The following is a 57,671-nucleotide window of genomic DNA, read 5'->3' as shown; positions in this document are numbered from 1 at the left end:
CAGTCGAGGATCGTACTTTCACGTCTACGTCATTGGCCAAGTAAAAACGCCGTTCGGTTTCCACCACGTAGCGGAAAATCTTCACAACATCGCGGTACTCGCGATATAACGCGAGTTCCAGTTCGGCTTCGTAGCCGTCAATCTCGCTCATTATTCACTCCTTACCGCGGGCAAATGCCACGACATTCGATGATACGGGCTCGGCCCCACCTGCGCGATGGCGTGGAGGTGAGCACGGGTACCGTACCCTTTATTATGTTCCCAATCGTAATCGGGGAAATCTTTCGCGAGTGCCTCCATATATCGGTCTCGCTCAACTTTAGCGACGACGGATGCCGCGGCAATCCCGGCGCAGGAAGCATCCCCCTTAATCACGGTGGTGACCGGAAGCTGCGGGACCGTCGGTTCGGCATCGAAGAGGGAATCTTGGACCCACCAATTGTGTTTTCCGTCTAAGAGAACAGCATCGGGGCGTAATCCGGATTTCTCCAGCTGGGCGAGAGCATCCGCAGCCGCACATCGCAAGGCTTCAATAATTCCCACCGTGTCGATCACACTGGCGGCTGCGCTTCCCACCGCTACCGCGAGCGGCCAGTCGCGGGCCGCCTGGTAGATCGTTTCCCGCCGGTGCGCACTCAGCATTTTTGAATCCCGTAATCCGGGTGGGAAGTCATCCGGAGTACTCCCATCCAGGAGGGCAATACCCACGCAGACCGGTCCGGCGATGGCACCGCGACCCACTTCATCCACTGCGGCGAGAATACCCCCGCCGCGTGCCTCGAGCCGAGCCAATAGTTCTTTTTCGACTGTGCGATCAGGTTCCTGCACGCGTACTACCTGCCCTGCCCGGAAAGCACAGCAAGGGGAAGCCCCGGCTGGGCCGCCGTGGCTGAATATAAGGAACGCGGATCAACTGGATTTTCCGGCAGTGCCACCCGCGCACCCGCGGGTGCTGCCGGTTCGGGGACACCGGAAAAAACGTGGCTCATATCGGGCAAACGCCCGTGACGGCTCCACGGTGAGAAAACGTACCAGGCCCGGCCCACAACGTTTTCTACCGGCACGAATCCATTTCCGGATTCACGCTGATGCCACCGCGAATCTTTAGAATTGGCGCGGTTGTCCCCCATCATCCACAGGTACCCTTCCGGAACCTTCACCTCAAATTTCTGCAAGGAGGGCGACACCCCGTAATTGAGATATTCCTCCGTGATCGGCACGCCATTGACCTGCACGCGACCATCTTCCCCGCAGCAGCTGACGGTATCCCCACCTTTAGCGATAATTCGTTTCACCAGGTAGTGACCAGAATCTGCCGGAAGAAGCCCGATGCCTTGCAGGATCCGAGTTCCGGTTTGGGCAATCCAGGACCGGTTTTCTTCCACATCATCAAGCCATCCGCCCGGATCCACAAAGACCACGATATCGCCGCGGCGTAACTCCTCATTATCGGTCACCATCCGGTTGACAAAAAACTTATCCCCGGTACTCAACGTGGTTTCCATGGAACCGGAAGGCACATTAAAAGCTTGTATAAAGAAAGTTTTTATAATGACGGAGACGAGAAGAACGACGGCGACAGTGAGGGCCATCTCCACTACGCTACGCAGGCGCGAGTTACGCACGGGGGCTTCCCGGGCGTCCGCCTCGGGGCGCACCGGAGCAACCTCGGGAGGGTAGGAGGGAGGCTGCTCCGTATTGGCAGCGGAGGACTGACCGTCCGTTGTATTCATGGTTACTCCTCCGTGGTTCACATATGCTTCCGCTCGGGCGAGTTCATCTCGCAACGCATCAGCGTAGAGACCTTCATCCGCGTTCGAGAGCTGCTCCGTGAGCGTTAGCCTTAAGCGGGCTTCAGCTGCATTTATCTTAGCGGGCCCCTCCGACACGTTTTTTGTCTCGTTAGATTCCGGTGGTGTAGACAAGCAAGGCTGCGGCTCTGGCTCTGGCGCCGAATGCTCCGCTGCCCTCACTGCAGGTTGCAGGGCCTGCAATTCTGCCCCATCAAAGAGGTCGTCAAGCTCCGGTAGTTCGTCCACGTCCGGTACCGCATGCAGGTTCTGTACCTCAGGTGCGGGAGCGGCCCGGCGACCACGAGCCTGGCTCCGGTGGGTCCGCCCTGCCGGCCACCGCGAGGCATCCTCCGACGCCCGTGACCCGCCTGACGTGCCCTCGCCCATACGCCCCTCCGCCCCTGCATTAGATAAAAGATACGCGTATTCCATGCTACCAGCGCACGTGAACGTACCTGGGGTTATCCGCGCCGTCGCGCCACATTATTTTAGTAAAGCTCCAGGAATAACTCAGCGTTGCTCTACCGTTATCGGAACTTATCGGAGAAGATGGTGCGCACGGTTTCCTAGGTTATCGGCCCGGGGTGCCCCAGATAAAAATGGACCCGCACCGGGGCGCGGGTCCATATGTGAACGAGAAGTTCGTACCGTTCCTTACTTGGAATCGGTGCGACGTTCGCGAATCTTCGCTGCCTTACCGTGGCGATCACGCAGGTAGTACAGCTTGGCGCGACGCACCCGACCGCGGGTAATCACTTCGATGGATTCAATGGAGGGGGAATGCACCGGGAACTTACGTTCCACGCCCACCCCGAAGGAAATCTTGCGGACATCGAAGGTGGCGCGCAGGCCATCACCCTGGCGGGCAATAACAACACCCTGGAACGCCTGGGTACGGGTGCGGTTACCTTCCACGACGCGCACGTTCACACGCACGGTGTCACCGGCGCGGAAATCGGGGATATCGTCGCGCAAACGCGAAGCATCAACTACATCAAGAGTCTGCATTATTCATTCACTTTCCGCCTCTGCACGCAGGCCAGGGGCGCTGTTATCGGTTAAGATCTCGCCGATGCGCGACCCCCTGCGGCAGGCACAGCGCATTATGAAAGCGAGGAAACTCCACTATTATGCCACAGTCAGCGGACAGGTAAAAATGAGATCCGAGTTGATTACCTCACCCACCTGGAATTCTCGGGTAGCTACCTTTCGGAAACCGCACCGTTTGTAGAATCGTTGCGCGCGCCGGTTGTCTTTATTTGTTCCGAGCCACAGGTACGGTGCGGACGCCACCTCGGCATCAAGTATTCTGTCTCGGCATGCCTCCACCGTTGCCTGCCAGAGCAGATCCGCTACCCCGCTCCCGTGCCAGCTGCGCTCCACGTAGAACTTTGATAGCTCAAGCAACGGGCCTTTCCGCTCCGGAAGGTGCATGACTGGTGCACCGTCCTCGCGCCCGGCAACGTCGTCGTCCCCCATTCCCACCGTACTATCGGGAAGCAACATGAGACTGTACCCCAGCAATTCCCCGCGCGACTCTCCGCTGGCGGCACGCACTACCACCGTCACCCAGTGGGGGTCGGCAAGGTATTTTTCGAAAGCTGCGACGGAAAGATTCGCCGCCTCGAACGCGGCAATATCCGCTTCCCTAAGATAACGCGGGCAGGCATCGGGGAAGGTGCGGGCGGCCAGGTTAGCCAGCTCGGTTGCGGTGCGCCGTCGAACCTCGTGCAGTCGCGCACTGTCCGGTAGCGCCCCGTCCGGGTCCAGCCCGTTCTCAAGTACCCCACCTGAAAACGTTTCGTCCGGTAGCGCCCCGTCGTCAGAAACGACGGCGCCCGCCACCCCCAGGGCCTCGGTATCCACCGCCACCGGGTGGGCGTCACTGGTGCGCCATACATAGCCCGCCGCCGCGAGCGCCGGCCGGTCGTGTTTGTCCAGCTGCGAGGTATCTAGCTCCGCGATCATATCGGGACGGCGCGCAGCGGTGCGCGCGATGGCTTCGTCGCGCCGGTAGCGCGCCACCGCCCCGTGATTGCCGCTGAGCAGTACTGCGGGCACCTCGAACTCACGCCAGCGCACCGGGCGGGTGTAGACACGGTATTCGAGCAAACCGGCCGCACCGTGCGATTCTTCCACGAGGGACTCCGGGTTCCCCACCATGCCGGGGATAAGACGGGTAACCGCCTCCACGAGGGCCACTGCCGCCACTTCCCCACCGTTGAGGACATAATCTCCGAGAGAAAACTCCTCTACGCGCACACCCCGCCCACGATAGTGCTCAGCTACCCGCGCATCAATTCCCTCATAGCGCCCGCAGGCGATAATGATGCGCTCCCGGGTGGCCAGGTCTTCGACGAGGCGCTGAGTGAGGGGCCGACCGGACGGGGTGGGCATCGCGAGAGTAATTGTTTCCGGAGAGCTCGGGCCGATGAGGTCATCGAGAGCACGACCCCAAACATCCGGTTTCATGACCATGCCAGCCCCGCCTCCGATGGGGGTATCGTCCACGGTGCGGTGGATATCGCTGGTCCAGTCGCGCAGATTGTGGGTGCGAATATCAACGACGCCGCGACGGCGCGCCTTGCCTACCAGCGATAAATCGAGCACGTCGAAGAATTCCGGAAAAACGGAAACGAGGTCAATGCGCAAGCTCGCCATTACTTCACTTCCTCAGCGCTGTTTTCCTCCGTCATGCTTTCTTCGGCGGCGCTAAGTGCGTCCCCGGCTGCGCTGAGTGCCCCGGCCAGGTCATCACCGTCCACTACGATCATGTCATCTTCGGAAAAAAGCCCGGCCGGGGCATCAACCACGATGCAGTGGTCATCCAGATCCACCGCCGTCACGATCTCACGCACGAAGGGCACGCGGGTAATCCGGCCATCCGGCTCACGCACCACCAGGATATCCTGGGCGGGGCCGTTTTCTAAGCCGGTAATAATACCGAGCTCGTAACCTTCTGGGTCGAGGACTTCCAGACCGCGTAGCTCATGGGCATAATAGGCATCTTCTTCGGGCTCATCCTCATCAGTTTCCACGACGAGACGCACCCCTCGCAGCGCTTCTGCGGTGTCACGCGTGGTGGATTCAGCGAAGAGCGCGTAGGTAATTCCTCGGTATTCTCGAGTGCGAGTGATGGTGAGCGGCCCGAAATCCGCCGGATCTGTTTCCAGCTGGGTCCCCACAGCGAGGCGGCGCGCGGGCGAATCTGTGCGAACGTCCAAACGGACTTCCCCTTTAAGCCCGTGCGGCGCCCCGATAATAGCTACCGTCAGTTGCATCGTGTCCTTCTCTCAGTTCCCGCACACGGTGGGGAACGGTGGTGGCTCATACAAAACCGGCCCGCAACCCCGAAAGGTTGAGGGCCGGTATGCCGCTACGTTAGTTACGGTCCGTTTCGATAACGTCCACGCGCACGGAGCCTTCGTCCGAAAGCGCGTTGACGACGGTCCGCAGCGCCTTGGCGGTACGCCCGCCACGGCCGATCACCCGACCGAGATCGTCAGGGTTCACCCGAACTTCCAGAAGTTCGCCACGACGATTACGCGATGCCGAGACGTTGACATCATCCGGGTAATCAACAATTCCCTTGACCAGGTGTTCCAGAGCGTCCGTCAGCATTAGGCTTCCTCGGTTTCCACTTCGGTAGCTTCACCGGTTTCGGCTTCCCCAGCTTCAGCGGCGGCAGCAGCTGCGGCTTCCGCTTCGGCCTTCGCCTTTGCTTCAGCGGCGGCAGCGCGGCGCTTTTCGGCATCGTCCTGGACCTTCTTGACCGCTGCGGCGCGCGCTTCTTCAGCGTTCACCGTTTCCGGAACACGCAGGCGACCCTCCTGACCATCCTTGTATCCCTTGAACTTCTGCCAGTCACCGGTCACCTTAAGCTGCGCGAGCACGGCTTCGGTGGGCTGAGCACCCACACCGAGCCAGTACTGAGCCCGATCAGAATCGATACGGATGGTAGACGGCTGGGTATTGGGATCGTAGTAACCGATTTCCTCAATAACCTTGCCGTCGCGCTTGACGCGAGAATCCGCCACGACAATACGGTACTGGGCCGCACGGATCTTACCCATGCGCTTCAAACGAATTTTGACTGCCACTTTTGTGGTCAATCCTTTCTCATTGGGGTGGATTACCCGGCCGGTTGGGGGACGCGCACCGTGCAATCCGTGAACACGGACAATACCGGGTTGAGAGGGACCCGGCATCCTCCAAGTACATCTAGCTATTCTGCCAGAATTTTCCGGCGGAAGAAACAGGCAGTGCGCAGCTGCGCGGTGAGATCACTTACGCCGTCGGTCCGCTACGGTGCCGGTGCGGACGCGCGACAGTCACGGCGCGAACCCCTATCCCACCGTTTCAACCTGACAAGCCCCGCCGTGCCTGGCAAGATGGGAAGCGTGAATACCCTCGCTCCCGCCACCGCAGCCTGCACCGTTGGCACCGTTAGCACCGTGGGCTCGCCCGCGGTTGTGCCCGCACCTACCTCCAAGCTCGTGCGCTACGCCTGGCTTTCCGTTGCGGCCGCCCTCGTCACCATTGCACTCAAAGCAGCTGGCTACTGGCTCACCGATTCGGTGGGCCTTCTCTCCGACGCCACAGAATCCTTAGTTAACCTGGCCGCGGCGGTGGTCGCGGTACTGGCTCTCTCCGCGGCCGCAAAACCCGCAAATGCACGCTATACCTACGGACGCTCGAAGGCCGAGTACTTTTCTTCCGCCGTGGAAGGTGCCATGATTTTTGCGGCAGCCGGTTTTATTATTTTTTCCGCCATTGACCGCATTATTCACCCCCAGCCGCTGGCTGCGCTGGGATGGGGCTTGGGCATTGTGGCGCTCGCATCGTTAGTCAATGGAATTGTCGGTATAGTCCTGCTGCGCGCTGGCGCGAAGCACCGTTCTCCCACCTTGCGTGCCGACGGCAAACACCTTCTCACGGATGTCATCACTTCCGTTGGGGTGATCGTGGGCGTGGGATTGGTGGTGCTAACTGACGAACCGCTGCTAGACCCCATCGTCGCTATCCTCGTTGCGGTCAATATTCTAGCCACCGGAGTTAAGCTGCTGCGCGAGTCGCTCGCGGGACTCATGGACGCAGCCCTGTCCGAGCCTGATACTGAAAAAATCGTGGCGATTCTACGTTCGCACACCCGCCGTGAGGTACGTTTCCACGGGCTGCAGACCCGAGTGGCCGGACGCGATTCGTTTTGTAACTTTGATCTGTTGGTCCCCTCCGCATGGACGGTGCGCGAGGGCCACGAGCTCGCTGAGGATATCGCGGAGGAATTACGCGCCGCGGTGCCTCACCTCCGCGCCCTCATCCATGTGGAGCCACTGGAGGACCCGCGCTCCTATGAGGATATTCCGGAAGGTTACGTGCCGCTGGGCGGTATTTCCGATGCGGTTCCGGATATTGTGGTGGAGGCTTTAACCACCGGAAAGAACGACGACGCCGCTACTTCCCAGAAATAACCACTCTGCCACGAACGGCGCCGCGGGCAAGATTCCTCCTGCCCACTGCGCCGTCGTCGTTATTTAAGGAAGCGCTTGAGCTCTTCCATGCTTGCCATATCGGGTGCCGCCGGGGCGGAGCCGGGAAGCTGGGTGCCCTTGCCGAAAGCCGAGCCCCGTTCGGCACGCTGCCGTGCCGCCGCGGCTTCGGCTTCCTGCCGGGCGCGTTTCGCCGGATTACCCGAACGGCCCTTCTTACCACCCGAAACGTTCTTCTTCGCGCGTTTCTGCTTGCGTGATCCCCCGCCAACGCCGGGCATACCGGGCATACCTGGGATTCCGCCACCGCGGCTCATCTGCGTCATCATCTTCGCGGCACCTTCAAAGCGCTGCACCAACTGATTGACTTCCTGGACGGTGGTTCCTGAGCCTCGGGCGATGCGCTGGCGGCGCGAACCGTTGAGAATTTTCGGGGTGCGGCGTTCGGCAGGCGTCATGGATTGGATAATGGCTTCCACGCGCCCCATCGAGGATTCATCCCACTGTTCGAGGGCTTCGCGGTACTGACCCATTCCGGGCAGCATCCCCATGAGTTTCTTGAGTGAACCCATCCGTTTAATTTGGTTCATTTGCACGAGGAAGTCATTGAGGTCGAAAGCCCCCTCGCTCATTTTCTCGGAAAGCTCGCGCTGCTGTTCTTGCGTCCAGGTGGCTTCGGCACGTTCGATGAGGGAGAGAATATCGCCCATATCGAGGATGCGGGAAGCCATGCGGTCGGCGTGGAAGCGTTCGAAATCTTCCAGTTTTTCGCCGGTGGAGGCGAAAAGGATTGGTTTGCCGGTCACGCCACGCACCGAGAGCGCCGCGCCGCCGCGGGTATCGCCGTCGAGCTTGGTGATAACCACGCCGGTGAAGCCCACCCCATCTTGGAAGGCCTTCGCGGTGGCGACCGCGTCCTGACCGATCATGGCATCGATAACGAAGAGAACTTCGTCGGGGTTGACGGCAGCCCGAATATCAGCTGCCTGCTGCATGAGGACCTCGTCGATACCCAAGCGTCCGGCGGTATCCACCACGACGGCACCGTAGCCGTTCGCGGCCGCGTAATCTACACCGCTAGCGGCCACCTGGATGGGGTCGCCCACCCCGTTACCGGGTTCGGGAGCCCATACGTCCACTCCGGCACGCTCACCCACCACCTGAAGCTGCTGCACGGCATTAGGCCGCTGCAAATCGGAGGCGACGAGGAGCGCTTTGCGGCCCCCGCGCGCGAACCAGCGCCCGAGCTTACCGGCCAGCGTGGTTTTACCCGCGCCCTGGAGACCGGCGAGCATGACCACGGTGGGTCGTCCCTGCGCAAAATTAAGTTCCCGAGTTTCCCCGCCGAGAATCTCAATGAGTTCGTCATTAACAATTTTGACGATCTGCTGCGAGGGATTGAGAGCCTGGGAGCGTACCGCACCGGTGGCGCGTTCGCGCACCGCGGCGGTGAACTCGCGCACCACGGGAAGCGCGACGTCGGCGTCCAAAAGGGCACGCCGAATCTCGCTAATGGTGGTTTCTACATCCGCTTGGGTGAGCACACCCTTGGAGCGCAGATTCTTGAATGCACCGGAAATCCGGTCGGAAAGATTATTAAACACTGGCCAGCCTTCGCGTCAACAAACTCGTTCCATTGTAAAGCAGGGTGCGCGAGCGCGCATATTCACCCGCTGCCGCACGTCAAACTCGAATCTAGCGGCGGTGGACCTGTTCCGCAGCACCGTCGCGCTGTAGCTCAGCTATGCATGTCCTTGGCTCGGCTATGCATACCTTTAGCTGAGCAGCGAATCGACGAAAGCTTCCGGATCGAAGGGTGCCAGATCGTCCGGTCCCTCCCCCAGGCCCACCAGCTTAACGGGCACGCCAAGTTCGCGCTGCACCGAAATAACAATGCCGCCCTTGGCAGTGCCGTCCAGTTTGGTCAGCACGATCCCGGTTAGTCCTGTCACCTCCGCGAAAACACGGGCCTGCTGCATCCCGTTTTGCCCCGTCGTGGCGTCCAGAACAAGGAGAACTTCATTGACCGGCGTGGTGCGTTCCATGACACGCTTGATTTTTCCGAGCTCATCCATGAGCCCGGCCTTATTTTGGAGGCGCCCGGCGGTATCCACGATAATCACGTCCACACCGGTTGCATCTGCCTGCGCCACCGCATCAAAAGCAACGGAGGCCGGATCTGCCCCCTCACGATCCGAACGCACAACATCCACACCCACTCGGTCGCCCCAGGTGACCAACTGATCGGCTGCGGCCGCGCGGAAAGTATCTGCTGCACCGAGCAGCACCGTGGTTCCCTGCGCGCGCAGCAATCGCGCGAGCTTACCGACCGTGGTGGTTTTCCCGGTGCCATTCACACCCACCATAAGAACCGCCGCGGGATGCACCGCCCCGGAATCCGTTTCACTGCGAGTGAGATTGAGGGAGCGATCCATATCTGGACCTACGTGGCGTAGCAGCTCCTCGCGCAAAATCTCACGGACCCGTTGCGGATCGGTGGTGCTTTCAATTTTCACACGCGAGCGCAGACCCTCCATAATCTCGCTGGTGGCATCCAGCCCCACATCGGCCATGATGAGGGTATCTTCCAGTTCTTCCCAGTCCGCCGCGGAGAGATCCCCGCGGGAAAGAATCGCCAAAAGAGCCTGCCCGAAGCCACCCGAGTGAACCAGCCGGGCGCGCAGGCGCTGCATCCTGGAGGGAAGGGATTCGGGCTGTTCAACCGCCGGAACCGTAACGATATTCGGGGTGGTTTCACCGGAGATTTCTCCGACGGCTTCTTCAGCGGTACCTTCCGAGGCTTCCGCGGTGGAATCCCCTTCGAGAACCGGGATGTTCCGACGTTCCAATTCCTCGCGCCGCTGGTTCTTCTTCACCAGGGAAATAACGAGGGGAACAAGGAGGAGGGCAACAACGCCCGCGATGACAAGTGCAAGAACTACAGGATTATCCACTCCTCCAGTCTTGCAGAGGGTGCCGGGTTTTTCCAGCTGGTGCCCTATCAGGCACTGCGCCGTTCGCGCGTTTCAGCGTCTTCACCCTCGACGCTTTCCTCAATATCAACGGTGCAGCTTTGGCCGCCAGCACCGTCAATGACCACGTCCGCTACCAGAGCACCATCCGGCTCCCCGGCAAAATCCGCCACATGGATTTCTTCCGGTACACCCGTGGAAACATAGGCAACGTCCGCCTCCGTGCGAGTATCTTCTACAGCACTTTCAGCACGACGGCGCAGCGGCGGTGCGGGAATACGCGCCCGCAGTTTTTCACTATTGCGGCGCACCGTTTCCGAGAGTTCACGCTCCGTTTCCCGAGCTCGATCAAAGTGCTCATCGAGGGTTTCGGAGGTGATATAAGCTTCGGATTCGTGCGCGAAAGCTTCGAACATATCGTCCACCGCCGTATCGTGGTGGACGATGTCATAAGTGTCCATATCCAGTTCATCAGAGCGCCACGCGTCAAATGATTCCGCGACGGATGCTCCGGTACTTTTCCCGGAATTCCGCGCGAATGACAGGGCATACACCAGCGCCGCGGCAGCAATAATGATGGCGATAACAACGATGATAAGGGGCACGGTCTTATTATGAGAATTTTCGCGGCGGCCGGCTACCTCCGACCCGCACACTTGCGCAATTGTTACCGAACTGCAACGTAACTCTCGCTATTCGCGCAGTTCAGACATGCGCTGGGATACCACGGTGGAAACCCCGTCCTCGCGCATCGCTACCCCGTACAGAGCATCGGCGATTTCCATTGTCCGCTTCTGGTGGGTGATGACCAGGAGCTGGGAAGAGCGCTGCAATTCCCGGAAAATCTCGAGAAGGCGCCCCAGATTGACATCATCGAGGGCTGCTTCTACTTCGTCCATGACGTAGAACGGGGAGGGACGCGCCATAAAGATTGCCACGAGGAAAGCAATGGCGGTGAGCGAGCGTTCCCCACCCGACAGCAAGGACAGCCGCTTGACGCGCTTGCCGGGTGGCCGCGCTTCGATTTCCACCCCGGTGGTCAGCACGTTCTCCGGGTCGGTGATAATGAGATGCCCTTCCCCACCCGGGAAGAGGCGAGCAAAGACCTGCTCGAAACGGGCGCTAATATCGCTGAGCGCGGCTTTCATGACGAGGGTGACTCGTTCATCAAGCTCCGCCACGATATCGAGAAGATCGGCGCGGGTCTTCTTCAGGTCATCAAGTTGCTGCGCGAGGTACTTTTGACGTTCTTCCAGCGCGGCGTGCTCCTCCAGGGCGAGCGGGTTAATGGTGCCCAGCCGCGCGAGGGCTCGCTGCGCCGTGGCCAGGCGCCGTTCCTGTTCAGCCCGCACGTAGGGCACCGCACCGTCCTCGGTGGGAACCTGGGTATGCGGTCCGAATTCCTCTACGAGTGTGGCACTATCGATGCCCAAATCCTCGAGGGCACGGGTGGCCAGCTGTTCGTATTCCATGCGGGCACGGGCAGTTGCCAATTCACGGGCGTGGGTGGAATCTGCGAGGTCGCGTTCGCGGGTACGCAGCTGATCGACGCGTTCGCGTAGGTGCGTGAGCTGCCCCTCGGCGCCGTGTTGTTCTTCTTCTACCCGACGACGCTGCTCGGCCACCTCGGCACGTAAGCTGCGTACGTGCGCTAAGGCTCGCACCGCCGCGGCCGCGACCTGTCCTGCCAGCACCGCATGTTCGGCGCGAACCTGGCGGGCTCGTTCTTCCCGTTCAAGACGTTCGCGGGCCAATCGAGCCCGGTTATCCAGGGCATCAGCGCGCCCACTCAACGCTCGGAAACGTTCTTCTGCGGTGCGCAGCGCCAATCGAGCCTCCGTTTCTTGTTTACGGGCGGCCACAGCGGCTTCGTGCGCGGTATCGCGCTGCCGGGAGAGACGCGTCAGTTCACCATCATCGGGAATCTCAGTAGCATTTTCTTCGGGCTCCGCGAAACTTTCTAGCTCTGCCTGCCGTGCGGCAATATCTTCCCGCAAGGAGGCGGCGCGCGCGACGGCGCGTTCTTCATCGGCACGGGCCGCAGCGAGGGCTTGGCGTAAAGCTCCTAATTGGGCAGTTGCGGCAGCCAGATTAGAGTCCCGCGCCGTCAGTTCGCTCCCGGAAGCCTCGGCGCGGGCCCGAGCCTCTTCCTCGGTACTCTCAGCTTTTCGCAGCGCACCAGCTGCTTCATCAGCGGCAGTGGCGGCGGCATCAAGTTGCTCGGAAGCGTCCTGATAGGCAGCTTGGCGGGTGAGGGTGGCAGCGGCGGTGGCTTCTCCCCCGGTAGCGGTGCACGCCGTGATAACGTCCCCGCTCGTTGTTACCGCGCGGGGTGCCCCGGCTGCCACGAGCAGGCGGGCTGTAACAAGATCAACGGTGAGTGCGGTGCCAGCTAGGAGCTGCTTGAGGAGGCCAGCCAGGTCACTGCCCGTCCCGGACCAACTCACCACCGATAATGCGCGCACGGCGGCATCCGGATCCGGGCGCACCGTCTCGAAAGCGGCGCTGAGTTCACCTTCGCGCGCGGCAGCTGCGGCGTCGTCGTTCTTCCCTTCCGTAATCGTGAGCGTGAGACGCCCGGCTTGCGCCTGCGCGGCGCCACGCAAAATATCCACGGCGCTGTCGAGGTCATTCACCACCGCACCGGCGGCGGTTCCCGCCAGTGCATTTTCCGCCGCACTTTCCCAACCGCGTTCCACGTGGAGGTGGTCTCGTAACAACGCCGCACCGTGCTCGATAGCCCACGCGGTGGCATCTTCCGGTTCCAAAGAGAGCGCGAGGGTATCAACAATGGCCTGTAGGCGCGCCATCTCCTCGCGAGCACGTACCTCGTTCGCGCGCGCCTCTTCCACGGCAGCGCGGGCCTCCAGATGAGCCCGGGTATGTTCTTCATGGGCGGAAGCGAGGGTATCGTCCCCGGCGGAGGTAGCGACGAGCTCCTCCTCAATATCCGTGACCTGCACGCTGGTAGTCTGCACGCGCTGGCGCGCGGCCGCCACATCCTTGTCCACACGTTCAACTTCAGCCGCGAGCGCCTCAAGCCGCGAGCGTACGGCGGTAACCTTCCCGGCACGGCGTGCGGCGTTCTCGCGAGCGTCGGCGCGCACTCGGCTCGCCTCGTTATAGGCGCGCTCGGCCACAGCTTCCGCAGTTTCAGTTTCCTCCCGCTGGGTGAGGACGACGCGCAAAGCATCCTGAGCATCGCGGACGCGCCCCTCAAGTTCTTCTTCTTCGGCCCGGGCCCGTACAGCTCGCGCATGGAGCTCCTCCGGGTCGTCTTGGCCGCCCCGTGCAGGCATGGTGCTCAGGGTGCGTTCACGTTCGCGCGCCAGCTCGTCCATGGCGCGAAATCTTTCCTCGAGGGAAGCGAGACGTTCGGAGCTATCCCGAAGAGCTGAGAGCTGCGGGTTGAGGCGCGCGTGATGGTCCTCTGCCGTAGCGAGGGCGGCTCGGGCCTGAGTGAGGGCCACTTGGTTTTCTTCGCGCAGCTGAGCGGTACGCTGATCTTCAGCAGCTCCGGCTTCCAGCCTGGCCTGCGCCTGGGCCAGATCATCAGCGAGAAGACGAGCCCGCGCGTCGCGTTCGGTTGCCTGAATGATCTGGGCACGGCGGGCTGCCTCAGCCTGTTTGGCGAGCGGTCCGAGCTGACGGCGCAGCTCCGCAGTGAGGTCCTCCACCCGCGTGAACGAACCCTTCATTGCTTCGAGCTTGCGCAGAGTTTTTTCTTTACGGCGACGGTGCTTGAGCACTCCGGCAGCTTCTTCCACAATATTGCGGCGCTCTTCGGGACTCGAAGTGAGGACTTCATCGAGGCGGCCCTGCCCGATAATGACATGCATTTCGCGCCCCATGCCGGTGTCTGAGAGAAGTTCTTGGACGTCAAGGAGGCGTGCCGGCGTACCATTAATGGCATATTCGGAACCGCCGGCACGGAAGAGGGTTCGGGTGATCGTCACTTCCGAATACTCAATGGGGAGCACACCATCAGAATTATCGATAGTAAGGGAGACTTCCGCGCGTCCGAGCGCGGGACGGCGCGACGTGCCAGCAAAAATAACATCCGCCATGGAGCCACCACGCAAAGTTTTCGCACCCTGTTCGCCCATCACCCAGGCGAGAGCATCCACCACATTGGATTTCCCTGAGCCGTTAGGGCCTACCACCGCATTAATCCCGGGTTCAAAGCGCACTGTGGTGGCGGTGGCAAAGGATTTGAATCCTCGCATGGTCAAGGTTTTTAAGTGCACGATTACAGATTATGCCAGACGGCGCCACCGGTGGCGCTACGACGGGGCGTTATGACAGTTGCAACCGGTACCCGTGGTCGCGGTGGCACGCCGGCGACACACCGCACCGTACCGGGACCGCTAGAACATGAAGGGGACGACGACGATCTTGTAAATAAGTGCAATCGCGAAGGTCGTAGCGTAACCGGTCATCACCCGGTTATCGGTGGTACGCGAGGTAGCGTAGGAAAGCACGGCCGGCTGACCGAGCAATCCTGCCACCGCACCCGAAGAACGGGTGGCAGAGGAACCAAGCGCCCACGCGGCAGCCATCATGACTCCGCACCCGACAATACTCACCGCTGCGGCCAAGAGCAGCGATTTCAAGCCCACCATTGTGAAGACGGTCGAGGCAAAAGCAGAACCGGAGTTGAGGCCGACTGCCGCGAGGAAGAGCATGAGGCCAAACTGGCGCAGGGTCAGATTCGCGGGGCGCGGGAGTTGCCAGGGTACCCGGCCGGTGCGGTGCACCGCTCCGAGGATCAGCCCCACCACAAGCGGGCCGCCGGCCGCACCCAGGGAAAAGGCCGCGCCACCCGGTAGCGGGATTTCCACCAGTCCGAGAGCAAAGCCCAGGGCAAGGCCACCGGCTGCTGCCACCCAGTCCAGTTCGGAGGAGCTGGAGACCGAGTCACCGAAATACTCTTCGAGTTCTTCTACCCGCGAGGTAGGTAAGGCGACTTCTACCACGTCGCCCATTTCCAGGTAGGTATCCGGGGTGGCGAGGATCTCGTCATCGGCACGGCGGATAACCGTCACCCGTGCTTCGAAACGACGATAGAGCGGGAGGGAACCCACCGTGAGCCCAGCAATATCCCGATTGGATACCGTAAAACGGTGCACCGCCAGATAGGGATCAGTCAGCCGCCGATGACGCATCCGGCTACCCAGGCGTTCGATAGCTTCAGAAAGCGCCGCCCGGGAAGCGAAAATACGAACCCTATCCCCCGGTTCCAGAGCACGCTCCATATCGAGGATATGCCAACGGCGATTGCGCCGCATTGCTACGAATCGCACCTGTTGTCCGGCTATATCCCGCATCTGCTGCGCGGAGATCTCCCGATCCACGTACACGGTTGCCTGTTCCAGTTCCACATCATCCGGATCGAGTTGGTCATGACGAGCTTTCCATTCCCGGTTAATAAAAATAGCGACCATGACAATGGCGAGCGTGACCCCGACCGGGTAACCAATGGAGTAGCCCACCGCCGGATTATCCGGGTCGGTCATTTCCTGGGCGAGAGCAAGCGAGGGCGTCGAGGTGAGCGAACCTGCGAAAACACCCACGGCAGTACCGCGCAATAAACCGAGAAGCTCGCCCAGTCCCACCGCGGCCGCCGCACCGGCCGTAATCGCAATAACTGAGGCGAGCATAAGGCCTAGCTGTTTGCGGATCTCCTGGAAGAATGTTTCCCCGGCTTCCAATCCAATCATGTAAACGAAAATACCCAGGCCCAAATCTTGCAGGAGCACGAGGAGGGAGGTGGAGGGCGGAACCACCGCACCGACAAGCAAACCGATGAAAAGCGCTCCCGCTGCCCCGAATTTCAGGGGACCAAAAGGAATCGCCCCGAAGGCAGCGCCAAGCGCCACCACAATGAAAACAACGAGAACGGTATTGCTGGCAAGGATATCGAGCACAGTGCCACCTCGGGGTTAAAGACTGGTAGAACGTTGCCTACTCTACCAATTTGGTACACCGTGCCAGTGCTTTCGGGCCCGGTGTCCGCCCCGTCCTACTCGGTAGGGGCTTCGTCAGGAGCCCCTTTACCCATCATTTGACGCGCCATTCCTGCCAGATAAACCGATCCAACTACTGTCACCACCGGCGTGGCGAGCTCATCGCCCGCTTCGGCCTCGGCCCATCCGGAAGCTTCGTCAATCGCGGCGAGCAGATCGCGTTCCACCCGCACCCTTTCTGCACCGAAGACCGCCCGCGCCAGCTCTGCCAGGTCCTCGGCGTCCATGGCACGTTCACCGGGCATATCGGTGATGACAACAGCGTCCAAGACCGGCTCGAACTGCCCGAGGGTTCCTTCCACATCCTTATCTGCCATCATGGCGAGCACCCCAACCCGCCGGCCGGGATAGTACTCTTCCAGCGCGGCGGCTGTGTGTGCGGCACCGTGAGGGTTATGGGCCGCGTCCACGAGGACGGTAGGCGAGGTACGCACCACTTCGAGGCGCCCGGGCGAAGTAACGGCCATCAGTGCATGTTCGACGACGTCACCCGCAAGCGCGCGCCCCCCGAAGAATGCTTCAACCGCAGTGATGGCCAGCGCCGCGTTCTCTGCCTGATACGAGCCGCGCAGTGCGAGAGGAATATCGTCGTAGCGGGCCGCGGGGGTGCGCACAGTCATAAGCTGACCACCCACCGCAGTCTCCCGCCCGAGGACCTGGATGTCTTTCCCGTAGACGGATACGTGGGCGCGGGCCCGGTGGGCTGCCTGAGCGATAGCCGCACCGGCTTCCTCGGGTTGGGAGGCGCTCACCACGCTGGCCCCGGGTTTAATAATCCCAACTTTTTCACCCGCGATCTGTGCGATGGTGTGCCCGAGCCATCGTTCATGGTCGAGAGCGATGGGGGTGAGAACAGCGACGTCGCCGTCAATCACATTGGTGGCATCCCACCTTCCCCCCATGCCCACTTCGACCACCGCCACATCGATAGGTGCGGCGGCGAAAGCTACGTAGGCCATGACCACAAACACTTCGAAGAAGCTCATGCGCGGCCCACCCTCCGCTTGGGAGCGCTGGTCCACTAGTTCGACGAACGGCGCGACATCTTCCCATGCCTGAATGAAATCCGCGCGGGAAATATTATGTCCGTCGATAGCGATGCGCTCACGCACCGACACCAGGTGCGGGGAGGTGAAACGCCCGGTACGCAGACCGTGCTCGCGTAGCAGCGCTTCGATCATGCGTGCCGTCGAGGTTTTCCCATTGGTGCCCGTCACGTGCACGCACCGGTAGGAATGGTGCGGATTACCGAGTAAATCCAGGCACATCTGAACGCGCTCAAGGGAGGGCTGCACCTTATGTTCGGGGGCGCGGGTGAGGATATCCCGGTAGATCTCATCCACCCGAGCTTCTTCTGCGGTGGTATCCGCGAGTTCAACGGTAGGATCAGGTGACTCCTTGACCTCTCGGAGCACCGCTTCGTCCCCGAAAATTCCAGAGTTGAGGACCTCGGAAAGCGCCGCGTCAAGTTCGGCTTCCCGCGCATCTTCACTGTCGTACCCCGCGCCATCGTACCCAACGTTATTCGTACCCATACCTGCCCCTTTCACGGCACACCAGCATATACCACGGGGCCCACGGTGCGACTGGCGCTGCCAGCCCCGTGGGCCCCGTTCCCGCACACTACCGGTCCGCACGAACCCTTATGTACGGATGTATCTAGGAGGCTGATTCCTCCGCGTTCTCAACCGACGGGATGAGGGTGGAGAGGAGAAGCGCAATAATCACAAGGACCGCACCCACCGCAATTCCGGCCTGATAACCACCCACCAGGTTCTCAGTGCCACCCACGGCGGTGGCCACAGCGGTGAGGATCGCGAAGGAAAGCCCGGCTCCCAGGTTGAAGGCACCGGCATTCATTCCCGGTAGGTAGCCCTGGTTATCAGCCGGGGAGAGCACGATACCCAAGCCGTTGAGCATGATATTGACGGTACCGGCGTAGGTAATACCGATGGCCACGCACAGGAAGAAGATAAGCGACTTCGACGGTGCCCCCACACCGAACACCGCGATCCCGAGGAAAATAACCGTGGAGAGCAGCCCCGCCTGGAGTACCTTCTTGTAGCCGAAACGCGAAGCGAGCTGCCCGGCGATCGGCCCCATAATAAGACCGGCAATCGCGTAGGGCGTCAGCGTCACGAAGGAGACCGTTTCGGCCGGGAGCTCCAGACCACCGGCACTGGCTTCCAGCTGCGCCAGGTTCGGGATGAGACCGTTCATGACCGCGAATACCCCGGTCATGGTGAAGAGAGTGGTGGACAGGAGAGCCCAGGTGCGCCGTTGCTTGAGGTAGCGAGTGGCCACTAGCGGGTGTGCGCGCGAGGACTCGATCTTCCAGAAAATCACCGCGGAAACGGCGGCCACCAGGATTTCCACGCCGATGAGCCACCAGCGGGCATCCCCGAGCTTGCCTAACTCATTGAAAGCGAAATAGACGCAGCCAAAAACGATGAGGAGTGCGATAACGCCGGGCCAGTCCATCGGGGTGCGGTCGCCCTGGGATTCACGGGTCCCGAACACCGACGCCAGGAAAGCGACGGCGCACACAACTGCCATGCACAAGAAAACGGAGCGGAAGCCCCAGTTCCCGGCGAGCCAGCCGCCCAACAGGGCGTCTACTCCTGCGATACCGCCGTTGACGGAGGTAAGAATAGCCATGTACTTGGCGTAACGGCGCGGTTCGGGTACTTCCTGGTGCAGCATCACAAGGGTGAGAGGCACCATCGGCCCCGCCGTCCCCTGAATCACACGCCCGATACCGAGGATCGTGACATTGGGAGCGAGTGCCGAGACTACGCATCCGATCCCGGTAGCCAGGAGCATGCCCAGCAGAATCTTCTTGCGCCCGATAAGGTCGCCCCAGCGCGGCAGGAAAAGGGAGAAGAGCGCGGCGGAAGCGAAGAAGGCCGTTTGGGTCACGCCAATTTCAACCTCGGTCGCATTGAGTTCCACGCTCATAGTATGCAGAGCTGGGGAAAGCATGGAAGCGTTGAGCTGGAAGGCGAAGACAGCGCAGAGCAGCGCGGCCATCAGCACGATAATATTCGTGCGCGAACCGGATTGCGCCCGGCCGGCACGTGTGGGAACGGACGATGCCATAGTTTTTCTTTCTCACCGGGGAGGACGACGCCGCACCGTGGCGGCACCGCCCTCCGTTCACAAAGGTTGGGTTGGACGGGGATTAGCCCCGTGGTTAGCCCAGGTAGTGGTGTTCACCCACGCGCTCCAGCGCATCGGCGATGAGATCCCAGAAACGCCCGTGATCGAGTCGGGTCGCAGCCCAGGTGTGGCAGTCCTCGGGAATGGGTCCGCGGAAATCAGCCACTGTCATCCCCACGGTGAGGGTTCCGGTGAGTTCCACATCAATGGGGACCTGCACCGTTTCCACGATGGTGGGGTCAATAAGATAGGCAACCGCGCACGGATCATGCACCGGCGGGTAGTCGAAGCCCTGCGCGTCCTGGTAGGAAGCACGGAAGAAATCCATGAGTTCGTGGACGAAACGGGCCGGCTGGGTGCCCACCGCATCAATTTTTGCGTAGGCTTCCGGGGTGCAGAGCGCCTGGTGGGTGAGATCCAGGCCCACCATGACCACCTTCCACGGTTCGTTGAAAACGATATGCGCGGCTTCGGGGTCGATCTTAATATTGAATTCGGCCACCGCGGACCAGTTACCAACGTGGTACCCCCCACCCATGAGGACCACCTGCTTGACACGCTCGGCCAGGCGCGGTTCCTTACGTACCGCCAGCGCGATATTGGTGAGCGGGCCGGTGGGAACCAGGGTGACGGTTCCCGGTTCGTGCGCCATCACCGTGTCAATAATGAGGTCGACGGCGTGCCGGGAATCAAGCTCGATAGCCGGGGCTGGCAGTTCGGTGCCGTCCAAGCCGGTATCCCCGTGAATATCGGGGGCGACTTCCACCGGGCGTACTAGCGGTCGGTCGCATCCGGCCGCGAAAGGCACGCCGGTCATTTTCATTACGGTGCCCACGGCGAGGGCATTATTCGTAACCTTCTTCAGGGTTTGGTTGCCACCCACCGTGGTGACGGCAAGCAGTTCAATCTGCGGATTCGCCCACGCCAGCAGCATCGCAACGGCGTCGTCATGACCGGGATCGCAATCCAAAATGATTTTTTCCGGGGTGTGCTGTGTTGCCATGTTTTTCTCCACATCCTTGGGGAACTCCCACGGAGTTCTACGTAGTTTCATTAAAACATAGAAACAATAGCTTCACCGCGAGCGTTCGCCGACACCCCGCAAATATCAGGCTACTGGCGCCTCCGCTGGCTCATCGGCTTTGGCTCGCACCAGAGTCGGTGGGAATAACCGCCCTTGGATCCCGTCTACCGCTAGCCCGAGAACAAAACCGAGCACCGCCGGCCCGGCCCAGGCGAGCCCTTCTGCACCCAGCGGGAATAGCGCCAAGAATTCCGCGACGGGAGCGAAAATATCCCATTCGGTGACAACCAGCCCGTCCAGGAGAGCGAGAGGTGCCGCAATCCAGGCGGAGGCTCGGTAAGCCCAATGCAGGCGCCCGGGAACCGCCAGATCAACAAGCGTCACGAAAATAAGAACAATCGCGATGGGATAAATAAAGCGATTGATCGGATTAATGAAATTGAGGATTCCTTCCAGTCCCAGCGTGGACATGGCAAAAGCAAACATTCCCTGCCCGATGAGGAGAGGACGGTACGCCAGCCCCGGAAGATAACTGCGATAAAACTGAGTGGCCGCGCCCAGCAGGCCAATCGCCGTCGTCAGGCACGCCAGAATCGTGATGGCACCGAAAATAAGCTGACCGCTGCGTCCGAAGAAACGCTCGGAAACAGCCGCCAGTGCATCCGCACCGTTGGCAAATCCCTCGGTGGCCACCCGGACCCCGATCTGGGACAGCCCCAGGTAGATCGCGGCGAGGATAATCGCGGCGATGAGGGCCACGCCCGCCGCTCCCCCGAAGAGCGCCCCGCGAGAGGTGAAACCTTTGGAGCGCAATGAGGACACGATGACCAACCCAAAGACGAAGGCCGCCAGCGCATCCATGGTCATATACCCGCTCAGCAGCCCACCGGTGAGTGCATTAGGAGCATACGGTGCCTGCGGAAGGGCAACCTGGGGCGGCAGGTTGAGCACCACCACCGCAATAAGAATCGCCATGAGAATAACGAGGGCAGGGGTGAGGATTCCTCCCACTCGATCCACCATTTTGCCTGGGTTGAGGGCCACGAGCACAGCCACCACGAAGAACACGGCGGAGAAAACGAGGAGGGCGGGGCGGGCAGCGGCGTCGTCGTGCATCACGGGGCGGACCGCAACCTCGAAACTCACCGCGGCCACCCGCGGTACCGCGTACAAAACTCCGGTGGTGATAAAAATTGCCCACAGAAGCGCGTGACCGGGGATGCGACCGATACGGGTCGCAATATCCTGCGGGGTGCCATCGCGGCTAGAGGTGGCAGCGATGAGCCCAACGGCGGGGAGAATAACCCCGGTGCCGATAAATCCGGCGATAGCCAGCGGCGTATTTGTTCCGGCTTGGATGCCGAGCATCACCGGGAAAATCAGATTCCCCGCCCCGAAGAACATGGCGAAGAGCGCCAAACCGGTAACAGCGAGCGTGAGGACGCGCGAGTTTTTCATCCCTGACCTTCGTGTGAATTGTGAGGAGAGTGCGTGGGCCGCGGCGAAGACCATGGTCGTCCACCGCGGCCCGTGCAAGGCACCCTACTCTAGAGGATCACGGCGCGCCGTTACAGAGCGCGCCGGCCTTTAGTACGCGACTTTCGTCACCTCGATGCCGAGCGGTGCGCCTTCTGCACCCGCCGTCACCTGCGCCTGCACCGCGAGAGTTTCCTCCTGGATGAAGGGCAGATAGCGGGTAACCGCATCAACGCGCTCGGCGGGAACCGTGAGGTTGAGAGCGATCCGGTCGGCCACGTGCAGCTGGGCATTCTTGCGTTCATCTTGCACAGCGCGCACGACGTCGCGGGCGTAGCCTTCGGCTTCCAGTTCTTCATCCACCTCGGTATCCAGGGCGATGAAGGAACCGGAATCGAGCGCCGCGGCAACCGAACCCGGGTCGGCTTCCACCGATACGGTGATCTCGAACTGGCCGGGCGCCAGGCGCACCTCCGGATCGGTGTGAAGCACCGCGTCCGCACCGTCTTCGCTCCAGTTCCCGGCCTTGGCGGCTTGGAAGAGCGCGGAGGTCATCTTGCGTAGCTGGGGATCCAGTTCACGCGGGAGAACCTTGAGGTCACGGCTGACCTTCATCCCCGATTGCGCCACGTTCTTGAGCTCAACATTCTTGACGTTCACTTCCAGAGCGATGAGCTCGGTGAAGGGCTCCAGGTCACGGTCGGTGACGATGGTGAGGGTCCGCAGCGGTTGGCGCACCCGCAACTGGTGGGTTTTACGCAGGGAATGCGCAGCGGAGACGACGGCGCGCGCTTCGTCCATCGCTTCGCGCAGCGCATCGTCCTTCCAGGAATCGGGTAGTTCGGGCCAGTCTTCCAAGTGGACGGAGCGTCCGCCGGTCAGCCCCTTCCAGATCTCTTCGGTCACGAGCGGCGCGAGGGGCGCCATGACCCGCATGAGCACTTCGAGCGCCGTGTAGAGGGTATCGAAGGCGGCGTGGTCCTCATTCCAGAAGCGATCCCGGGAGGTACGCACGTACCAGTTGGTCAGCACATCTAGGAAACCGCGCACCCGGTCGCAGGCGGCCGGAATATCGTAGTTATCCAGGTCGGTGCGCACCTTATCGGCCAGGTCCTTAATGCTGGCCAGCAGGTAGCGGTCCATCACATCCAAACCGGAGGGGTCGCTTACCGGCTGGGCGCGGTAGCCCTCCCCCTTCGAGCACGTCGAGGCGTAGAGCGCGAAGAAGTAGTAGGCATTCCACAGCGGCAGCAGGACCTGGCGCACCGTATCGCGCAGGGCACGTTCGGTCACGATGAGGTTCCCGCCGCGCACAATCGGTGAATTCATGAGGAAGAAACGCATCGCATCCGCGCCGACCTCGTCGAACATCTCGTAGACATCCGGGTAATTGCGCAGCGATTTCGACATCTTCTGACCGTCATCTCCCAGCACAATGCCGTGGGAAATACAGGTGCGGAAGGCCGGACGGTCAAAGAGCGCGGTGGCGAGCACGTGGAGGGTGTAGAACCAGCCGCGAGTCTGGCCGATGTATTCGACGATAAAGTCCCCCGGGTAGTGGTCCTCGAACCAGTCCTTATTCTCGAAGGGATAGTGGACCTGGGCGTAGGGCATGGAGCCAGATTCGAACCAGCAATCCAACACGTCGGTGATGCGCCGCATGGTGGACTTACCCGTCGGATCGTCCGGGTTAGGGCGGGTCAGCTCGTCAATATAGGGACGGTGGAGATCCACTTCGCCCTTCTCGTTACGCGGCAGGCGCCCGAAATCACGCTCGAGTTCTTCCAGGGAACCGTATACATCTTCGCGCGGATAGTTCGGATCGTCGGAACGCCATACCGGAATGGGGCTGCCCCAGAACCGGTTACGAGAAATGGACCAATCGCGCGCGCCGGCCAGCCAATTACCGAACTGGCCGTGCTTGATATGCGCCGGGGTCCATTCGATCTGCTCGTTAAGCTCCACCATCCGATCTCGGAAGGCACTCACCCGCACAAACCACGAGGACACTGCCTTGTAAATGAGCGGTTTACGGCAGCGCCAGCAATGCGGGTAAGAGTGCAGGTAGGAGCGTTCTTGCACAAGCACGGCGCGCTCGTTTTCCGGGCGGCGTGCCAGCGGTCCGGTTCCCTCGCGCAGATCGCGGGTGATGGGCAGATTGGCATCAAAGACCTGGGTGCCTTCGTAATCGGGCACCTCGGCGGTGAAACGCCCGGCGCCATCCACCGGAACCACGGGGCGGATGCCCACCTCCTGGCAGGCGAACATATCGTCCTCACCGAAAGCGGGGGCAATATGAACCAGCCCGGTACCGTCGTCGGTGGTCACGAAGCTCCCCGCGATCACGTGGTAGGCATGCGGGCCGGGTGCCTCATCGTCCGCACGATTCATGAAGTAATCGAAAATCGGGGCGTAAGCGCGACCCACTAGCCGCGAGCCGGGGAAACGATCCACAACTTCCGGATCTTCACCCAGTTCCTTCTCGTAAGATTCCAGGCGGGCTGCGGAGATAATCACTCGCTCGCCTTCCAGCTTGCCTTCGCGCGGAATGACGGTGAGGTACTCGATGTCCGGACCCACGGCAATGGCCAGATTGGAGGGCAGCGTCCAGGGCGTCGTCGTCCAAATAAGGGCAAGTTCACCCGTTTCCAGACGCAGCCCCACGGTCAAGCTGAGATCCTGCCGGTCCTTGTAGACGTCGTCATCCATCTTCAATTCGTGATTGGACAGCGGGGTTTCGTCATTCCAGCAGTAGGGCAGCACCCGGTAGCCATCGTAAGCCAGACCCTTGTCGTACAGAGTCTTGAAGGCCCACAGCACCGATTCCATATAGGTGGTGTCCAGAGTCTTGTAATCATGGGAAAAATCGACCCAACGTGCCTGGCGGGTCACGTATTCTTCCCATTCCTTGGTGTAGCGCAGCACCGAGGAACGGCAGGCCTCGTTAAATGTGGCGATGCCCATATCCTCGATCTCATCGGTGGAATCGATGCCGAGGATACGCTGGGCTTCCAATTCGGCCGGCAGCCCGTGGGTATCCCAGCCAAAGCGGCGCTCGACTCGGCGCCCGCGCATGGTCTGGTAGCGCCCCACCACATCCTTGACGTAACCGGTGAGAAGGTGACCGTAATGGGGTAGGCCGTTGGCGAAGGGCGGACCGTCATAGAAAACGAATTCATTGGAGCCGTGCGGCCCGGATTCACGCTGCGCCACGGAGGACTGGAACGTATTGTCTTTCTTCCAGAAAGCGAGGGTGCCTTCTTCCATCTTCGGGAAGTTCGGGGAGGCGGGCACGCCGCCCTCGCGATGAAGCGGATACATATCCACGCGGTGTCTCCTCGTGTCTCAAACCTAATCGGATTGAGGACGACGCCGGAATTCCGGTACCGCGGTACCACCTCATTTGCTACTCACCGCACGCGTGGTACGGCGGGTAACCGCTTCATTAGGACGCTAACGGGTCCACCCGCTCGGTTCTACTGGGCTGCACGGCACGGGCCGCGCGGCTGTTCTTCCGAGAGCTCGCCGGTGATTGCCGGGTCATAGCCAACGCCGCTCATTGTAGCCCTTCCGCGCGCGGTGCGCATCTACCTTCCGGGTGGTGGGCGGACCGGTGGGGATTGGGGCAACGGCGCAGCTCCGGCGGGTGGTTCGCGGGGCGGCGCAAGCATGGTGCGCTCCGTGGAAGGCTCCGTGGTAATACGAGCAAGTTCGCGCATTTGCGGGGAATCCGCGTTTTCCAAATATTCCGAATGCTGGGAGAATAATCCGCCGCGCCCGGAGAAATGATGCGCGGTGAAATCCGGATCCCGGCGCGGATTGAAGCCGAGCGCATCGGTGTTCCCGCCCGAGACCGCTCCCCCACCCAGCGCGTTGACCACGTTAATAATGTCTTTCTTATTGGAAAGGACGTGATTGGAGGCGGCGCTTCCAGCCCCGTGCGCCCCGGTATTCATATCCCATCCCTCGGCCACAACCCCGGGTGTTCCGTATACCACAAGAGTGTCGACGATGCCGGGCCGAACCCGCTCCGCGGCCGCTGAAGCCGTCACTGAACCGTAGGAGTGCCCCAGCAGACTGATACGCGGGCGATCCTCCCCGCGGACCTGGGCAATTCCCTCCGCGAAGCGCGCGAGGCTTGCTCCGCCTTCACGGGCGCGCGCCGGGGTGTAGAGGGAAGAGTCCAGCGCACTTTGCGGAGCGGCGTAATCAAACCAAGTCACCACAGCCGGGCTTCCGGTTTCTCCCCGAGCGGTGAGGATCTCCTGCTGGAGGGTAGCCAGGCGGCCGGCCGCTTCGATGTGGGAATCAAGGGAATTCACCACATTGGTAGTCATTCCACCCACCTCGATGGTGATAGACGAGGCAGTATCCACATCGCCTTGAGATAGGGCCACCTGGATGGTGCGCAATTCCGCACCGGTACCGGTACGGGCCCGGTTCGGCCCGCGATACACGAGGAGTTGGCGTGGCTGGCCGGACTGGGCGGACTGGGCGGAGCCTGCCAGCGGAGAGGAACGCGGCGCAGGCGAGTGCGCCGGAGCTGCGCGCCCCGCGGATAGTCGCGCGGCGGACGAGTGCGCCGCGAATGATCGCCCCGCGGGTGGCGACGAGCTCCGCTTCGAATCCTGGGACGAAGCGGAGCGAACCGGGGCCGTGGAGATATGCTCGCGCCAATTGCGATCCAGGCCGCGCTGGGTGCGGATCATGGCGTACGCAGCCAGGTTGGCGGTGATGGTGGCATAGCGCAGTTGAGCCGCGCCGAGCTGGGCGGTGCGAATCTCCCGATCAGTTTTCCCGAGGTTTCCCTCAAGATCCGCCTGGGCACTGGCGATTTCCGCGGAAAGCTCGGCCAGAATCGGATCGTAATAGGCGCGGGCCATTTCTTCGTCATGACGGGCCACGGCAATATTGGCGCGGTCCCGCACCGCGTAGGGTATTCCGTCCAAATTCCCCAGATCCTGAGGGGCATGGACGAGCACATACGAGCGCTCGGCATCTCCCAAGGATGCCCACCATGCCTGCACATAGGCCGCGCTTTTCCCAACCGGCACCCGCCCGACCGAACGATAGTAATTGGTGCGAGCCTCCGGGGCTATCTGCCCGGCAGCCAGCTGGTTGAACACCCTGTTTAGATAGCTGAGCGTATTATCGGCCGATCGGTGGGCTACCTCTACCTCCGCTCTAATCTGTACCACTATCTGGTGGCGTTCCCACTCCGCTACCCCGGTGCCATCCGCGCCGGCGAGCGGGTCGATCACCTCACCGCGAGGGGTGATCTCCATTCCGGCAGCATTCGCACGGGAGAGTGCTTCGCTCACTGCCGTTTGGGTACGGGTGATTTTATGCTGCGCTTCCCCCAAAGCCTGGATCAGGTGGTCAATACGGTCGGTGTGCGCGGCGGCGCGCGCGGCCAGGGCCCGCACATCGGAAAGGAAGGCACGTGCTCCGTAGCCTTCCCAGGCTCCCTTCAAGGAGCGCGCGGCTAGCTGGCGCAGCTGCCAGCTGGCTTCTTCGCAGCGCCTGCGCACGGCCGCTACCTCATCGAGAACCGCTCCGAGCAGGGCCCCGTTCCAGCCACGCAGTTGCCCCCACGTCACCCGGAGATCTTTCATCTTCCGACCCCCGCAATATCGAAACCGGAAATATCCACGCCCGCGATATCCACGCCGGCCCCGCCGTCTGCCTCCTGGTAGATGCGCCAGGCCAGTGCGAGGGATGCTGCTAGCTCATCGGCTCGGGCCGCGATATCGCGGGTGTGCCTATCCAGGGCCGCGCATCCCGCGCTCACGCTGGCCGGCGGTGGGCTTCCAGCCAATGCCGCCGCCACCGCTCCCGGCACGGTATCTACCCGCAGCGGAGCCAGCGCGGCACTCACGTCCGCAAGCGCGGCGCGCAGCTCCGCCGTCGCAGACTCCGTGATAAGAACACCATCCACCGTGACCTCCCCTCTTCGCTCCTGTTTCCTTTGCGCTGGCTACGTTTGACTTCTGTGCGCTGGCGCCGCTTACTTTCGTTGAACTGGCCCCGCTTGTTTTCTGGGAGCCGGCTCCCCCTGCCAAACGCTTGAGCCGATGGTGCCAGGAAGGGAAAAATCCGTCTAGGGCCCATCCACAGGCGGAGTTCGGCGCGTGTAGTTATCCACAGGTAGGGGCGCGGTAGGGTGAAGTGTGCGTGTTTTAGTGACTTATTTTGAGCCCTTTGGTGCCGATACCGAAAATGCGAGCCGGGAGGCAGCGCTGCGCTCCGTCCCTCATCTTCGAGATATGAATCTTCCTTGCGAAGTGGAGGTCGCGACGGCCATGTTGCCGGTGGTGTTCGCGAGCGCCGGACAGGTGCTGGCCGAGGCAGTGGAGCGTTTTCACCCCGATGCGGTTATTGCCATCGGGGAAGCGGGCGGGCGTAGCGCTATCACCCCGGAACTCCAAGCTTTTAATGAGAATATCGCCCGGATTCCGGATAATGTGGGAGCTCAACCCGATGGCGAACCCGTGATTGCGGGCGGTCCTGCCATCGCCACGAGCCCCGTGCGGGTGGCGGATATTACCCGCGCTATTAACGGGGCCGGTATCAATGCGGAAACGAGCCGAGATCCGGGGCGTTACCTCTGCAATAACATCGCCTACCGCGTGGCCCAGCTTGCAGTTCCCGGTATTTTCATTCACGTTCCGGCTCTGCGCACCGTTGGGGTGGCCACGGTGGGTGCGGAAACCGACGTACCGTCCGCGCCGCAGCCTGCGCCACTAACCGACGCCGGAGATGCAGCATTGCCCAAGACGGTGCACGGCGCACCGTTAAACGAGGGCGCCACCCCGGCGCTCCCCCGGCCCGCCACCACCTTCGATGAGCTCGGCCTCGGGATTGCCGCGGCGATTGCTGAACTTGCCCGGCAGATCACCGCGACCCGGTAGTTTCCCGCACGACGCTGGCGCGGTGCTGGCGCTACGCCGGCACCGCGTGCGCCCCGGTGCCCCTACTTTCCGCCTAGCCCCGAGGAGGGTAACTCCACCACGTTGTTGCCGGTACGGGCCACCGTCCACGAATTCGCCTGGGCAACGGGGCGGATAACCACCGAATCGATATTGACGTGGGCGGGGCGGGAGAGCATCCATACCACCGTCTCAGCAATATCCTCGGCGAGGAGCGGCTCAGCTACCCCGGCATACACGTTCTGGGCTGCGGCATCTGATCCGAGTCGATTCTTAGAAAATTCCTCCGTCATCACCATGCCCGGGCGCAGTTCCATGAGCCGCACCGGTTCTCCCACCAGTTCCAGACGCAAAGTGTCCTTAATCATGCGTTCGGCATGCTTGGCCGCCGTGTATCCGGCTCCACCCACGTAGGTTTCCTGCGCCGCCGTGGACGTCACAAAGAGAATGCTCCCGCCGTTCTCGCGCATATGTGGGAGCAGCGCCCGGGTCAGGCGCAGGGTACCGAGTACGTTCACGCGGTACATCCACTCCCAATCCTCGATTTTCGCGTCCGCCACCTTGTCCTGCCCGCGGGCGCCGCCTGCGTTATTGACCAGGGAGTCCACCCCGCCGGCTTCCGCTACGGTGGCGGCGAGCCGTGCGACGTCGCCTTCCTCCGTCAAGTCCGCCACCACGTAGCTGCACCCGGTTTGTTCGGCGAGCTGCCGGAGCCGATCTTCGCGCCGGGCGGTGGCGATCACCTCAAATCCGGCCGCGCGTAAAGCGCGAACGCTCGCCGCCCCAATTCCGCTGGATGCTCCGGTCACGAGTACTCGATGTGACATGTCAAACCCTCCGTTCTGCCGGGTGAGAGCCACGCCGGCCATAAAACACCTTTCTTCAGCCTAAAATAAAACGCGGAGAGCATACCCGGTGTTCGCTCAGCGCCGCTGCGGGAGCACCGGGCCTAGCTGGTAGAAAGGAAGTGCTCGTGATCGGCTTTATTGGAACCGGACATATGGGAGGGGCCCTGGCGCGCGGGGTGCTTGCCGCGGGTGCGGATCCGGCATCCGTCGTCGTTTCCGCGAAAGACGCGCAGGCGGCGCGCGACTTCGCAAAGGAAACGGGGGTGCGCCCGGCCGTCTCAAATACCGAGCTGGTCACGGCCGTGGGTGACGGAATCGTCGTCGTCGCCGTAAAACCATACGCGGTTGCGGGCGTTCTGAGAGAGATTAACGACGCCGCACGGCAATGCGGCACCGTCGTCGTGTCTATCGCAGCGGGCCTTGAACTTGCCACCCTCGCCCACCATCTCGCCCCCGGTCAGCCACTCGTGCGTGCCATGCCGAATGTAGCCGCCAGCGTGCGTGCCTCCATGACGGCGCTATGCTTCTCAAGCTCCGTCACCCCCGCTCAGCAGGACGCGGTGCGGGAAGTTTTCGCTGCCGTGGGTGCCCATATCACCCTGGAAGAAAAGCATTTTTCCGTCTTTTCCGCGCTCGCCGGATGCTCCCCGGCTTTCACCTTTACTTATATTGATGCCCTCAAACGGGCCGCGGTTGCCGATGGTCTCCCGGCCGCGCAGGCGGTGCGCATCGCCGCGCAGGCGGTGGAAGGTGCGGCACGCCTGGTGCTCGCAAGTGAGCTGTCCCCTGCCGATTTGGCAGATACGGTGCAGTCGCCGGGGGGCACCACCGTGGCCGGTGTGGTGGAATTAGAACGCGCCGGTTTCGGAGCGGCCGTTGTGCGCGGCGTGCAGGCCAGTATTGATAAAGATAGGAACCTCAGCTAAATGAACGGACTGTCACTCCTTGGCTTCGCTGGGATTTTCCTGGTGGTGCTGCTGTTGTGGGGGATTTCCATGCTGCGCGAGGCCCGCTCGCTGCGTTTTATGCGTACCCACGAATGGAGCGAGGAAGAAAAAGAACGTATTTTGACGGCCGCGGCGGAGGGAACCGCCACCGCCATGCGCGCCGCGAAGAAAATCCACCCCATCTTGACCGCGCGCCACGCTCGCCTCGTGGTGCACGATCTGGAAAGCGAAGCCGCTGAGGCTCGCCGGCGCGCCAAGCGTGCCAAACCCGGGACCCGCGCGTCCCGCTCTATCCGCGATACTGACGCAAAGGAGAGGTAGCTCGCCTTTTAACTCCACGTTTTCCAACGGTTCACATTGACTCGATAGATACATATATGGTGACGCCTTCGTGCTGAGATGCGCCGAGCCATATTTTGACTTCACTACCTGATGGGAACAGATATGAAGCGTTTTGCGGGCGTCGCCCTGCTCGTTGCCGGACTCGCGCTGTCCGGCTGCTCAACCAACCCGCCCTCCAATGAGGCTTCTTCCTCCGCTAGCGGCCCAGCCCCGGTTCAGAATGCGAACCCGGATGCCTCGGTGCACGTTGGTTTTATTTTGGAACCCACCGGCCTGGATCCGACCTCGGTATCCGGCGCGGCCCTCGATCAGCTTGTTATCGATAATGTTTATGAAGGACTCACCCGCCGCGCTGAAAACGGTGATATCTTGCCAGCTTTGGCTACCTCCTGGGATATTTCCGAAGATGGGCTGAGCTATACTTTCCATCTGCGCGAGGGTGTTAAATTCCACGACGGTTCTGATTTTGATGCCGCGGATGTTGTTGCCACCCTGGAAGCTTCTGCTGCCGAGGGGTCGAAGAATCCCGATCATAAGCTCATGCGCACTTTTAAATCCGCGCAGGCTTCCGACCCGCATACCGTCGTCGTTACTCTATCCGAACCGAATATGAATTTCTTGGACAGCATGTCTACGGACGCTGCCATGATGGTTCCTTCCGATAACACGGTCGATTTGAATAAGGAATCGAACGGTACCGGCCCCTTCACCATCGGTGATTGGAAGACCGGATCCACCATTACCCTCGAACGCAATGACAATTACTGGGGCGATCCGGCCGGCACCAAGGAAGTGGTCTACCACTATTACGCGGATCAGACCGCAGCCGGCAATGCGCTTGCCTCGGGACAAATTGATATTCTCACCACCCAGAACACCGATACGGTGGAGCGGTTCGCGGCCGACCCGGCAATTATTACCTCGCAGGGTACGGAAACCTCATGGATGACGCTCGGCTTCAACCACAGCAACCCGGCTCTGGCTAATAAGGATGTGCGTACCGCTATCCGTAAGGGCATCGATAAGGATGGCCTCATTACCGCGCTGGGTGGGAACATGGTGCGGGTGGGTTCCATGGTTTCTCCCGGGATGGCCTGGTGGAGTGATTCCCTCAATGACATTGATTCCTATGATCCGCAGGCGGCCCGTGAACTGCTCAAAAAGGCCGGCGTTGAGAATCTCTCTCTCAACCTGCGGGTAGCTAATAATTACGATTCCGCTATTTCCGAATATGTGGCTGCCCAGCTCAAGGAGATCGGCATTAATGTGACGATTGACCGGATGGAATTTTCCAGCTGGCTCGATGAGGTCTACCGCGGGGGAAATTACGATATGACCATGGTGCTCCACGTGGATCCGTGGACGCTCACCTACTACTCGAATCCTAGCTACTACTGGCATTACGACAGCGCGCAGGCCCAGCGCCTCAATAAGGAAGCGATGACCGCCAGTTCGCTGGCCGAACGCGATAAGAAGCTCGGTGAGCTGGCCGCTTTCGTTTCCGAAGATGCAGCCTCGGATTGGCTCTACAGCCCCAAGGCCATTATTTTCTCCCGGGAAGGGGTCTCCGGATTCCCGACCAACCGGACCGGTTCTCGCTTCTACGCCGCTGATATTCAGGTTGCGCGTTAATGGCTGAACCACTCGCGCTCGCGCAGGTGCCGGGGGCCACTGCGGATCCCGGCACCGTGGACCGCGAAACGGTGCTTCGCACCACGACGTCGCGCACCGCCCGCATCGTGCTCGCTGCGCTGGGGTGGGCGGTGGCGGCGTTATTCCTCGCCTCTTTCGTAATTTTCTTCGCGCTCCACACCCTGCCCGGGGATCCGGCTGTCATTATGGGTGGCCTGGATGCTACCGACGCGCAAATCGAGGCGATCCGGGCCGAGCACGGCTGGGATCGTCCTCTCGTCGTCCAGTATCTGAGCTGGTTAGGCGCTGCCCTCACCGGAGATTTCGGCACCTCCCCTTTTTCTTCTCTTTCCGTGACCCACGAGCTCGTGACGAAGCTCCAGGTCACCGTACCCCTCGCTCTCATGTCCTTGAGTTTGGCGGTTATTTTCGCCTTGCTGATCGGGGTGTATGCCGCGGCCCGTTCCACCACCCTGACCGGGCGCCTCGTCTCCTGGCTTTCCCAGCTGGGTATCGCCATCCCTACGTTCATCGTGGGTATGTTGCTCGTGATGTACCTAGCAACCCCGCTTCATCTTCCCTCCACCGGTTTCCCGCGCGAGGGATGGGGCGATCCGGGGGCGGCGCTCCGTAGTCTCATCCTGCCCGCCATTACCCTGGCGATTCCACAAACGGCGGGACTGGTGCGCTACGTGCGTTCCGCCGTGCTGGAACAGCTCGGCCAGGATTATGTGCGCACCGCTCGCGCCCAGGGGATGAGTCGCAGGCGTGCCCTCCTCACTCAGGCGCTGCGAAACGCCTGGCTCCCCCTGCTGGCTGTTATCGCTCTCGATGCGGCGGCCCTCCTCATGGGCACCGTGGTGGTCGAACAGGTCTTTGCACTTCCCGGCATCGGGCACCATCTGGTTGCGAGCGTATCCACCCGCGATATTGTTACTGTCCAAGGTTTCCTCATGGTGCTCTCCGGAGCGGTTATTCTCCTGATGATGCTCTCCAACGTGGCTTCCCGCCTCCTCGATCCGAGAGTGAGGTTGCGATGAGTATTCCTTCTCCGGCGCTGCGAGCGCTCTCCGCTACGTCGCCGTGGCGGGCACGGTTGCGGGCGCTGCTGCGCAATCCGGCCGGCCTCATCGGCACCGTGGTGGTACTGGCGGTGCTGGCCACCTTCCTGCTCTCCTTCATCTGGGTACCTTATGATCCCGAAAGTGTGGATTCGCGGGCTTCCTGGGCCCGCCCGAACGGGGCGCACTGGTTCGGCGCCGACCAACTCGGGCGTGATATTTTCTCCCTCATGGTGCTTGGTTCGCGGGTCACGGTGCTCACCAGCGTGGGTGGAGCGGCGGTAGCCTTGGTGGTCGGGTTGCTCCTCGCCTCGGTTATTGTATATGCCCCGCGTTGGCTCGGCTCCCTGATGGAGCGCCTCACCGACGTGTGGGTGGCTTTCCCCACGCTCATTATTGCCCTCATCCTTGTCACCGCTTTTTCTGGCTCCACCCTCACTTCCACCGTTGCCATCGGATTGGGCTCCGCCCCGGCGGTTACCCGCACCGTACTGCCCGAATTGCGCCGTGCCACCGCCTCCGATCATGTGCTCCTCGCCGTGGCCGCGGGGGCGCGTTCCTGGTGGATTCTTTCGCGTCATATTTTCCCGGCGATCACGCCCACACTGATCGTACGTGTCACCCAGGTCATGGGAACGGCCACGCTGGCGGAGGCTGGGCTGTCCTACCTGGGGCTGGGAACTCCGCCGCCCACTCCCTCCTGGGGGCGTATGCTCTCCACCTACCAGAGTTTCATGTATTCCCACCCGACGGTTATTCTCATTCCGGCCACCGCGATTATCCTTACGATTATTGGATTTAACCTCTTGGGGGACGGCCTGCGCGACGTGCTCGATCCGCGCGGAAGGGAGACACGATGAGTCTTCTTGAGGTACGTGATCTCACTGTGGCTTTCGGTTCCACTGACGTGGTGCGGGGAGTTTCCTTCACGGTGGAGGCCGGCGAACGCGTCTGCCTCATCGGCGAATCCGGATCCGGAAAATCGATCACGGCCATGGCAATCCAAGGGCTGCTCCCCCGCGGGGCACGCGTGACCGGTTCGATTCGTTTCGAGGGGCGCGAATTAGTAGGCGCTTCGGACGCGGAGTTCCAGAAAATCCGCGGGCGCCGTATCGGCTGTATTTTCCAGGAACCGCATACAGCACTCAACCCGATTGTGCGCATTAAGCACCAGTTGGTGGCGGCTTCTCGTATTCACGCGGGATTAAAAAAATCGGCGACGGCGCAGCGGGCCAGCGAGCTGGCCCGCATGGTTGAGCTCCCTAGCCCGGAAAACATCATTAACCGCTTCCCCCATGAGCTTTCCGGGGGCCAGCGCCAACGCGTAGTTATTGCCATGGCGATGAGTTTGGCCCCCGCCCTTCTTATCGCAGATGAGCCGACGACGGCCCTGGATGCCACGGTGCAGTCCCATATTTTGCAGCTCATGGACGATGCCGCCCGCGAACATGGCACCGCTGTTCTCATGATTACCCACGATATGGCGGTGGCCTACCACACCTCCGAACGTATCCTCGTGCTGCGCCGGGGAGAATTGGTGGAAGAAGGTAGCGCCGCGGATATTTTGCTCCGCCCCGCGCATCTCTATACTCAAGGGCTGGTGGCCGCGGCTCGCGCCACTAGCTTGCAACGCCCAGCAGCGGTGGGCGGCCAAGCGCGGGTAGGAGAAGCGCAGGTGGTCGCCCCGGAACTAGGAGAACAGCAAGGCCTGGCGGTGCACGGAGGTGACCGGTCATGACAAGCGCATCGGAAAAAACCTGGGATCCGCGCGAGGCTGCCCTCCGGATGACTTCCCGGGCCCCGCTGGAAAAGGACTGGCCCGTCAAACGCGGGGATGTGCTGTTCAGCTGCCGGAACGTCACTAAATCCTACGGAAGCACCCTGGCTCTGGCACCCACGTCTTTCGAGGTGCGAGCGGGGCGGTCGCTGGGGATTATTGGCGAATCCGGCTCGGGAAAAACCACGCTCAGCCGCATGATGCTCGGTTTACTCGAGCCTAGCGGCGGCTCAATCACCTACCGGGGTCAGGAGGTGCGCTACGGAAAGTTGGGTGTTACCCGCCTGCGCCACGAAGTCCAATTGGTGCTGCAAGATCCTTTTGCTTCCCTCAATCCGCGGATGACGGTAGGCCGGATTATTGAAGAACCGCTGCGCCTGCTGCGCGTTCCCGGCAACCACCGGGAGATGGTGCGCGATGCGCTGGCCGCCGTGGATCTCAACCCGGAATGGGGCTCCCGCTATCCGCACGAACTTTCGGGAGGGCAGCGCCAGCGGGTGGCAATTGCCCGTGCCGTGGGCTGCCAACCCAAGGTTCTTATCGCCGATGAGCCCGTCTCCGCCCTCGACGTTTCGGTGCGAGCCACTGTCCTGGAGCTTCTCCACGACCTGCGCACCCGCCTGGACCTCACCCTCATTGTTATCTCCCATGACTTAGGCATTGTCCAGAATCTGTGCGAGGACACCCTCGTGCTACGCGGGGGCACCGTCGTCGAATATGCTCCCACGGCGCAGGTGCTGGAGCATCCGCGCCACCCTGCCACCCGGGAACTTATCGCAGCGGTGCCGTTATTGCCCGAGCCGACACAAGCGGGGAATTCCGCGCCACCCGCCATACCCGCCCCGTCCGCAGCATCAGCTACATCCGCCGTATCCACCACGCTATCCGAGGGAGACGATGACCTATGAGCCTGCGAATCCTGCACCTCTCCGATACCCACCTTCTAGCCGAGCGCGCCCGCCACTACGGAAAAATTGATACTTCCGGGCTACTGGAGGCGGCTGCTGCGGCCGCTGGCGAGCTCGCGCCCTGCCAGGCCATCGTGGTCTCCGGAGATATTTCCGATGACGGCACGCCCGATTCGTATACTTTCGCGGCCCGCACCCTCGCCCCGCTCGCGCAGCAGTGGGGTGCCCCAGTAGTCTGGGCCTGCGGGAATCATGACCGGCGCGCGGCGATGCGCGAAGCCCTCAGCCTGCCCGGCGCGCCCCTGGACCCGATTTTTACCATCACCGATATCACGGTGGGAAAGGCGCGCTGGCGCTTCGTTGCGGCAGATAGCTCCGTTCCCGGGCGTGGCTTCGGCTACCTCGGCGAACAGATTCACCGTATCGAGGACGCTGTGACCGACGCCTACGGCGCCACAAAAGTGGACGGTACGCCCGCCCACGAGGAAGAGAGTGCACCTCTCCACTCCGTCCTTGTCCTCCACCACCCACCGCTGACCGCCCCGACGGTGCTCCACGGGGCACTGCGCCTCATGGACGCTCCGCGCCTGGCACAGGGCCTGCAATCCTGGGAAGCGGCGCCCACCGTGGTGCTGGCGGGCCACTACCACCTGGCCGGACGCGGACGCGCCGGAGGCGTTCCGGTAGTAGTCGGCCCGGCTCTCTCCAACGAAACAACGCTCGGACGGGGCCCCGAATGGGAAAGCGCACGAGCCCGCTCGGCTTTTTCGGTGGTACAGATCAGCGAGGCCAGTATCCAACAGGACATCATCTACCTGGACGACGTTGCAGCCTCATTGCCCAGTGGAATGGAGCCGGGCGAGGAAATCTTTGCGTACACGCCTGAGGCAGTGGTGGCTATCGGGCGGCGGGCCGGGCGGCCTGGCTGGAGCCCGAGCGACCCGCTGGACTGGGACGGCCCCGGCGCCTACCTCCTGGAAAACACCCTCTACGCCAGTTCGAAAGGACAGTGATGACTTCCCCACGCTTGCCCCTCGGCCTGCATAATCTTCGTTCCCTGGGCGGAACCCCGGTGGCCGGCGGGCATATCCGCGAGCGCGCCCTGCTGCGTTCTTCCGCTGCTTTCCGCCACGATGAGAGCCTGGGAGATTTTTTGAGAGCACAGGGCATCACCGGTGTTATTGATTTGCGCGACGACGCCGAACGCGCCGGCACCACCAATTGGGCAGATTACGGGGTGAGCGTTGCTTCCGTGCCTATTTTCAATAACCAACTTGCCCACCTGGAATGGTCCGAACTTGCCGATTTGTATATGCAGATGGCCCGCAATTTCGGTGGGCAATTGGCGCAGGCGGTCACCGCGGCCGCGGAGCTATCCGCGGAAGGCGGGGTGCTTATCCACTGCACCGCCGGTAAGGACCGCACCGGGGTGGTCACCGGGCTTATCCTCTCCATCCTCGGGGCGAGCCGCGACACAATCCTGGCTGATTACCTCACCTCCGCCACGGCGTTGGGCGAGAGTTATCAGGAGGATCTTGCCTTCGTGATGGGGCGCGAATATATCCCCGGGGCCGCCGCGCACCGCGCCGTGTACGTGACTGAAGAAGCTCTGAGCGCCGCCACGGTGCGCATTGAGGCGGCTGGCGGGGCACGCGAGTACCTCCTCGGGCACGGGATTGATCCGGCTGTTTTTGAGCTGTTGCGCGCCCACCTGGTGGAACCGGATACCCCTCTCTAACGGGGCCGTGCGCCATTCTGACGGCCTCGGATACCACCGCTACGGTGCCCGAGCACCGCGCGCCGTAGCTGCGCCGTCGCCCCTCTCACGTATGGCGCAGTTTCCCGCAGCGCACGGGGCGTGAAACAATAGCCCCATGACTAGTTTTAACCAAGAGTCCAAACTCCTCGATCACACGGAGGTACCGGACCGTGCCACTCTCGACGGTCTTGAAACTACCTGGGGCGAACGGTGGGAAGAAGAAGGCACCTATGCTTTCGACCGCACCGCTACCCGCTCCGAAGTCTTTTCGGTAGATACCCCGCCGCCCACGGTCTCTGGCTCGCTGCATATCGGCCACGTTTTTTCCTACACTCACACCGATACCGTGGCCCGTTACCAGCGCATGCGTGGCAAATCGGTGTTCTACCCGATGGGCTGGGATGATAACGGTCTGCCCACCGAACGGCGCGTTCAAAACTACTACGGGGTGCGCGGGGATGCGTCCCTCCCCTACGACCCGAATTTCGTGCCCCCGCACCAGGGCGGCGCAAAATCCATTAAGTACGCCGACCAGGTGCCCATTTCGCGGCGTAATTTCATTGAGCTGTGCTGGAAGCTGTCCGAAGAAGACGAAAAGCAATTCGAGGCCCTGTGGCGCCACCTGGGACTGTCCGTGGACTGGAAGCAGAATTACCAGACCATCGGAGAGAAGGCCCAGAAGGTAGCCCAAACCGCTTTTCTGCGTAATCTCGCGCGCGGGGAGGCTTACCAGGCGCAGGCCCCGGGCCTGTGGGATATTACCTTCCAAACCGCGGTGGCGCAGGCAGAACTTGAGGCTCGCGATTATCCGGGTGCCTATCACGCGCTGGCATTCCACGGCGCGGACGGCGACGTCGTTATTGAAACCACCCGCCCGGAGCTGCTGCCCGCCTGCGTGGCCCTCATCGCGCACCCTGATGACACCCGCTACCAGCATCTTTTTGGGACCACGGTGCGCGTGCCGATTTTCGATATGGAAGTTCCGGTGCTCGCCCACCCCAAGGCAGAAATGGACAAGGGCGCCGGTATCGCCATGTGCTGTACATTCGGTGACATCACCGACGTGGAGTGGTGGCGCGAATTGCAGCTTCCGTTGCACAGTGTGCTCGGTAAGGACGGGCGCCTGGTGCGTGACACCCCCGAGTGGATTACCTCGGAGGCCGGGCGCGCCATGTACGCTGAGATGGCCGGAAAAACCACGTTCTCCGCGCGCAAGGCACTGGTGGAGAAACTCAAGGAAACCGGGGAAATGATCGGTGATGAGAAGCCGACCATGCGTAAGACTAACTTCTTTGAGAAGGGTGATAAGCCGCTCGAAATTGTCACCTCACGCCAGTGGTACATCCGCAACGGCGGGCGTTCCCACGTGGAAGAAAATGGTAAGGAGCTGCGCGATAACCTCATTGAAGCCGGCAACAAGCTGGCTTTCCACCCCGATTTCATGCATGTGCGGTACGACAACTGGGTCAAGGGGCTCAACTCTGACTGGCTTGTTTCGCGTCAGCGCTTCTTCGGGGTGCCGATTCCGGTGTGGTACAAGATTTCGGAGAACGGCGAAGTAAAGTACGACGCCGTCATTACGCCGGAGGAATCCAGCCTTCCCGTGGATCCTTCCAGTGATGTGCCAGCCGGCTATACCGAAGATCAGCGCGGCAAGCCGGGCGGCTTCGCCGGGGAAACCGATATTTTGGATACCTGGGCCACGTCGTCGCTCTCCCCCCAGATCGCCGGGGGCTGGCTCACCGATGAGGATCTTTTCGAGCGTGTGTACCCCATGGACGTGCGCCCGCAGGGTCAGGATATTATCCGCACGTGGCTCTTCTCCACCGTGGTGCGCGCGCACCTGGAATTCGGGGAGCTGCCCTGGAAGCACGCCACGATTTCCGGGTGGATTTTGGATCCGGATCACAAGAAGATGTCCAAGTCCAAGGGCAATGTGGTGACCCCTATGGATCTGCTGGTGCGGCACGGTGCGGACGCGGTGCGTTACTGGGCTGCCTCCGCGCGCCTGGGCGTGGATGCCGCCTTTGATGAAAAGCAGATGAAAGTGGGGCGCCGTCTTGCTATGAAGGTGCTCAACGCCTCGAAGTTTGCGCTGGGCATGGGCGGGGTAGGTTCACCGGTCTGCCTGGATGCCTCCCGCGTGACCGAGCCGATTGACCGGGCTCTGCTGGCCGATCTGGCGCGCGTGGTGGAGGAAGCCACCGCCGCTTTTGAGGTCTTTGATCACACCCGCGCTCTGGAAGTAGCTGAAACCGCTTTCTGGACCTTCTGTGATGATTACCTGGAGCTGGTCAAGGACCGCGCCTATTCGGATACGCCGGAGGCGGAGAGCGCCCGGGTGACGCTGGCGATTGCGGTGGATACTTTCCTACGCTTGCTGGCGCCCTTTATCCCCTATGCCACCGCCGAGGTGTGGAGCTGGTACCGTACCGGCTCGGTGCACCGGGCAGCGTGGCCGGAGGCGGCGCCGCTGCGCGAGGCGGCGGGATCCGGGAACGCGGAGCTGCTCGAGGTGGCCGGTCAGGCGCTCACGGTGCTGCGCGGTGTGAAATCCGCGGCGAAGGTGTCGCAGCGCACCAGCTTCGCTCGGGTGGAGCTGCGCGGGAATACCGCCCTGCTCGAGGAGGTGCGCGCGGACCTGGTGCGCGCCGCCCACGTGCGCGGGGAGCTCCGCTTCACGCCGAGTACGGAGGCCAGCGAGCAGATCACCATCGGTGATTACGAGCTGGATGAGCCGGAGCCGAAGCGGAAGTAGCGTCGCAAGAACAACGGCGCGAAGGCGCAGCGCTCCACATAGCGTAGCGCGCGATTGAGTGAATCCGGGTGGCGGGTCTGCGAAAGCGGGCCCGCCACTTCACGTACATGAGAAGATTCTCATGATTGTTTCCTGGCCCCGTCATCTCGCTCCGGTGTACTTAGGGACATGACAACTCGTGTGAAACTTCTTGCCGTACTTCTAGGGCTGGCGCTCCTCGGTTTCTTGGGGATGCAGCTTGCCCACGCCGTGAGCGGGAGCGGCACCCAGTCCGTGGGCCCCGCCGTCACCGTCACGGGGCCGTCTTCCCCGTCCGCGAGCTCCGCCGGCGCTGGCAGCACCGTTTCGGTTTCTTCGCCCACGGAGCGCCCGCCGCTCAACAACGCGCAGCACGCCACCCTGCGCAGTCTTTTGGTTGATGTGGCCGAAAATGCGCACCTGTTCACCGGTGATACTTCAAATAGTACGACGACGACGCCCGCGGGCACTGCCCCGTCCCCCGCTAACGTCGCTCCGGCACCGGCGCCAGTTCCCGCCCCGGCAGCGCCGGCACCCGCGCCGCAGCGGGTGGCGCCGGCTCCCGCGCGCCCCGCACCGCCCCAGTACTCGGATGATGACTGGGACGATGATGACGCGGATGACGATGATTGGGATGATAACGACGATGACGATTGGGACGACGAGGATGACGACTAAACCAGTCGCGAACCCCGGTCCTACCGCCTGAGCTAGCAGCACCGTTCCTTCACCCAGAAGGCCCCGCTGCCTTAGCTCAGGCGGTAGCCCATTCCGCGCACCGTTTCGATACGGTCCCGCCCGATTTTCCCACGCAGGTAGCGCACGTACACATCCACCACATTGGAACCGGGATCGAAATCGTAGCCCCAGACCCGGGAAAGGAGTTGCTCGCGGGATAGCACCTGCCCCGGGTGGCGCATAAAGGTTTCCAGCAGGGTAAATTCGCGGGCGGACAGCTCCACCTGTTTCCCGCCCACGTGGGCGTGGTGGGAGAGTAAATCCAGAATGATGCCGCCGTGGGAAAGCTGGGTGGCGGAACTAGCTGGCGCCGGGGTGGCTGCGGCGTCGCGCAAACGCAAACGGATACGCGCGAGCAGTTCTTCAAAAGAAAAAGGCTTCGCCATGTAATCATCGGCCCCGCCCTCGAGCCCGGCCACGCGGTCCGTCACGGAAGTGCGGGCGGTGAGGAGAATAACCGGGGTGTCCAGGCCCTGCCCGCGCAGGCGCTCGAGCACCGCAAATCCGTCAATATCGGGCAGGCCAATATCCAAAATAATAAGATCAAAAGGAGTGTGAACAGCCAGATCAACGGCCTGCCCACCGTTTGACGCGGTGGTGGAAGTGTAGCCGGCTGCTTTCAGGCCTTTCGCAATAAAGCGGGCAATGCGCTCTTCGTCCTCGACTATGAGGATGGTGCTCATCTTGCTCCCTTCTCCGGTTGTGAGGCTATCACGAACCCAGGTAAACGCTGGGCAAACTCAAGGTAAATACGGAGCCTTCCCCCACCCGCGAGCGCACCGTGACTTCCCCACCGTGAGCCCGCGCGATGGAGCTAACAATCGCGAGCCCGAGCCCGGAGCCTTCCGAACGCCCAGTATTACGCCCACGCGCAAAACGCTCCATAATACGTTCGGTATCCTCCGGGGCGATCCCGCAGCCGGCATCTTCCACCGTGAAACTCACCCGCCCCGCTACCACGCTTGAAGAAATCTCCACCGGGGTGCCTTCGTCGGAGTATTTGACCGCATTCGCCGCCAATTGCAGCACCGCCTGGGTGATACGCTCCGGGTCCAGGCGCACCTGCCCACTGGCCACGGCGCCCAGGTTCCAGGCACGCGGGCCCAACCCGGTGGCTTTATCAAAGATCCGCTCCGTGAGCGCGGCTATATCAATCTCGCGGGGCACCACAAAATCGGATCGTTCGGCTTTCGCGAGGGTGAGTAAATCCCCAACCAGTGAATTCATGCGGTCGAGTTCTTCGAGGGCCAGGGCGCGGGTATCCGAGGCATCACTCGGGTCGTTGGCATCCATGAGCTCCAGGTGCCCGCGCACAATCGTGATGGGGGTGCGCAGCTCGTGCCCAACATCATCCAAAAGCTGACGCTGATCTGCGTCCATGGTTTCCAGGGAATCGAGCATGGTATTCATCGCCGTTGATAGCCGCGCCAGGTCGTCGCGCCCTTCCACCGGGACCCGCCGGGACAAATCCGCATTGGCGGTAATATTTTCGGCCGTGGCGCGCAGTTGCTCCACGGGGCGTAGCAGCTGCCCCACCAGTCGCCACGCGATGGCGACGACGCCGATGACGGCCACCAGGTAGACCACCGCCAGCACCGTCATGAGATTCCAGATACGGGCACTGATGACGTCAAGAAGGTACACGTGCACGAGCGCGCCGGGCTGCGAGCCGGAGAACTGCACCGGGACCACGATATAGCGGTATTCACGCTGCGCCCCCGCGTAGGTCCCCATCGTGATCTCTCCGCTGCGGGTGAGTGGGAGAAGGTGGCGTACCAGGCCGGAATCTTCCTCGGGGCGCACAGGACTGGTATCACCACCTACCCAGGCAACCCGACCGTCTACAATCCCCATCTCCCCTTCGGCTTCGGAGAGTACGGTGCGCGAAAGGTAGGTTTCGATGAGCTGGGATGGCCCAGCGAAGGGCTGCCCGGTTTCCGGATCGACTCCGTTTTCAGCCAGCACCCGAAATTCATCTGCGACTCGCACCAGGGTGGCGTCCACTTGGGCACGCCACATGCGGCTCTCGGTGAGGACAACGGCTACGCCGGTTGCCGCCAGCACGACCGCGACGAGCGCGACCATGGTGGCGGCAATCCGAAAACGAATCGTAATAGGACGTGATGTCACATTGTTTCCCGTTCGACGGCGGCGGGCGGGAGCGGCACGGTGTGCACGCCCGTTCGTTCCAGCTTATTCCATTCGCTGGCTTTTCCGCGTATTTCTAGCCAGATCGCGCGCACCGTGGCGGCGCTCATCATCCAGGAGAAGGGGAGCCACAAAGGCAAGGCGGGTAGGAGGCGCAGGTCGCGCCAGGCGCGATCAAGGATAAGGGAGAGCACCGTTACCGCGAGGGCGACCACCAGTCCTGCCCCCACCAGTACATTCATCCAGTGCGGTGCCGCGCCACTGAGTGCTGCCACCGCCCACACCGCGAGGGTGACGACCTGGAGTACCGGGGCAACAAGGAGTGAGAAAAGATTGATAGGTAGGTAGGCATCAATGGGGCGCCGCCACGGGGAGGTGAGGCGGGAGCGGTGGATGCGAGCGGTTTGGATGAGGCCGCGTTGCCAGCGCACTCGCTGTTTCCACAAGGCCGGCAGGGTGGCGGGAACTTCAGCCAGCACGAGGGCATGGGGCGCAAATTCCACGTCCCAGCCGGCAAAGTGGATCCGCCAGGTAAGCTCCAGATCCTCCCCCAGGGTATCTTCCCGGAAGCCACCTACCCGGCGCACCGCATCAGCACGGAAAGCCCCGGAATTTCCCGCCACGATGGGGAGCATCCCCAGCAAGGCGAGCGCACGGCGCGTCATCCCTGTCCCGACGTGAGTCATAAGGGCGAGCAGCGCGGTGAGCGGACCGGTAATATTGACCGGCTGGTCGTTCCCGCACACAGCACCCACCCCGGGGTGGCGGAATCCGGCCAGGAGCTCCGGAATGGTGGTGGAAGTGAAAAGCCCGTCGGCATCCACAAAAATGAGGATCTCCCCGGTGGCATGGGCAATACCGAGATTGAGGGCGCTGCCTTTCCCACCATTGGTCTTGCTCAGGAAGGTGACGCGTGGATCGCTGGTGAAAGGTGCCGCAACGGCGGCAGTGGCGTCCGTGGAGCCATCGTCGACGACGATTACTTCCAGCCGGAGCCAGCCAGTGGCAAGGATGGAGCGCAGGCAGGCACCGAGTACCACTTCCTCGTTATAGGCCGGGATAATAATCGACACTTTCGTGTGGGCACCGTAGAGCGGACGGGGCTGCTGGCGCATCTCCCCCAGGATCGCAGCCGGGTACATCATCCAGGTCACCGCGGTGAGGATGAGGGTAGGAACGGCAAGAATGAGGAGCAGGGTGGTCATGCGGTCACCTCGACGGTGCTGCACGGTGCCAAAGTAGCCTGCGCGGGTGCGTAAGCGTCCAGGAGCGCTTCCAGCAATTCGGGTGCGTGAGCGCTATGCGCGCCAAAACGGGCATTGATTTCGATGAGGGCGGGGCGGCCTTGGGTATCGCGGCGGATATCAACGTCGGCCGCTCCGTTCAGGCCCACCGCCCGAGCCGCAGCGAGCGCCAGCTCGGCAACGTCCGGGGCCTCCACGCGCCGAACCCCGGTCGCGTTTCCGTGCTGACCGGAAGCCAAGCTAGTTTTTTCCAGCACGACGACGGTGGGGCAACGCCGCGCGTTATCTCCCGCGCCGTTCGCGGCCCCGTTCCGTCGCCGGCTTCCCGGGGCAGGCAGATACAGCTGCGCGCAGTATTCGGTTCCGGGGAGGAAGGCGGAAACGATCTCGGTCTCGCGCAGTGGCACGGTGGGCGGGAATGATGTTTCCAGGCGTACCCCGCGCCCGCCGCGTGCCACCCGCGGGCGTACCACGTAGGGGAAACCGAGCCAGTATGCGCCTTCTTCGGTGAGGGCAGGGCCCTCCAGGCTGCGAGGCACGGCCAGGCCACTACTCTCCGCTACCCGATGGGTGAGCCATTTATCGGCAGCAATCGCCACCGCTGCGGTGGGGGCTACCGCAATGCGAGCGCGGTGAAGCAGCGCGGTACGGAGCGGGGCGAGAACGGAGAGTTCTTCATCCACCGTGGGGATAAGGAGATCAATCGAGTGTTCCTCACAGATAGCGGCCAGAGCACTCACAAAATCCGGGGCGGTGGCGGGCGGGCACCGGAGGATCGTCGCGCCATCGGCGCGGGGACGGGGCGCCATATCGACACCAAGCGCCGAAATTCCCCTGGCTCTCAGCTGGGTGAGGAGGGAGGATCCAGCCGGGCCACTGGCGCCGGTGACAAGCATGCGCGGGCGGGAGCTGAGAGGTGAATGATTCATCATAATGGTCCTTCGGTAGAAGATGGAGGGGACGGGGCAACGGGGCGGGGTGGTGCGACGGTGCTAGTGGTGCGTGCGGTATAGCAGAGCACGCACGGGGCAACGGTGCCCACGGCGCGCGCAGGCGCACGGAGCGACGGCGCTCGCGGTGCGGGCAGTGCAACGGCGCAGGCACGGTGCAGGCAGGCACCCCGGGCTGAGAGCACGCCACGATGATCTAAAGCACGCCCCGGAAAGCGGGAATGCGTACCGCTTCAAAAGCTTCCGCGGCCTCCATTTTGGCTTGTTCGCCCCGGAAATTAGCTTTGGCGGTGAGGACGTCACCGGCCATATACGGCTTGTCCATCTGGTCGGTGTGGATAGCCACCCCGGCGCTTTTCACCCCGGTGTACTCGGTGATATCCACGAAGACTTGCGGAGAAAAGTTTGCGGTAGCGGAGAGGGATTCATAGCAAAGAATCGCCGGGTGGCGCCGTCCGGCCCTCATGGTGGCGCGGTGCACGGCGGTGTGGTCCTGGTGCTGGTCGTGGGCTGAATGGGTGAAAATAATATCCGGGTTGAGGACGCGGATTTTTTCTTCAATAGCGGCGGTGAGAGTATTTTCGTGTTCGGCGAGGCAGGTATCGGGTAGACCGAGGGTGCGCAGTGAGGTCACCCCGAGGAACGTACTGGCGCGCTGGGCTTCCCCGGCCCGCTCCCCGGCATTACCTCCCACCGCACCGTCCGCCGCCACGATGGCATGAATCTCATGCCCCGCATCGGCCAAGCGCGCCAGAGTACCCCCGCATGCCAATTCCAGATCATCAGGATGCGCCCCGACGGCGAGAATACGGCGCGTGGGCGCCGCCGCCCCCACCGGAATCCAGCCACTCACCAGGAGAACAAGCTGGGTGGCCAGCGCCGCAACGGAGCCCAGGCTCACCCACCGCTCCAGGTTCGTGGGCGCATTCCCGCCCAGCAGGGCGATATTAGCCGGAACGAGAAGGAAAGCACTTCCCAGCGTAAAAAGCTGAAGGGGCCGGAAGGCGCGGATGCGTCGTCGTACTGAAGTTTCAAGGAGGACAACGGACAGTGCCGCCACAAGTAGCAGCACGGCAAGCAGAGCATTCATGGAGATCGTCATGGCTCCAGTGTTCCGCCCCGTGTTAATATCGCGGTGAGGAGGTAATGAGAACTCTCTCATCGTGCCTCCACCCCCGTTTCCCGCGCGTGCCGTACACTTTACTTACTCACGCGTAACCTTGAGGAGAATCATGGCCGAAATCGAGCGGACTGAAGTTTTCACTCCCGGAAAGATTCATATCACCGATGAAATGACGATTCCGTGGGTTTTCCGTAACATCGCACGCGAGCAGCCCGAGCGCACCGTGGTGGCACGCAAAGCCTCGCTGGGGCAATGGGTGCCGGTGGCATGGCGAACTTTCGAATCCGAATATCGCGCGCTGGCACGCGGCTTTATCGCCATGGGCGTCCAGCCCGGGGATCGTATCGCTCTCATGTGTCACACCCGCTATGAATTCTGCGTTGTTGATTTCGCGCTGTGGTCCATTGGTGCGATGGCCGTCACCGTGTACGAAACTGATTCCACGGAGCAGGCTCGCTGGATTGTAGAAGATGCGCACTGCCGTTTTGCCGTCGTCGAAAACCAGCAGATGGCCGCCGTTATGGCGCCTTTCCGTTCCGATTTTGATTTCTTTAGCGATATTTTCGTTATTTCTGATGATGACCTGGCCCGGATTTCCGCGCGCGGCACCATGGATCTCGATGCTGAGATTGACCGCCGTATCGATGCTATGCATGCCGACGACGAAGCTACCGTCATCTACACCTCTGGCTCGACAGGCCGGCCCAAGGGCGTGGTTCTCAGCCACCGCAACCTGCTGCACGTCGTTATTAACGGGCCGTTGGATGATAACCTCGCCCCGATCCTCTCCGGCGAGAAGCGTACCCTGCTCTTCCTCCCCATGGCCCATGTTTTCGCGCGCTTTATTAACCTGGTGGCTTTCTACGCGGGCAATACCATCGGGCACTGCCCCGATACCCATAACCTCGTCGAAGATATGAAGTCTTTCAAGCCGCATTACATTTTGGCAGTGCCGCGTGTTTTCGAAAAGATTTACAACGCGGCGGATGCCCAGGCCACCGGCGTGAAACAGAAGATTTTCCGCTACTACGCCAAAGTGGCGATTGCTTATTCGCGGGCCCTCGATAGTGCAGCCGGGCCTTCGCTAGCATTGCGGGCCCAACACGAAGTGGGTGAACGCCTGGTCTACTCCAAGATTAAGGAGATTACCGGCGGGAACCTCGAGAATGTGATTTCTGGTGGCGCGCCGCTGGGTGCACGGCTCGGGCATTTCTTCCGTGGCATCGGGATTAATATTTTCGAAGGCTACGGAGCAACGGAAACGTCCGCACCCACCACGGTGAACCGCTTCAACCACCAGCGAATCGGCTCGGTGGGTCCGGCCTATCCCGGCTGCCACGTTGCGATTGATACCGACGGCGAAGTGCTTGTCAAGGGCGATCACGTTTTCCACAAGTACCTGAATAATCCGGAAGAAACCGCCAAGGCTTTTACCGAGGACGGCTGGTATCGCACCGGTGACCTCGGCAAGATCGAAGATGGCTTCGTGTGGATTACCGGGCGGAAGAAGGAACTTATTGTGACCGCCGGGGGGAAGAACGTCTCTCCCGCAATCCTGGAAGACCGGCTGCGTGGACACCCACTTATTTCGCAGGTGGTTGTAGTGGGTGATCAGCGGCCTTTCGTGGGTGCGCTTATCACCCTGGACGCGGAGATGCTGCCTATCTGGCTGAAGAACAAGAATCTGCCGGCCATGTCCGTTTCGGAGGCCGTGCACGATCCGCAGATTATCGCCGCGGTGGATCGCGCCATTAAGCGCACCAACGAAGCGGTTTCCCGCGCGGAATCCATCCGTAAATTCGTTATTCTGCCCATTGATTTCACCCCGGAGAACGGCTACCTTACCGCCTCCCTCAAGGTGAAGCGCACCGCGGTGCTCCGTGATTTCGCCACCGTGATCGGGCGCGATATTTACGGGGATAAGGGCGATAAGAACCGCGACTAGGTCATAGTTCTGCCAAGAGCGGGGCGTGGGCTACCTTAGTCCGCGCCCCGACCCGTTTCTCCCGGTGTTGTGCGAAGCTAGTGCGCGCCGTCATCGCCAGCTTCAGGCTCAGCGCGCTGAGCCTGAACAACACGGCCAGCCTGCGCAGCGCGGGAAGCGCGGGAAATACGCTGGTGATCCTCGACGGCCCTCGAGGTGATGACATTATGCACCCGCACCGCAAACTCGGGATCTAGCCCCGCCCCGCGCGCCAGCTCGGCAATTCGAGCGTGCTGGACACCTTCGCGCGCCATATCGCGAGCGGGAAGCCGGTAGCGGTCCTTGAGGCTCCCCACGGCATCGGTCACCTGCTTGCGTTGCCCCAGCAGCTCAATAAGTTGGGCATCCAAAACGTCGAGGCGCGCCCGCAAAGCCCCGAGTTCCGCGGCGCAACGTTCTGCATCCGGATGGCGCCGCATCCCTTCGCCGCCCACTAAGCGCTCTTCCGTTGCGCAGCGGAAACAATCTCCACAGGTGCACCGTCTGTGACCGCCGCGCGGGTCACAATCACTTCCCGGACATCCTTGCGGGAAGGCACATCAAACATGGCCGGGCCGAGTACCCGTTCCATAATGGAGCGCAGCCCGCGGGCCCCGGTGCCCCGTTCCATAGCTTCACGCGCCATGGCACGCAGTGCCTCGTCCTGGAAGGTCAGGTGCACCCCGTCCAGCTCAAACATGCGGGTGTACTGCTTGACCAGGGCATTGCGTGGCTCGGTGAGGATCTGCACCAGGTCGTCTTCGCCCAGCGCTTCCACCGTTGCGATAACGGGCAGGCGCCCCACCAGCTCCGGGATAAGGCCGTATTTGTGAAGATCCTCCGGGGTGACTTGCGCAAGCATGGTCGAATTGGCCTCGGCGTCGTGCAATTGCGCCCCGAAACCGATACCGTGACGCCCTACGCGAGTAGAAATAACATCTTCCAAACCCGCAAACGCACCGGCGCAAATAAAAAGAATATTCGAGGTATTGATCTGGAGATAATCCTGCTGGGGATGCTTGCGCCCGCCCTGCGGGGGCACCGCCGCAACCGTGCCTTCCACGATCTTGAGAAGCGCCTGCTGTACGCCCTCCCCCGACACGTCGCGGGTAATGGAAGGATTTTCAGATTTGCGCGTGATTTTATCGATTTCATCGATGTAAATAATGCCGGATTCGGCCTTTTTCACATCATCGCCGGCAGCCTGCACGAGCCGCAATAAAATATTCTCGACATCTTCGCCCACGTACCCGGCTTCGGTGAGAGAGGTGGCATCCGCGATCGCGAAGGGCACATCAAGCATCCACGCCAGCGACTGGGCAAGATACGTTTTCCCAGTTCCGGTGGGTCCAAGCAGCAAAATATTGGACTTGCCGAGCTCAACGGTATCCTCACCATCGGCGGGGCGCGGTGCAGCTTTGGCGCGCAAACGCTTGTAGTGATTATACACGGCGACGGCGAGCGTGCGCTTGGCGGCATCCTGCCCCACCACATACTCATTCAAAAACGCGTAAATATCAGCGGGAACGGGAAGCTCATTCGGGGAAAAACCATCGTTTTCCTTCCCGAATTCCTCGGCGATAATCTCATTGCATAGCTCAATGCATTCATTGCAGATATATACGCCCGAGCCGGTGATGAGTTTCTTTACCTGGCGTTGGGTTTTCTGGCAGAACGAACACTTGAGAGCTTCTGCTGCATCGACGGTCGCCATGTTCCTCCTTGCCTCGCGGCCGCGCCGTACGCGCGTCTTCCCTATTTCACCGCATCTTCGCCCAAAGGTCACGTTCCCACGCGGGGCGCCAGGTCAGTGAGATGTACGACGACGCAGCTCCCGCGCCGTGCCCCGCCGCCCCATGCAGGCGGGCGGGCAGGAGCACCTGGCCCCTACCCGCCCATAATACGCGCTACTGCCCAGAGCTACAGCCTGGAGCACAAGCGCGCGAATTCTATTAACCGTTGGTCACGGTATCCGCATTTTTACGCGATTCGAGCACGTTGTCCACCAGGCCGTATTCCTTGGCCTGCTGGGCGGTGAGGATCTTATCGCGCTGGATATCTGCCCGTACCTGATCGGGAGATTTCCCGCTGTGGTGCGCCAGGGTGTTGACCAACCATTCCGTCATGCGATCGAGCTCATCGGCCACGATAGAAATATCGGTGGCTTGGCCCTGCATGCCCTCCATGGCGGGCTGGTGGATGAGCACCCGAGCATTGGGAAGCGCCAGGCGCCGGCCCGGAGAGCCGGCAGCCAGCAGCACCGCCGCCGCGGAGGCCGCCTGCCCCAGGCACACGGTCTGAATCTGCGGCTTGATGTACTGCATGGTGTCGTAAATAGCGGTGAGCGCGGTAAAGGAACCACCCGGGGAGTTGATGTACATGGTCACCGGGGAGTTCGGATCCATCGATTCGAGGACGAGCAACTGGGCCATCACATCATCGGCCGAAGCGTCATCCACCTGCACCCCGAGGAAAATAATGCGATCCTCGAAAAGCTTGGTGTAGGGGTTGGAGCGCTTGTAGCCGTAGGGGGTGCGCTCTTCGAAATCGGGAAGGACGTAGCGGTTGGAAGGCATGAGACCCGCGCTACCGTGGCCGAAACCAGCGGTGGGAACGCGACCGGCAGCCATCATGGCGGGCAGGTTACCCGCGGCTCGGAAATTCATCGTCATGAGAGCTCCTCCCCCGCGTGGCTAGCTTCGAGTGCGCCGTCGTTATTATCGCTATTCGGCTTCTTGAGCATGACCTGCGAATTGGAAATAATGTGATCCACGAAGCCGTATTCCAATGCTTCCTGCGCGGTGAACCAGTGATCCCGTTCGGAATCCTCCAGGATCTGTTCCAGTGATTTGCCGGTGTGCTTGGCGTTAAGTCCGGCAAGTTCTTCCTTCATCTGCAAGATGAGATTGGCGTTGATACGGATATCAGCGGCTACCCCGCCGGCGCCGCCCGAAGGCTGGTGCATAAGAACGCGGGTGTGCGGGGTGATATAACGCTTACCCTTGGTACCAGCTGAGAGCAAGAATTGGCCCATCGAGGCCGCCATACCCATAGCCACCGTCACAACATCCGGTTGCACATACTGCATGGTGTCAAAAATGGCCATACCCGCGGTGACCGAGCCACCCGGAGAATTAATGTATAGGTAAATATCGCTCTCCGGATCCTCCGCGGCAAGGAGCATCATCTGGGCGCAAATCTGATTCGCATTATCATCGCGAACCTCCGAGCCGAGCCAAATGATGCGTTCCTTGAGGAGGCGCTGGTAAACAGCATCGCCGAATGCTGAAGGCTGGTTATTATCCCGGCCTTCCATGCGAGGTGATGTGGTCACGGTTTTCCTTCCTCGGAACCCCCACGCGGAGATTCCATACTCGTATGCGACTTTAACGCCCGCGGGCCGCCGTGATCATCCTGGCTCGAGACTTTTTCGCTGATGGCGCATGGTTGGCGCCGTCACGGTGCCACGGAGCACGACGGCGCCATCACGCCGCGCGCCAGTGTGGCGGCACGCCACCACGGTGCCACGCGCCAGTGCCCCGTCATGGCGCCATCACGGCGCCGCCACTGAGAAAAAGAGCGGGAGGGCGGCGAGGTGATTCTCGCTGCCCTCCCGCTGGGGAGGTGGCTAGCTACTAGCCTCCGGTAGCGAACTGCTAGCGGTTGACGGCGGGGCGGTCAGCACCCGCACCGTTCCAGTCACCCGCGAGGAAGATATCGCCGGCGCGGCCGAAGCCGAAGCTGGCCACCGCGACGCCTTCGCCCACGTTCTCACGCAAGTGCCAGACGTTACCGCGGACCACGCCAATGCCATCCACGCCGTCACCGTTCCAATCACCGGCGAGGAAGACGTCACCGGGGCGGCCGTAGGAGGAGGTGGACTTTGCCTGGGTGTCAGCGAAGGAACCCTGGGCGAAGACAATGTTCCCACGCCGCACCGCGAGTTCATCGCGCCCATTACCATCCCAATCACCGGCCACGAGCTGGTCACCGTGGCGCCCGAAGGCGATCGCTGCCGTGTGGTTGCCACCCGCCAGGTCATCGCGCACGTACACCGTGTTACCGCGCCGCACCCCGATGGTGTCCTTACCATCCCCGTTCCAGTCGCCGATAACAATCTCGTCATCCGCGCGGCCGAAGGAGAATTGCAGCTGGGCATTACCGGTGGCCGCATTGGTCAGCAGGAAGGTGTTGCCGCGGCGCACCCCGGGGGTGTCCACGCCGTCGCCGTCCCAATCGCCCACGAAGATGGTTTCACCAGCGCGTCCGTAGCTGGTGACACGGTCGGCATTACCACCCGCCAGGGCGGTGGAGCTGAAGAGCAGGTTACCCTGCGGCGCCGCCGGCTTGCTCGGTTCTTCACTGGGCTTATCGCCCGGTTCCGTAGGCTCCGTGCCCGGCTTGCTCGGCTCGGTACCCGGTTCTTCGCCACCGGGTTGCTCGCCGCCCTGGGTTTCCCCGGCGCGCGCGGTCAGCCACTTGCTCGAATCAAGCGGTTCGCCCACGAGGCGGACTTCACCGATGCAGCCCTGGAATCCGGATTCACGCACACCGGCGTAGGAGCCCGCGCCGAGGACCCACGGCAGGCCCTGGGTGCCCACGCCCACGGTACCCGGCGAATTACGCAGCACCGGCACCCCATCCACGTACATCGTGGTCATCTTGGTTTCCGGATCGTTGACCACCGCGAGGTGGAGCCACTGATCGCGCGCCACAATTTCACCCGACCACGCCGAAGATTCGGCCGGGGTGGGCTTCTGGGAATCCACGAAGGAGAACTGGATTTCAGCCAAATTGGACATTGCCCACGCGAAGGGCGGTTCTTCGCCCTCGGTGTTGTTGTAGCCAGCGATGTTCTGGCGCTGACCATCGCGGGAGAGCCAGGCCATCCAGGCGTTGTTCTTGTTATCGAACTTCGGGGAGATCTTGATGAAGGTCTCGAAGGTGAAACCGTTCTCGAAAGTCTCATTATTGACGGCGGCATCAGCGGCGGTCACGAAGTTATTCCACCGCGCGTTATCACGTCCACCATTAGCGAAGCACACCGCGCCGGCATTGGCCGAGAGCGGGTGGTGGTCACGGGTCCATACGACGTCGCCTTCTTCGGCTCCCTTGGAACCGGGCTGGTCCAGCGGAGCCCGGGTGAAGTTATCCCCACCCACGGCGTCCACGATGGCTTCACCCACGGCAACCGGGGTGCCTTCAGCCTTATCCACCGGCATCTTCCAGTGGGACACGGTGCTGTCCACCTTCGGGTAGTCCTCCGCACCGGTCGGGGCGGTGGGGGTAACCTGGGTCGGCGCATCGTAGGTAGCAAGCCACTCGCGCAGCTGCGGCGTCGTCAAAGAAGCCTTCGTATCAGCAATAACGAGGTTCGGGAAACGTTCCGCGAAGTTGAAGTCGAGCTCAAAGGTTTGGCCCGGGCCGTTGAGAATGGCCTGGTCGTCGGGAACAAGGGTGTCTTTAGCCTTCGTCATTACCCAGGGCGAGAAGGACGTCTGGTAAATCTTGTTACCCGGCAGGTCGAATTCCACCATGCCCATGTAGCCGTTTCCACCCATGTAGGCCATCTGGTAGTCCATGAGGACCTGGTAAACGGGATGGCCGGCGTCGTTCGTGCGCGTCCAGGTGGTCGCGCCGTGATGGTGGCCGTTGAAGGTGAGGAACACCTGGTCGTGATTACGGATGACCTTGTTCCATACCTTTTCACCGAACTCGGTGGCCAGCGGCGTCACGCCGTCGCCCTCCACGTTAATGAGCTGGTGGGAATTGACGATCGTGGGGGTATTCGGGTGCTTATCGAGCACATCGGAGGCCCACTGCAAGGCATCATCCTGAGCCTGCCAGGACAGGTTCATAACCAGGAAATCTTGACCGTTCACCTTGAGAATGTGGTATTCGTGCGCCCCGGACGGATCACGTTCCACGAAGGTGGAATTCTTGGCGGCACGCTCACCGCTGAACCATTCCTTATAGGTGCCGTAGCCGACCGGGTCGGTATCCGAAGCATCGGCCCCGACGTCGTGATTACCGGCAAGAATCGAGTACGGGTGCCCCGCGTCTTCCAGAATCTTCATCGCCTTATCGGCGATTTCCCACTGCTGGGGACGGTTGTACTGGTCGACGATATCGCCCAGGTGCATGGACATCTTAATGCCGTATTTCTCAGCGTTCTGCGCAATCCAGGAGGTCTGGGCGGAGAAAGGTTCGCTGCCGTACATGGCACCGAATTGGTTACCGGTTTCCGCCGTGGCGTAACGCGAGTAGAACTGGGTGTCCGGGATAACGCCGAGGGAGAAGTTGGACAGCGGGGTCTTCTCTTCGTCCTGGCCGGTGCCTTCCTGCGGGGTGCCCGCCAGCGGGTTACCTTCCGCATCCAGGTACACGGTGAACTGCCCGGTGAGCAGCTCGCGGCGCTCCACCTTTTCCACCTCGTAGTTATCGTCGAGGATCGGGAAGAGCGAGATGGGGGTCATGACCATTTCGGCGGCCGGTTTCACCCCGGAATCGAGGGCCGGGCCGGCGTAGGGCTGAATCTTGATATCCAGGTGGCCGTAGTGTTTCCCGCCCGAGATGAGTTTCTTCACGCCCGCCTCGTTGGTCTTCCACATTTCCGGTTCGTTGGCCTGCGCCATCCACACGGAGTGGGAGTTGAAACGCAGCGGTTCGTACGAGCCGTTCTCCCCCGTCTTGACCATCTTTTCACCGCGCAGGCCGTCGGAGGCTACGCCGACGTCCCAGTGGTACACGCCCACGCCGTCGCCCGCTTCGTCCACGTAGGAGGCCTGGAACATTTCGTCGTGGCCGGAGAACACGGAGGCGACATTGTACTTTTCGAAGAGCGGCTGGAGGTGGCGCATGGGCACACCCGGCTGCTGATCGGGGAACTTGTGGCCCATCGGAGTGCCGTGCACGCCGTTGGAATATGCTACGTGGTGGTACTGCACGATGATGATCTGGCCCTTGGCGCGGGCATCAGCAAGCTGCTCGTCAAGCCAGCGGTACTGCTCCGAACCGGGCATGAAGCTGGGCTGATCCACCGAATCGGGGGCCGCATCCGGGCCCCACCAGCCGGCCGCCACGGACTTGGGGAAGTCCCGCGCGTATTCCTCGTACGGGAAAACGCCCTGGGTGTCCGTCCCGAGCTGAGCGGCGGTAATGCCTGCGTCGTTGCCTTCGATCTTGGCTTCTTCCGGCATCGTCTTGGTGGTCTGATCCGTACCGTTGGTCGAATCGAGGCTGATAATGGTCACCGGCCCCATATCGGTGCGGTGGTAGGCATCGCGAGCGTTCGCGTTATCCGAGCCGTTGGTATCAAAAACCTGGTTGTAGGCGGCGCGCGCCCGGGCTACCGCGGTGCGATCATCGGGGCTGCCGTAGCCGTACACTTCGTGGTTGCCCAGCGAGGTGATAACCGGAATCGAATCGAGGAGCTGGCCTTTATCGCCCGCGAAGTAACGGAACCATTCATCCCAGTGGCTCTGCGAGGAGGCGCGTTCGGCGATGTCGCCGGGCAGCAGCACCAGGTCAGGCTTGGCGGCGGCAATAGCGGCGTTATTGATTTCTTGCGCCTTATCCTCGGTAAGCATGTAATTGACGGCGTACTTCCCGTTACGGGTGGAGCCGCCGAATTTCTCATCCCAAGCCGAGCCCTTACCCGGGCGCTCTTCGGAGCCTTCCGCCAGGTTGAGGGTCTGTTCCCATTCGCGGTAGGTCACGCGCCCGATGGGATCGGTTTCGGTATCGGAGAAGGCGATGATATGGAGCGGATCAGTAATCCCCACCTTGCCGTCCGGGAGGGTGCGCAGCGTGGCGGAATGCGCGTAGCCGTCCACCGTGACCGTGTAGGTGTAGGTGGAGCTGGGCTGGAGCTCTTCTACGCGCTGGCTGTACTTATAGGGATGATCAGCACGAATCCAAGCTCCCTGCGGTACGGACAGCGCCTTCCCGCGGCTGAGGGTGCCCTGCTTAAGTTCGTAGTCCTGGTAATCGTTCACCGGGTTCTGCACGCCGGCTACCGTGTAGGTGCGCCCTTCGGCGGGCAGACCCGGGCCGGTGATGGTGAGAACGGCATTATGGCCCAGTTCCGTAAACCAGTTAATCGTCATCTCGTGGGCACCGGGGCGCTGCAGGTAGGGCAGCACTCGGAAGCCGGGACGTGGATCCATGGGCTGAGTCACCCCGTCAACGACGACGGGATTCTCATTCGTAGAGGCGAGAGCCGGAGAATCGACTCCCGGGAGTACTGGGTCGGCTACGGCTGGCACGGTAAATGCCACCCCGACCGGCACTAGCGTAGCGGCAGCTAGAGCCGCTACTGCTCGACGCACGTGTCGCATGAATATCCTTCGCTTTGAGCTAGTCGGGGCGCGGATTGGCCCGACTCGGAAACACGCGTTTCCATTGCTCAAACTATTGAATTCGCCTTAATGAGCCGTAAACATCCCCTTAATTTAAGGAGCCCCGATTGAATATCACATTGCGACGTTACTACGGTGCGGCAGGTACTACGGTGCGGCTGTGCGGCGGGGCATGGTGGCACGGTGCGGCGCACCGTATGCGCCGTGGTGGTACGACGACGGCGCAG

General features: G+C 61.7%; 45 protein-coding genes (1 of these 45 running past the window's edge). 14 read left to right on the top strand and 31 right to left on the bottom strand.

Features of this window, described 5'->3' with window-relative positions; translation table 11 throughout:
• The 8 genes from AC5RK6_RS03810 to rpsP all read right to left on the bottom strand — a co-directional run.
• A protein-coding gene (locus tag AC5RK6_RS03810) for a DUF2469 domain-containing protein (protein WP_016442473.1) crosses the window boundary here: on the bottom strand, positions 1-151 show its start. The gene continues 173 nt to the left of window position 1, outside the view; the window shows 151 of its 324 coding nt (coding positions 1-151); it begins with the start codon at positions 149-151; its stop codon lies off the left edge, out of view.
• Entirely contained in the window at positions 151-828 is a 678-nt protein-coding gene (rnhB, locus tag AC5RK6_RS03805) for a ribonuclease HII (protein WP_320757306.1), read from the bottom strand. Before rnhB ends, AC5RK6_RS03810 begins: the two co-directional genes overlap by 1 nt.
• 5 nt (positions 829-833) lie before the next feature.
• The gene (gene lepB, locus AC5RK6_RS03800; RefSeq protein WP_320757307.1) at positions 834-1,733 is read right to left on the bottom strand and encodes a signal peptidase I; all 900 of its coding nucleotides are present in this window, start codon (positions 1,731-1,733) and stop codon (positions 834-836) included.
• A gap of 714 nt (positions 1,734-2,447) precedes the next feature.
• Positions 2,448-2,801 carry a 50S ribosomal protein L19 gene (gene rplS, locus AC5RK6_RS03795; RefSeq protein WP_016442470.1) on the bottom strand — a complete coding sequence of 118 codons (354 nt, stop codon included), beginning with the start codon at positions 2,799-2,801 and terminating at the stop codon, positions 2,448-2,450.
• 120 nt (positions 2,802-2,921) lie between these two features.
• Positions 2,922-4,445, bottom strand: coding sequence for a tRNA (guanosine(37)-N1)-methyltransferase TrmD (gene trmD, locus AC5RK6_RS03790; protein ID WP_320757331.1), 1,524 nt, complete (start codon positions 4,443-4,445; stop codon positions 2,922-2,924).
• Between the two features lie 8 nt (positions 4,446-4,453).
• Positions 4,454-5,074: a ribosome maturation factor RimM gene (gene rimM, locus AC5RK6_RS03785; protein WP_320757308.1), complete on the bottom strand. Its 621-nt coding sequence runs from the start codon at positions 5,072-5,074 to the stop codon at positions 4,454-4,456.
• A gap of 100 nt (positions 5,075-5,174) precedes the next feature.
• Complete coding sequence (locus AC5RK6_RS03780; RefSeq protein ID WP_016442467.1) at positions 5,175-5,414, bottom strand: RNA-binding protein; 240 nt, start codon at positions 5,412-5,414, stop codon at positions 5,175-5,177.
• Positions 5,414-5,893 (bottom strand): 30S ribosomal protein S16, encoded by a 480-nt coding sequence (gene rpsP, locus AC5RK6_RS03775; RefSeq protein WP_320757309.1) that lies wholly within the window; start codon positions 5,891-5,893, stop codon positions 5,414-5,416. Before rpsP ends, AC5RK6_RS03780 begins: the two co-directional genes overlap by 1 nt.
• Positions 5,894-6,184: 291 nt before the next feature.
• Between rpsP and AC5RK6_RS03770 the strand changes: the two genes are divergently transcribed.
• The gene (locus AC5RK6_RS03770) at positions 6,185-7,264 is read left to right on the top strand and encodes a cation diffusion facilitator family transporter (RefSeq protein WP_320757310.1); all 1,080 of its coding nucleotides are present in this window, start codon (positions 6,185-6,187) and stop codon (positions 7,262-7,264) included.
• Between the two features lie 59 nt (positions 7,265-7,323).
• On the opposite strand, the gene ffh is transcribed toward AC5RK6_RS03770, so the two are convergent.
• The 12 genes from ffh to AC5RK6_RS03710 form a co-directional block, all read right to left on the bottom strand.
• The gene (ffh, locus tag AC5RK6_RS03765) at positions 7,324-8,886 is read right to left on the bottom strand and encodes a signal recognition particle protein (protein WP_320757311.1); all 1,563 of its coding nucleotides are present in this window, start codon (positions 8,884-8,886) and stop codon (positions 7,324-7,326) included.
• A 171-nt stretch (positions 8,887-9,057) separates the two neighbouring features.
• A complete protein-coding gene (ftsY, locus tag AC5RK6_RS03760; RefSeq protein ID WP_435730796.1) occupies positions 9,058-10,236 on the bottom strand; it encodes a signal recognition particle-docking protein FtsY in 1,179 nt (392 codons plus the stop codon).
• A gap of 47 nt (positions 10,237-10,283) precedes the next feature.
• Positions 10,284-10,859: a hypothetical protein gene (locus AC5RK6_RS03755; RefSeq protein ID WP_320757313.1), complete on the bottom strand. Its 576-nt coding sequence runs from the start codon at positions 10,857-10,859 to the stop codon at positions 10,284-10,286.
• A gap of 87 nt (positions 10,860-10,946) precedes the next feature.
• Positions 10,947-14,480, bottom strand: coding sequence for a chromosome segregation protein SMC (gene smc / locus AC5RK6_RS03750; protein WP_493926366.1), 3,534 nt, complete (start codon positions 14,478-14,480; stop codon positions 10,947-10,949).
• A 141-nt stretch (positions 14,481-14,621) separates the two neighbouring features.
• Positions 14,622-16,181 (bottom strand): aspartate:alanine exchanger family transporter, encoded by a 1,560-nt coding sequence (locus tag AC5RK6_RS03745; RefSeq protein WP_320757315.1) that lies wholly within the window; start codon positions 16,179-16,181, stop codon positions 14,622-14,624.
• Between the two features lie 95 nt (positions 16,182-16,276).
• A complete protein-coding gene (locus AC5RK6_RS03740) occupies positions 16,277-17,815 on the bottom strand; it encodes a bifunctional folylpolyglutamate synthase/dihydrofolate synthase (protein WP_320757316.1) in 1,539 nt (512 codons plus the stop codon).
• A gap of 124 nt (positions 17,816-17,939) precedes the next feature.
• Complete coding sequence (gene uriT, locus AC5RK6_RS03735) at positions 17,940-19,379, bottom strand: uridine transporter UriT (RefSeq protein WP_320757317.1); 1,440 nt, start codon at positions 19,377-19,379, stop codon at positions 17,940-17,942.
• A gap of 94 nt (positions 19,380-19,473) precedes the next feature.
• A complete protein-coding gene (gene uriH / locus AC5RK6_RS03730) occupies positions 19,474-20,442 on the bottom strand; it encodes a uridine-preferring nucleoside hydrolase UriH (RefSeq protein ID WP_274735066.1) in 969 nt (322 codons plus the stop codon).
• 105 nt (positions 20,443-20,547) lie between these two features.
• Complete coding sequence (brnQ, locus tag AC5RK6_RS03725; protein WP_274735064.1) at positions 20,548-21,921, bottom strand: branched-chain amino acid transport system II carrier protein; 1,374 nt, start codon at positions 21,919-21,921, stop codon at positions 20,548-20,550.
• Positions 21,922-22,050: 129 nt separating this feature from the next.
• Positions 22,051-25,260 carry an isoleucine--tRNA ligase gene (gene ileS, locus AC5RK6_RS03720; RefSeq protein WP_320757332.1) on the bottom strand — a complete coding sequence of 1,070 codons (3,210 nt, stop codon included), beginning with the start codon at positions 25,258-25,260 and terminating at the stop codon, positions 22,051-22,053.
• A gap of 266 nt (positions 25,261-25,526) precedes the next feature.
• Positions 25,527-27,539 carry an alpha/beta hydrolase gene (locus AC5RK6_RS03715; RefSeq protein ID WP_493926365.1) on the bottom strand — a complete coding sequence of 671 codons (2,013 nt, stop codon included), beginning with the start codon at positions 27,537-27,539 and terminating at the stop codon, positions 25,527-25,529.
• An 11-nt stretch (positions 27,540-27,550) separates the two neighbouring features.
• Entirely contained in the window at positions 27,551-27,877 is a 327-nt protein-coding gene (locus AC5RK6_RS03710) for a hypothetical protein (protein WP_320757319.1), read from the bottom strand.
• Between the two features lie 244 nt (positions 27,878-28,121).
• On the opposite strand from AC5RK6_RS03710, the gene AC5RK6_RS03705 reads away from it, so the two are divergent.
• Complete coding sequence (locus AC5RK6_RS03705; RefSeq protein WP_320757320.1) at positions 28,122-28,850, top strand: pyroglutamyl-peptidase I; 729 nt, start codon at positions 28,122-28,124, stop codon at positions 28,848-28,850.
• Between the two features lie 62 nt (positions 28,851-28,912).
• Here the strand turns inward: AC5RK6_RS03705 and AC5RK6_RS03700 are convergent, their stop codons facing one another.
• Positions 28,913-29,695, bottom strand: a complete 783-nt coding sequence (locus tag AC5RK6_RS03700; RefSeq protein WP_320757321.1) for an SDR family oxidoreductase — start codon at positions 29,693-29,695, stop codon at positions 28,913-28,915.
• Between the two features lie 146 nt (positions 29,696-29,841).
• Between AC5RK6_RS03700 and proC the strand changes: the two genes are divergently transcribed.
• From proC to AC5RK6_RS03645, 11 genes are all read left to right on the top strand, one after another.
• On the top strand, positions 29,842-30,642 hold the full coding sequence (gene proC, locus AC5RK6_RS03695; protein WP_320757322.1) for a pyrroline-5-carboxylate reductase: 801 nt from the start codon (positions 29,842-29,844) through the stop codon (positions 30,640-30,642).
• On the top strand, positions 30,643-30,984 hold the full coding sequence (locus AC5RK6_RS03690) for a hypothetical protein (RefSeq protein WP_320757323.1): 342 nt from the start codon (positions 30,643-30,645) through the stop codon (positions 30,982-30,984).
• A 123-nt stretch (positions 30,985-31,107) separates the two neighbouring features.
• A complete protein-coding gene (locus tag AC5RK6_RS03685) occupies positions 31,108-32,637 on the top strand; it encodes an ABC transporter substrate-binding protein (protein ID WP_320757324.1) in 1,530 nt (509 codons plus the stop codon).
• The gene (locus AC5RK6_RS03680) at positions 32,637-33,677 is read left to right on the top strand and encodes an ABC transporter permease (RefSeq protein WP_320757325.1); all 1,041 of its coding nucleotides are present in this window, start codon (positions 32,637-32,639) and stop codon (positions 33,675-33,677) included. The genes AC5RK6_RS03685 and AC5RK6_RS03680 overlap by 1 nt, the downstream gene beginning before the upstream one ends.
• On the top strand, positions 33,674-34,558 hold the full coding sequence (locus AC5RK6_RS03675; protein ID WP_320757326.1) for an ABC transporter permease: 885 nt from the start codon (positions 33,674-33,676) through the stop codon (positions 34,556-34,558). The genes AC5RK6_RS03680 and AC5RK6_RS03675 overlap by 4 nt, the downstream gene beginning before the upstream one ends.
• A complete protein-coding gene (locus tag AC5RK6_RS03670) occupies positions 34,555-35,436 on the top strand; it encodes an ABC transporter ATP-binding protein (protein WP_435730798.1) in 882 nt (293 codons plus the stop codon). The genes AC5RK6_RS03675 and AC5RK6_RS03670 overlap by 4 nt, the downstream gene beginning before the upstream one ends.
• Positions 35,433-36,383, top strand: coding sequence for an ABC transporter ATP-binding protein (locus tag AC5RK6_RS03665; RefSeq protein ID WP_435730799.1), 951 nt, complete (start codon positions 35,433-35,435; stop codon positions 36,381-36,383). The genes AC5RK6_RS03670 and AC5RK6_RS03665 overlap by 4 nt, the downstream gene beginning before the upstream one ends.
• Complete coding sequence (locus AC5RK6_RS03660) at positions 36,380-37,396, top strand: metallophosphoesterase family protein (protein WP_435730800.1); 1,017 nt, start codon at positions 36,380-36,382, stop codon at positions 37,394-37,396. Before AC5RK6_RS03665 ends, AC5RK6_RS03660 begins: the two co-directional genes overlap by 4 nt.
• Positions 37,396-38,121, top strand: coding sequence for a tyrosine-protein phosphatase (locus AC5RK6_RS03655; RefSeq protein WP_435730801.1), 726 nt, complete (start codon positions 37,396-37,398; stop codon positions 38,119-38,121). The genes AC5RK6_RS03660 and AC5RK6_RS03655 overlap by 1 nt, the downstream gene beginning before the upstream one ends.
• Positions 38,122-38,257: 136 nt before the next feature.
• Positions 38,258-40,900: a valine--tRNA ligase gene (gene valS, locus AC5RK6_RS03650; protein ID WP_435730802.1), complete on the top strand. Its 2,643-nt coding sequence runs from the start codon at positions 38,258-38,260 to the stop codon at positions 40,898-40,900.
• 168 nt (positions 40,901-41,068) lie between these two features.
• A complete protein-coding gene (locus tag AC5RK6_RS03645; protein WP_435730803.1) occupies positions 41,069-41,596 on the top strand; it encodes a hypothetical protein in 528 nt (175 codons plus the stop codon).
• 71 nt (positions 41,597-41,667) lie between these two features.
• Here the strand turns inward: AC5RK6_RS03645 and AC5RK6_RS03640 are convergent, their stop codons facing one another.
• The 5 genes from AC5RK6_RS03640 to AC5RK6_RS03620 all read right to left on the bottom strand — a co-directional run bounded on the left by AC5RK6_RS03640 (position 41,668) and on the right by AC5RK6_RS03620 (position 47,100).
• Positions 41,668-42,339, bottom strand: coding sequence for a response regulator transcription factor (locus AC5RK6_RS03640; RefSeq protein ID WP_274735059.1), 672 nt, complete (start codon positions 42,337-42,339; stop codon positions 41,668-41,670).
• Positions 42,340-42,367: 28 nt separating this feature from the next.
• The gene (locus AC5RK6_RS03635; RefSeq protein ID WP_435730804.1) at positions 42,368-43,786 is read right to left on the bottom strand and encodes a sensor histidine kinase; all 1,419 of its coding nucleotides are present in this window, start codon (positions 43,784-43,786) and stop codon (positions 42,368-42,370) included.
• Positions 43,783-45,009 carry a glycosyltransferase family 2 protein gene (locus tag AC5RK6_RS03630; RefSeq protein ID WP_435730805.1) on the bottom strand — a complete coding sequence of 409 codons (1,227 nt, stop codon included), beginning with the start codon at positions 45,007-45,009 and terminating at the stop codon, positions 43,783-43,785. The genes AC5RK6_RS03635 and AC5RK6_RS03630 overlap by 4 nt, the downstream gene beginning before the upstream one ends.
• On the bottom strand, positions 45,006-45,980 hold the full coding sequence (locus AC5RK6_RS03625; protein ID WP_435730806.1) for an ATP-grasp domain-containing protein: 975 nt from the start codon (positions 45,978-45,980) through the stop codon (positions 45,006-45,008). The genes AC5RK6_RS03630 and AC5RK6_RS03625 overlap by 4 nt, the downstream gene beginning before the upstream one ends.
• A 214-nt stretch (positions 45,981-46,194) precedes the next feature.
• Complete coding sequence (locus AC5RK6_RS03620; RefSeq protein WP_435730807.1) at positions 46,195-47,100, bottom strand: PIG-L deacetylase family protein; 906 nt, start codon at positions 47,098-47,100, stop codon at positions 46,195-46,197.
• 130 nt (positions 47,101-47,230) lie between these two features.
• Here AC5RK6_RS03620 and AC5RK6_RS03615 point away from each other — a divergent pair, with 130 nt between their 5' ends.
• On the top strand, positions 47,231-49,066 hold the full coding sequence (locus AC5RK6_RS03615) for an AMP-dependent synthetase/ligase (protein ID WP_394532635.1): 1,836 nt from the start codon (positions 47,231-47,233) through the stop codon (positions 49,064-49,066).
• 77 nt (positions 49,067-49,143) lie between these two features.
• Here AC5RK6_RS03615 and AC5RK6_RS03610 read toward each other — a convergent pair whose 3' ends face one another.
• From AC5RK6_RS03610 to AC5RK6_RS03590, 5 genes are all read right to left on the bottom strand, one after another.
• Positions 49,144-49,539, bottom strand: coding sequence for a chorismate mutase (locus AC5RK6_RS03610; RefSeq protein WP_435730808.1), 396 nt, complete (start codon positions 49,537-49,539; stop codon positions 49,144-49,146).
• Positions 49,539-50,798 (bottom strand): ATP-dependent Clp protease ATP-binding subunit ClpX, encoded by a 1,260-nt coding sequence (clpX, locus tag AC5RK6_RS03605; protein ID WP_435730809.1) that lies wholly within the window; start codon positions 50,796-50,798, stop codon positions 49,539-49,541. The genes AC5RK6_RS03610 and clpX overlap by 1 nt, the downstream gene beginning before the upstream one ends.
• 238 nt (positions 50,799-51,036) lie before the next feature.
• The gene (locus tag AC5RK6_RS03600) at positions 51,037-51,714 is read right to left on the bottom strand and encodes an ATP-dependent Clp protease proteolytic subunit (RefSeq protein ID WP_435730812.1); all 678 of its coding nucleotides are present in this window, start codon (positions 51,712-51,714) and stop codon (positions 51,037-51,039) included.
• A 38-nt stretch (positions 51,715-51,752) separates the two neighbouring features.
• A complete protein-coding gene (locus AC5RK6_RS03595) occupies positions 51,753-52,400 on the bottom strand; it encodes a ClpP family protease (RefSeq protein ID WP_039898292.1) in 648 nt (215 codons plus the stop codon).
• A gap of 340 nt (positions 52,401-52,740) precedes the next feature.
• A complete protein-coding gene (locus AC5RK6_RS03590; protein WP_435730810.1) occupies positions 52,741-57,423 on the bottom strand; it encodes a metallophosphoesterase in 4,683 nt (1,560 codons plus the stop codon).
• Positions 57,424-57,671: the final 248 nt, after the last annotated feature.

It is taken from the genome of Actinotignum sp. usb-actsch-213 (genome assembly GCF_059085665.1).
The sequence above is the reverse complement of the archived record's forward strand: the minus strand, read 5'-3'. Positions and strand labels throughout refer to the sequence as shown.

Bases quoted from the DNA above. Each gene is read 5' to 3' on its own strand.
- lepB (WP_320757307.1), bottom strand. From the start codon at position 1,733: ATGAATACAACGGACGGTCAGTCCTCCGCTGCCAATACGGAGCAGCCT.
- rplS (WP_016442470.1), bottom strand. From the start codon at position 2,801: ATGCAGACTCTTGATGTAGTTGATGCTTCGCGTTTGCGCGACGATATC.
- rimM (WP_320757308.1), bottom strand. From the start codon at position 5,074: ATGCAACTGACGGTAGCTATTATCGGGGCGCCGCACGGGCTTAAAGGG.
- AC5RK6_RS03780 (WP_016442467.1), bottom strand. From the start codon at position 5,414: ATGCTGACGGACGCTCTGGAACACCTGGTCAAGGGAATTGTTGATTAC.
- AC5RK6_RS03770 (WP_320757310.1), top strand. From the start codon at position 6,185: ATGGGAAGCGTGAATACCCTCGCTCCCGCCACCGCAGCCTGCACCGTT.
- smc (WP_493926366.1), bottom strand. From the start codon at position 14,480: ATGCGAGGATTCAAATCCTTTGCCACCGCCACCACAGTGCGCTTTGAA.
- AC5RK6_RS03740 (WP_320757316.1), bottom strand. From the start codon at position 17,815: ATGGGTACGAATAACGTTGGGTACGATGGCGCGGGGTACGACAGTGAA.
- uriT (WP_320757317.1), bottom strand. From the start codon at position 19,379: ATGGCATCGTCCGTTCCCACACGTGCCGGCCGGGCGCAATCCGGTTCG.
- uriH (WP_274735066.1), bottom strand. From the start codon at position 20,442: ATGGCAACACAGCACACCCCGGAAAAAATCATTTTGGATTGCGATCCC.
- brnQ (WP_274735064.1), bottom strand. From the start codon at position 21,921: ATGAAAAACTCGCGCGTCCTCACGCTCGCTGTTACCGGTTTGGCGCTC.
- ileS (WP_320757332.1), bottom strand. From the start codon at position 25,260: ATGTATCCGCTTCATCGCGAGGGCGGCGTGCCCGCCTCCCCGAACTTC.
- AC5RK6_RS03700 (WP_320757321.1), bottom strand. From the start codon at position 29,695: ATGTCACATCGAGTACTCGTGACCGGAGCATCCAGCGGAATTGGGGCG.
- AC5RK6_RS03690 (WP_320757323.1), top strand. From the start codon at position 30,643: ATGAACGGACTGTCACTCCTTGGCTTCGCTGGGATTTTCCTGGTGGTG.
- AC5RK6_RS03685 (WP_320757324.1), top strand. From the start codon at position 31,108: ATGAAGCGTTTTGCGGGCGTCGCCCTGCTCGTTGCCGGACTCGCGCTG.
- AC5RK6_RS03680 (WP_320757325.1), top strand. From the start codon at position 32,637: ATGGCTGAACCACTCGCGCTCGCGCAGGTGCCGGGGGCCACTGCGGAT.
- AC5RK6_RS03675 (WP_320757326.1), top strand. From the start codon at position 33,674: ATGAGTATTCCTTCTCCGGCGCTGCGAGCGCTCTCCGCTACGTCGCCG.
- AC5RK6_RS03670 (WP_435730798.1), top strand. From the start codon at position 34,555: ATGAGTCTTCTTGAGGTACGTGATCTCACTGTGGCTTTCGGTTCCACT.
- AC5RK6_RS03665 (WP_435730799.1), top strand. From the start codon at position 35,433: ATGACAAGCGCATCGGAAAAAACCTGGGATCCGCGCGAGGCTGCCCTC.
- AC5RK6_RS03660 (WP_435730800.1), top strand. From the start codon at position 36,380: ATGAGCCTGCGAATCCTGCACCTCTCCGATACCCACCTTCTAGCCGAG.
- AC5RK6_RS03655 (WP_435730801.1), top strand. From the start codon at position 37,396: ATGACTTCCCCACGCTTGCCCCTCGGCCTGCATAATCTTCGTTCCCTG.
- valS (WP_435730802.1), top strand. From the start codon at position 38,258: ATGACTAGTTTTAACCAAGAGTCCAAACTCCTCGATCACACGGAGGTA.
- AC5RK6_RS03645 (WP_435730803.1), top strand. From the start codon at position 41,069: ATGACAACTCGTGTGAAACTTCTTGCCGTACTTCTAGGGCTGGCGCTC.
- AC5RK6_RS03640 (WP_274735059.1), bottom strand. From the start codon at position 42,339: ATGAGCACCATCCTCATAGTCGAGGACGAAGAGCGCATTGCCCGCTTT.
- AC5RK6_RS03630 (WP_435730805.1), bottom strand. From the start codon at position 45,009: ATGACCACCCTGCTCCTCATTCTTGCCGTTCCTACCCTCATCCTCACC.
- AC5RK6_RS03625 (WP_435730806.1), bottom strand. From the start codon at position 45,980: ATGATGAATCATTCACCTCTCAGCTCCCGCCCGCGCATGCTTGTCACC.
- AC5RK6_RS03620 (WP_435730807.1), bottom strand. From the start codon at position 47,100: ATGACGATCTCCATGAATGCTCTGCTTGCCGTGCTGCTACTTGTGGCG.
- AC5RK6_RS03615 (WP_394532635.1), top strand. From the start codon at position 47,231: ATGGCCGAAATCGAGCGGACTGAAGTTTTCACTCCCGGAAAGATTCAT.
- clpX (WP_435730809.1), bottom strand. From the start codon at position 50,798: ATGGCGACCGTCGATGCAGCAGAAGCTCTCAAGTGTTCGTTCTGCCAG.
- AC5RK6_RS03600 (WP_435730812.1), bottom strand. From the start codon at position 51,714: ATGGCTGCCGGTCGCGTTCCCACCGCTGGTTTCGGCCACGGTAGCGCG.
- AC5RK6_RS03595 (WP_039898292.1), bottom strand. From the start codon at position 52,400: ATGGAAGGCCGGGATAATAACCAGCCTTCAGCATTCGGCGATGCTGTT.
- AC5RK6_RS03590 (WP_435730810.1), bottom strand. From the start codon at position 57,423: ATGCGACACGTGCGTCGAGCAGTAGCGGCTCTAGCTGCCGCTACGCTA.